Here is a 57671-nt window from a genome sequence, read left to right as displayed (position 1 = left end):
AAGCGGCACGCGAAGCCGGCAAGGATTCACCGGAGTTCAAGCAACTGCAGACGGTGTTCCAGCAATGGCAGCAATCGCTCGGTGCGGTGGATGCGCTGCAGCAGGTCGCGCATGCGCAGGCGCTCGGCGGCGGCGAAGGCGCGGGCGACGTGTCGGCTGCGAAGATGCTGTCCGGGCTGATGGCCGGCATGGGGCCCGGCAATCCGTTCTACGACGAAGTGATGAACGACGGCGCGATTGCCGCGCTCCGGCAGCGCGCGCTCGCGGCGGTCGTGGGCCCCGACGCGTGCGCGACGGACCCGCACGCGCGGCTCGCCGACATCGGCAAGCATCTGAGCGAGTACAAGGGGACGCTGTTCTACGGGCAGCTGCTGGACGGCGCGATCGGCGCGCCGCAAGTCAGGACGCTGTTCACCGAGATCCACGCGAAAGTCTTCGACAAGAAGAGCGCGTCGGACCAGCTCGGCGTACTCGCCGACCAGATGGACGGCCTGAATCCCGATCTCGCGGCGGCGCTGTATCACGACCAGTTCGCGGGCAAGATCGACGACGTGTCGAACCTGGCGGCGCTGTCGCGTATCTACGTGTCGGCGGGCGGCGCGCAGAACGCGGACATGACCGCGCTGCGCCAGAAGGTCGAGGGGCTGATGCTGAAGCCGGTCGACAAGGGCGGCCTGGGCGCCGAAAGCACCGATTCGCGGCTGAACGTCGACGTGCTCGTCGGCGGCGACGGGATGGCGATCGTGATGGGCCAGGACTTCGGCCTCGGCGACGTGAAGAACAAGCACGTCGACATGCAGCTTACGCAGGACATCATCGGCGACAACATCGCCCCGGACGTGACGAAGGAAATCGAGCGCGAAACGGGCTTCAAGGACAGTGCGAAGCCGGCCGCGCCGTTGGCCGTCGCGCAGGATCCTGCGAAGGTCGCGGCGCCCGACCCCGCGCAAGGCCCTGGCGTGACGCTGCCGCCCGTGCCCGCATGGCAGCCCGGCACGACCGGCTACACGGCGGGCGGCCACCTCGCGGGCCTGAACGAGCGGGACGGCATGCAGACCGTGACGAGCCGCGCGCAACTGCTCGACATCATCGGCCAGGCATTCAACGTCCAGCCGACCTACACACCGGGCACGCTGGACCAGCAGCAGGCGGCGACGCTCGGCGAGTTCGCGCTGTACAGCGGCAACGAGGTCGTGTACGACCACAAGCACCAGAAGACCACGATCGGCCAGCTCGCCGACCAGCTGATGCAGGGCGAAGGCGTCACGCAGGTGAGCAGCCTGAACCCGGTGTCGGTCACGTCGTTGTCGATGCAATGGTGGAACAACCGCGAAGGCACCGGCAACGCGCAGCAGCTCGCGATCCTCGAAGGCATCGGCGCGGACGGCAGCACGATCGACGTCGGTCCGGCCGATACGACCGTGCGTCACGGCTACGACGACTGGCAGTCGCACAGCGGGCTCGACAAGGGTCTGCTGGTCGCGCAGCCGCATTGGGTGCTCGACGCGAACGGCAGCCTGATGTCGGGCGACGGCTACTTCACGATCTACAAGCCCGACGACCACTGGTACGACTGGGACCACCTGAAGACCGATCTCGAGATCGGCGCGACGGTGCTCGCGGGCATCGCGACGATCGCGATCCAGCCGGAGACGGCGGCATTGTGGGCGGTGATGCTGTCGGATCTCGCGGATGCGTACTTCGCGGTGACGGCCGTCACGGGCACGGTGCAATCGGTCCGCGCGCTGTCGACCGCGCAAGGGCGCAGCAACGTGTGGAACTGGATCGGCCTCGGCGCGAACGTGCTCGGCGGCGCGGCGGGCGCGGGCGGCGTGATCAACCGGACCGCCGTCGCGGCGGCGCGGGTCGGCGCGGCGGACCGCACCGTCACGGATGCGCTCAACGCGGTGCGGCTCGCGCACGGTGCCGACGCGGTCACGGCTGCGCGCGCGAGCGTCCTGTCGGACGGCCGCTGGGCGCTGCGCAATTTCAAGGACACGCGGATGCAGGGCGCGCTCAACCGCGCGCTGTTCGGCACGCCTGAAGCCAGCGCGCGGACGGCCGACCGGCTGGCGCGGATTTTCAGCGTGACGCGCAACCCGGGCGTTGTCGGCGACGTCGCGCTCGGCACCCGGCGCCTGAGCAATCTGAACGACGCGCTGCCGCTCGTCGACCGCGCCGATCTGCTCTCGCAGCTGCCCGCGCGCCTGCGCCGTCTCGCAGGCTTGCGCATCGCCGGGAAGGGCGGCCTCGCGTATCGGCTGCTCGGCGCGGCCGCGTTCGATGCGAACCTCGCGACGATGATTCATCAGGGCGTCGAGCTGTCGTCGGCGGGCAGTCAGGCGTCGCCGGATGACTGGCTGCAATTCCTCACGTCGGCCGGCATGATGGGCGCGGGCTCCGGCGTCGCACGCCTGCACGGCGCCGCGCACCGGAGCGCGCACGAGCAGGCGGTCGCCGATCTGCACGCATCGGGCGAGCTGCCCGGCGCAATCCTGCCGCATCCTGCCGCCGACTCGTCCGGCGTACCGGTTTTGCGCGTCCTGCCCGAGACCGGGCCGCGCGGCGCCGACGCTTCGCTCGGCTCGCTGGATGCCTTGCTCGCGCGGGTGGCCGATGCCGGCGGCCCGCTGAGAATGCGGGACGTGTACCGGCTCTACCGCACGACCGGCGCGGCGGCCGAGCAGCGCGGCGCGATTCCCGCGTCGCTTTATTTCCCGCGCATCGTCGATCTGGCCGCACAGCGTCCGGAGGGCACGTACAGCGCGTCGCAGGACGGTGTGCCGATCGACGGCGAATCGGCGTCGGTGCCGGGCGCGGACGCCACCTTCTATCACTTCCAGCGGCATCCGGATCACATGCCGCAGGAGGAGGCGGGCGAACGCATCTACATCCACGCGGCCGGTGCGCATCTGCCGGATATCGCCGAGTTTCTCGTGCGCAACGTCATCGATCGTCCCGAGCTGTTTCCCGGCGTCGAGACCGTCAAGGTGGCCGGGCCGGCCGCGGTCGGCGCACGCGCGGACAACGTCGTGCTGTACGCGACCGACACGGCCGCCGCCGAGCGCGTGCTCCAGGCGCTGCGCCACTATCAGCAAGCGCATCCGGATCATTTCAACGACACGGTTCCGGCGATGACCGAGCCGCAGATGCGGGGCGTGTCGACCGCAGCCGAGCCGTCGCCGGAACTGCACACGCGGCTCACGCAGACGGTCGCGGCCTTCGACGAGAACACCGTGTTCGGGAGCGGCGCGGTGGGGCGCGTCGACGACCCCGAAAGCTTCGGCTCGGCGCGCGCGTTCGCGATCGCGATGGCGTCGCACGACGTCGCGGAAATGCAGCTGACCCGGGCGGGCGATCCCGCGTTCGATGCGAAGGCCGCGCTGCGCGAAGCAGTGCTCAGGCGCTTCGCGGAAATCGGCGTCGATCCGGCCAACCCGGCGCGCAATTTGGGATCGACCGATCCGGCCAACGAGGCTCGCAGTCCGGCCGTTCCGGCACACGCGGCCCCGGTGGCAGCGGTCGAGCCCGCTGTTGCCCGGCCCGCAGGTGCGCTCGACCGTGGCCACGTCGGCTGGCGGCGCGTCGCGCCTGACGGGCGGTACCGGCCAAGCCCGTTCGAGCGCGTCAGGATGCGCACGGGCGGCGTCGAGGTACCGGCGTCCGCGCTGGCGCTCGCGTCGTCGTCCGGCACGCTCGCATCGCAGATGCGCCTGCTGGACGCGGCGGGCTGGACGATCGGCGTCGGCCGGCGCGGCGGCGGCTCGCACACCGACGCCGCGAACAAGCACATCACGCTGGACGGCAACGCCGTCGACATGGGCTCGTTCGTCTACACGCTCGGGCACGAAGCCGCGCACGCGGTCGATGCCGAGCTCGGCCTCCTGAACCTGCGTGCGAACGGCAATGCAATCGACGTGCCGAACGCGCTGCACGCCGAAGCGCGCGCACAGGGCAACGCATTCAACGTCCGCGACGAGATCCTCGCGGCGACCGGCACGGACATCGGCGCGAACGCGAAGGCTCCGGTCGAGCTGGAGCGCGCGTATGGGGAATGGCAGCCGCACGATCCGGCGGCGATCGAACGGCTTGCCGCGACAATGGCCGGCGTGCCGGTGTCCTTGCCCGGCCGGCAGGCCTACGGCGCGTATTACGCGGGGCTGCGGACAGCCGATGCGTCCGGCATCCCCGATGCGATGCCCGCGTCGGCGTCTGGTGCGCCGAGCCACGCGCGACAGGCGGCGGAATGGCTCGACCGGCACGACCTGCGGACGCTGGACAAGGCCGGAGGCGAGACCCTGTCGGACCTGCACATGCTCGCCGACAGGCTGAGCACCGGGACGCACGTGCTGATCGCGCCGAAAGGTGTGCTCGACGCGAACGGCAGGCCGGCCTTCGTCGCCACCACGCAAAAGGCCTCCGATGGCGGATTCGCGCTGCCCGAGAGCGTGGACCCGCAGCACCCGCTTTCCGCAGACATCGCGCAAGCGCTGTCGGCCGACAACCACGACGAAGCGCTTGCTGCCCGCAGCCAGTACGACTTCTACGTGTCCCCGGTCTCCCATGACCGGCTGCAGCAATTCGGCGGCGTCACGCACATCAAAAACGTCTGGACCGGCGGCGACAGGAACCCGGTGCCCAATCTCCAGGTCGAGCCGCCCCACCAGACGGTGATCGACACGATCAGCAAGCTGGCCGAGCCGAAGATGCACAAATCGGTCGACGCGGCCGAGCAGGCGGCACAAGACAGCGACCTGATCTACGCGATCGATCGCAAGACCGGCGAATTGCAGGGTCACGCGGTCAAGGATCCGTCGACAGGCCAATGGACCTACAAGGAAGAACCGCCCAACAGCCGCGTGACGATCCCCGACCGGCCGCTGCGCGACGCGTTTCCGAAACGGACCGCGCACGACGCCCGCACGGTGCGCGCCGCGCGCAACGTCCGCGCGACGCTCGGCAAGGTGCGCTTCGTCGTCGGCGACATGCCGGTCGACACGGTGAAGGAGCTCGGCGGATTCCAGCCCGGCAAGCCGAAGGACCACGACAAGGCGTACGAATACAAGAAGCTCGGCGTCGTCGCGGCCGCGCGTGCGGCGTGGGGGCTGCATCCGGTGCAGGGCAGCGCGTTCATCGCGCGCGAGGCGGGCCGCAAGCTGCCCGTCGGCGCGAAGAAGCCGTTCGTCGAGTACTACGGCCTGGATGAGCGGGGAAGAGCGTACGCGCGAAAATGGATGCTGCCCGAGCAAGGGCAGGCCATGGATTACGCGGGGGTCAACGTCAGGCACTTCCGCGACCTCGTCGACATGAGGCAATTGACCCAAGGCGAGCATCACGTCTATGTCTACGACAACACCGCGAATGCTGGCAGGAAGCTGGGCGGGAGAGTGACCGGCCGGCCGAAGCCGATCGGCCGTCTGGACCCGCAGGCGGACGGCTCGCTGATCTGGTTCGATGACTGGAAGGCGGACCCCGCGGGTCCCGGCGGCAAGCCGGCGGATCAGGCGCCGTTCGCGCACGGCGCGGCCGGCCCCGATGTGCATTTCCTCGTGAGCGCGATGACGCCCAAGGAATTCGAGAACGCGTTCGGAAAGCGCGACTTCGGTGAAAGGATCTCCGTCTTTCAGCCGACGCTCGTCAGCACGACGATCGCAACCGTCGATTCCACGCAGCCGCAACCGATCAAGGGCCTGTTCGACGACTACGGCGACATCGAGACCGTCGCCGGCCGCAAGCTCGATCGGAAAGCCAGCGATGCGGACCTGCCCGAAGTCGTCGAGGGCGTGCCGCCCGACGTCGTGGTCGCGGACGCGTCGATGTGGCAGAAGCTGAAGCTCAAGCTCGGCATGGCGCGCGATGTGGGGGCGAATACGGTGTCCCGCCGTTTCCCGTTCAGGCCGCAGCGGTATTCCGCCGCCGCGATGGGGGATAGCCGGATGGTCGCGCACCTCCTCGACTCGGTGACGACCCTGGACGAGAAGCAACAGGCGCAGTTGCTCCGGCTCGCGCCGATGGCACGCGCGCACCAGTTGCGCGACGACACGGATGCCGCGCGCGAATTCATCGAGGAGACGGGCGCCGCGCAGCCGATCATCGCGCTGGTGGTGGATCCGTACTCGCTGCGCGCGGCCGCCGGCAAGCGGCAGCATCCGAACCTGGTAAAGGACGCGACCAAGCTCGACGCCGAAACCATGCGCGTCAACTATCGGGACGGGCGCATCGAGTCCGGCCCGGAAGGCGCCCCCGACGCGGTGGTCGCGCTCGACGACCTGAGCTACGAGAACCTGCAGAAATGGCTGAAGCTGTCGTCCGAAACCGGCGTGATACTTCGCTTCGAGTTCGCGCCAATGCGGCCGAGCATCGGTGAGGACGGCTACTTCACCGCGCGCAGCAGCAACGCCTATCACGAATATGAGCGGATGTTCTCGATGTTCGAGAAGTGGGGCAGCGCGCCCGAGAACGATGGCAAGCCCGCACCGAACGTGCTCGTCAGCTTCCACGGCGGCGACGTGCTGCTCGAACCGGTGCCCGGTTCCGGCCATGCGACGCTGGTCGACAGCGTGCTCAAGCGGCAGTCGCTGCCGTGGGTGCACATGAGCGTGTCGTATGCGACGAACGGCGCGGATTCGATTGCGAACGAAGAACTGACGAGCGCCGTTGCGAGGCTCGTGCTCAAGAGCGATGCCAATCCCGCCACCCAAGGCCGCCTGCACGGCGACGATCCGCTGACACGGGTGTTCAACCGGCCGTCGAAGAGCGACTACGAAGCGCAACTGCAGCCGCTGCTGGCCGAGATCGTCCGTCAGGGCCGTGCGGGCGGGAAGTCCGACGACGAGATCAAGGAAATCGTCATGCGGGTGTTCCGCGGCAACACGACAGCGCTGGTCAACCGGGCGCGCGGCGCGCAGATCAACTACGCGGAACGGTTCTGGGAGCAGAACACGCGCGCGAACGACGTGCCGAAACTCCAGCCGGGCGCCGAGACCTTCGCGGCGCTCTGGAAGCAATACATCGGGTCAACCGTGCCCGACGAGCGAGTCAAGATCGATGCCACCGCCGCGCGCGACGCGGCAAACGACGCGAAACCGTGGAATCAGGTCGTCGAGGATAGCGTGCTGAACAACGTGAGCACGCGCGAGAGCGCCGGCCGTCAGCTCACCACGCAGAATTACAGCCCCGGCAATCTGACCGAAAACGAGAAGGCCAAGGCCGAACTGACGGCGCTCGGCGTCAAGCCGCCGGAGTGGGGCAAGAGCGAGCGCGCGAAGAAACGCCTGTCTCTGCTTGCGGCGGCCGCCGCGGGCGGCGGCACCTTTTTGCTGGGCGTCGCGTACACCCACGAAGGCGCGTTGAAACACCCATCCGGCGCGAAGGGCTTGCTCGAGCTCTACGGGAAGAACTACAGCACGCTGAACGTTGGCGCGCGGCTCGGCCGGTGGTTCCAGGTCGTCCATCAGGCGTCGATCAAGACGGTCCAGGACGGCGATCCGCGCGTGTTCGTGCGCGCGTCCGACGTGCTCGTGAAGCGGCTCGAACGTGAACTGCCGAAATTCCGCGCGAAAGACGACGAAAGCGGCGAGCAGACCAATCAGGCGATCGATCAGCTGCGCCAGTTCAAGGACGAGGCGCAGTGGAGCATGTACGTGATCCAGCAGCGGCTCGCTCGCAAGCAGATCACGGCCGACGACGCGGCCACGCAGGCGAAGCGGGTCGCGGCGGACATGGTCACGCAGATCGAAGGCGTGTTCGGCGGCATACCGCTGTCGCAGATCCATCCGGGGCATCCGCACCGGTTCATCGGCTGGGCCGGGCGCTTTACGTCGCTGGCGGCGTCCGGCACGTCGATCGGCGTCAACACGGAATTGCTATGGTCGCATCCGTTCGGGTGGTCGGCGGCGATCACGTATGGCTTGCCGATCGCGACCGCGTCGCTGTCCGGCGCCTACACGTCGGCCGTGCTGTTTGCGCGCGGCCGCAACGTCGAGCAGCGCAGCCGCTTCGTGCGGGGCGTCAGCGCATGGGGCGACGTGACGTCGGTCGCGGGCGGCATGTGGGGCGGCTCGATCAAGCTGTTCAGCGGCGACTGGGTCGGCGGCAGCACGACGATCGTGGCGTCGGCCGCGCTCGGCGCGAGCCGCGTCACGTCGCATCTGCCGAATGCGTCGACGCGCCTGGGCAACTTCGGGATCACGATCTCGAGCTTGCCGATGGGCACTTTCGTGATTCAGACCGAAGAGTCGGTCCAGAAACAGCTGGAGAAATAATGCGTGATGCGCGCCGTTCGCGCGGGACGATGCGGTGGTCGCGGCGGGTTGGGGCGATGACGGACGCGATCGCGTCCGTCCATTCGGCGGCGATCGCATCGACACGCGCCCGGCACGACAGGATGCCGGTGGACGAACGTCGCTCGCGTGATTAGAGGAACGACTCGAAAGCAGCCGAAGCGTCTGCCGATTCCCGGCGAGACCCATATGTGGCGTGGCCGCGCGGGCTTTTGAATGGCCGTCATGCTTTCGCTGGCGGCCGCTTGACAATCTATCTACTGGTAGATATAGTTCGACCCATGGAAACGAAGCCGACCGTCCGCGAACAGATTCTCGATCACGCGATCACGTTGATGATGCTGCGTGGCTACAACGGGTTCAGCTATCGCGATCTGTCCGATCTGATCGGCGTGAAGACGTCCAGCATTCACTACTATTTCCCGTCAAAGGACGATCTCGTCCTGGAAGCGGTCGGGGAATACAGCAATGAGGTGCTGGCGGCCATGCGCATGATCGATGCCGAACTGCCGGCCGACGCGAAGCTCAGCCTGTACACGAAGCTGTTCGGCAAGACGCTCGGCGACGGGAACCAGATTTGTCTGTGCGGCATGCTCGCGGCGGATATCGAATCGTTGCCGGAGAACGTGCGGCAAGCGGTGCAGGCGTTCTTCAAGGCCAACGAGAACTGGCTCGCGGATGTGCTGAAGCAAGGTGCGCTGGAGGGTACGCTGACGTTCAGCGGCAGTCCGGAAAACGCTGCGCGCACACTCTATGCGGCGTACCAGGGCAGCGTGCTGGCGAGTCGTCTGTTTCAGACGCGGGCGCGTCTCGAAGATATCGAGGCGGTCTGGAAAGCGAGGCCTTGAAAAGGATGTAAGGGCGGCTTGCCGCCTTATATTTGGATCCGCAATCTATCTCTTAGTAGATAGATTGCATTGGTAGTGGCGGACGCTTCGGCATCCGCATTTTTTGGGGCAGTGTGTCTACCTACGTGTAGATAGACGCACTGCTCCGACCGAAGGAGCCGGCGAGGTGCCGGCCCCATTTGACTGTCGCTGGATTGATCCGTTGGAAAAGGAGTCTGTCATGTCGATCGAAAACGTTCTCTACCGTGCTCACGCAAAGGCAACCGGCGGCCGCGACGGCCGTGCCGTGGTGCCCGAGAGCAATCTGGACCTGAAGCTCACGACGCCGCGCGAGCTGGGCGGCGCCGGCGGCGCGGGCGCCAACCCCGAGCAACTGTTTGCGGCCGGCTACAGCGCGTGCTTCATCGGCGCGATGAAGTTCGTCGCCGCCCGCGACAAGATCGCGATCCCGGCGGACGTATCCGTCGAAGGCAGCGTCGGGATCGGCGCGATTCCGAATGGCTTCGGCATCGAGGTGGAACTGAAGATCTCGCTGCCCGGCCTCGATCGCGAGACTGCGCAAACGCTGGTCGACCGTGCGCACATCGTGTGCCCGTACTCGAATGCAACGCGCGGCAACATCGACGTCACGCTCACGCTGGCTTGAGGATCCCCGATCTCTCGCACGTCCATCCATTCAGGAATCCATCATGAAAATCGTCAAGCCCCTGCTGATCGCTGCCGCCGTCGCCACCGTTGCCGCGGCAGTGTCGACCGCATTCGCCGCCGAGCCGGCCACGACAGCTCATCCCGACGCGGTCACCACGCAGTTCCTCGCTGCGCTCAACAGCCAAAAGGGGCCCGGCCTCGAAACGCTGAGCCCCGCGAAGGCGCGCCAGGTACTCGTCGACGCGCAGAATGGCGCGAAAGTCGACCTGTCCGGCATCGACGTCACGAACCGCACGATCGAGCAGGACGGCATCAGCGTGCCGATCACGATCGTGCGTCCGCAGGGCGTGACGGGCACGCTGCCGGTGTTCATGTTCTTCCACGGCGGCGGCTGGATCCTTGGCGATTTCCCGACGCATGAGCGGCTCGTGCGCGATCTCGTCGTCCAGTCGGGCGCGGTCGCCGTGTTCGTCAACTACACGCCGTCGCCGGAAGCGCGTTACCCGGTTGCCATCAACCAGGCCTATGCGGCGACGAAATGGGTCGCCGCGCACGGTGCCGAAATCGGCGTCGATGGAAGCCGGCTCGCGGTGGTCGGCAACAGCGTCGGCGGCAACATGGCGGCCGTCGTATCGCTGATGGCGAAGGACAAGGGCGGTCCGGCAATCCGCTTCCAGGGGCTGCTGTGGCCTGTCACCGATCACGACTTCAACGACGGGTCGTACAACGCATACCAGAAGGATCATTTCCTGACCCGGCCGATGATGAAGTGGTTCTGGGGCGCCTATACGAAGAACGACACGCGGCGCAACGACATCTACGCGTCGCCGTTGCGTGCGACCGAAGCGCAGCTGAAAGGCCTGCCGCCGGCGCTGATCCAGGTCGCTCAGTTCGACGTGCTGCGCGATGAAGGCGAGGCATACGGCCGCAAGCTGGATGCGGCGGGGGTTGAAGCAACGACGACGCGGTACGACGGTACGATCCATGACTTCGGGTTGCTCAATGCGCTCGCCAACGATCCGCCGACGAAGGCAGCGCTCAAGGCGATGGCCAACGAACTGGCGACGCGTCTGAAGTAAGTCAAGCGATGGCCGGGCGCTCGCGCGATGCTGATCGCGTGAGCGTTCACCCGTCGCTGTCGGCGTGGGGGAGAGCGCAAGGTCGGATTCGCCGAGTCCTGCCACCTGCCGTATGGCCAGCCGTGACAAAGGTTGCGCATGTCGGCGGACGACACGGGATCGGGCGAGGTCATTGCCTGCTTGCGCTATCTCGAAAAGCAACTATAATTGAGCGCTTACTCACTCTATTTTTCTGCAGATACGCGATGGCACGCCCTTTGAGTCCGGAAAAGCGCAACGCGCTGCTGCTGTCCGCAACGCAGGCCGTTGCCGAGCAAGGCGTGCTTGCGTCCACCGCGAGCATTGCGCGGCGTGCCGGCGTAGCCGAGGGCACCTTGTTCACCTACTTCGAGAGCAAGGACGTGCTGTTCCAGGAGTTGTATCTGCACCTCAAGCGGAGCCTGGCGGAAGCCATGATGCCGGACTTTCCGCACGACGCGGACTACCGGCACCGCATGGAGCACATGTTCCAGCGCTATGTGGGTTGGGGGCTGACCCATTCGGACGCGCGGCTTGCCGTCGCCCGGCTTGCGGCATCCGGGCAGATCCTGGACGACACCCGGGCGCAGGGCATGGAGCCGTTTCTGGCGGTGTCGCAGATGATGGACGACGCGGTGCGCGATGGTGTGCTTGCAGATGCGCCGATCGCCTTTCTGTTTTCCGTGATCGAGGGCATTGCCGATAATACAATCGACTACGCCGGCAAGCACCCCGATGACGCCGAACGTCACCGGCAACTGGGATTTCGTGCCGTATGGCGGGCCATTACGGCGTAAAAATTTTCTGTTTTTATTGAGTGCGTAGTCACTCATTATTCGCAAGGGGAACGGCGTCATGTCCAGTCAGAAGTGGTTCATTACCGGTGCGTCCGGCGGTCTGGGGCTCGCGCTCACGGAACACGTGTTGACCCAGGGGCATCGAGTGGTTGCCGCGGTGCGCCGTGTCGACGCGATGCAGGTGTTGAAGCAGGCCTATCCGGATCGGCTCGAGGTGGAGGCGGTCGATTTGACCAACCGCGACCAGGTTGGGGCCGTCGCGGCGCGACATGCCGATGTCGACGTCGTCGTCAACAATGCGGGCGGCGCCGTGATCGGCGCGATGGAGGAAATGAGCGAAGCCGACATCGAGCAGCAGATCGGGCTGAATCTGCTGGCGCCGATCGATGTCACGCGCGCGTTCCTCGGTGCGCTCCGCGCAAGGAGGGGCGGCACGCTCATCTATGTCAGCAGCGTCGGCGGACGCGCAGCGTTCCCGAGCGGCTCGCTGTACCACGCCGCGAAGTTCGGTCTCGAAGGCTTTGCCGAGGCCGTGAGCCAGGAAGTGGCCGAGTTCGGCATCAAGACCATCATCATCGAACCGGGCTCCATCAAGACGGGCTTCGTGGCGAATATCCGCTGGACCCGGCAACTCGACGACTACCACGACAGCGCAGTCGGCAAGCTGCGCCGCTGGATCCAGGAAAACGGCGAGGAGAGTGCCTCGGGCGATCCGGTGAAAATGGCCGACGCCATCTACACGATCAGCCAGATGCCGGAGCCGCCGCTGCGCACCGTCCTCGGCGCGGATTCCTATGCGGTACTGGAAGCCAGCTATACCCGGAGCCTGACCGCGCTGCAGGCGCAAAAGGCGCTCGCCGAGTCGGTGATGTTCGACGGCAAGGCCGGCTTCATGCCCGAGTGAGCATTGCCGGAAGGCTCGACGAGCAGTTGCGAACGCGCCGTGCTCGGCTGTCGGCGAGCATACGGCAGCAGGGCGGGTGCTCGGAAGCGTGCCGCACGGCAGAAACGAAATGCGCGTCTGGTTCATTCGACAGACGCCTGAATTCGCGGGCGATATTGCGTTGTTCGAGAATCGCCCGCTTCCTCAAGGCACTCATATTGGTGCACGTCAAAGGTAGACGATCATGTCCCAGGTCTGGTTGATTACGGGTGCGTCCCGAGGTTTGGGCCGCGCCATTCTCGAAGAACAGGGGGGTGAGACGGCCCGCTCGCGTGCGAGATGGGCCGTTCATAGCGCTTCTCGCAGGCCAGCGTTGGGCCGAAATCGGCGTAGCGGTCACATCTGACGCAAACCCTGCGGCCGGCGGCGCTCAGATGAGCGAAGCGGAGCGGTCGGCAGTGCCCCCTCGGCGATACAGCGCGAGCGTCGCAACCAGTCCACAAACGGCGGCGAAACTCAGCCAGTAGCCTGGGGCGGCCTTGTCGCCTGTGACTTCGATCAGATACGTCGACACGGCGGGCGTAAAACCGCCGAAAACCGCCGTAGCCAGACTGAACGCGAGCGAGAAGCCGGCCACGCGAACGTTGGCGGGCATCACTTCGGTGAGGGCCGCAACCATTGCGCCGTTATACATCCCGAAGAAGAACGAGAGCCACAGCAGCACGGCGAGCATGCGGCCAAAGCTCGGCGCGGATGAGAGCCAGGAGAGCGCCGGATACGATGAGCAAATGGCGAGCACCGTGATGCCAACGAGAATCGGCTTGCGTCCGATGCGGTCCGAAAGTGCGCCTCCAATCGGCAGCCACAAAAAGTTCGAAATTCCCACGCACAACGTGACGATCAGGCTGTCGGCGGTGGTGAGCTTCAGCACGGCCTTGCCGAAGGTCGGCGTGTAGACCGTGATGAGATAGAACGTGGTGGTGGTCATCGCGACGAGCAGCATGCCCGCGAACACCGTGCGCCAGTTTTGCAGCATCGTTGCGAATACTTCGCGTGCGCGCGGATGGTGGGTGCGGGCCTTGAACTCGTCGGTTTCCTGAAGGGTCCGGCGCAGCAGAAAAATCACCGGCACGATCGCACAACCAATAAAGAACGGGATGCGCCAGCCCCATGCACCGATCTCCTGCGCGGTCAGCAAATGATTGATCAGATAGCCGAGGGCCGCTGCGATTACGATCGCGACCTGCTGGCTCGCGGATTGCCAGCTCGTGTAAAAGCCCTTGCGTCCCGGCGTTGCCATTTCCGCGAGGTAGACGGAGACGCCACCCAGCTCGGCTCCAGCGGAAAAGCCCTGCAGCAGGCGTCCAAGCAGCACGAGGGCGGGCGCGAGGAGCCCGATCGTCTCGTATCCGGGCACGCAGGCAATCAGGATGGTGCCGCTCGCCATGATCGAGAGCGTCACGATCAGCCCATTGCGACGACCCACTTCGTCGATGTACGCGCCCAGCACGATCGCGCCAAGCGGGCGCATCAGGAAACCTGCGCCGAACACGGCGAAGGTGAGCATCAGGGAGGCGAACTCGCTCGTCGTCGGGAAGAAGACCCGTGAGATATAAGTCGCATAAAAGCCGAACAGGAAGAAGTCGAACTGCTCTAGGAAATTGCCGCTGGTCACGCGCAGGACCGCGCCGACCTTCGACATTCGGTCGCGAGCGCTATCCTGCGCGGTGAACGATGAGGGGTGCATGAGTTGTCTCCGTGGATGTGTTATGCGAATACGGCCGCACGTCAAACTAATCTCGTGCGGACCGCACTCAATCTGAGCCGAGTTGCAGGCGGTTGGCTTGCCGCTTTTCGATCGATGACTTGAGCAGCGCCGCACAGCGATAGATCCCGTGGCCGAATTTGCCGCAGGGCAGCGTTGCAAAGAGCGCCATCACGACGCCGAGGTGGACGGCCAGGAGCCACGCCATCGCGGCGGTGTCGCGCCACGCGAGCAGCGCGAGCCCCGACGCGCTGGTGAGCAGCAGCAGCGCGATGAAACCGCGGTCCATGGGACGCTGCTTCGGGTCGCCCCGGTTCGGATCGCGACGCACATTGAGCCAGAGCAGGCCCGCCGGCCCGATGAGCAGGCCGATTCCCCCCGCCGCGCCGAGCACCACGGGCAGGCTCAGGAGGGGGTAGGGCGCGTGCAGGTGCAGCGCGTAGTGATAGAAGGTTGCGACTACGGTGGCCGCGAAGCACAACATGAAGCCATAGAACGTGAAATGATGGAAGCGCCGCCGCGCGAGCGTGAAGGCATCGTCAGACTCATTGCAGCCGTCGCCGTGACCGCCGTCGAGATAGGTCAGCGCAAGCGCGTTCCCGGTCGCCTCGGCGATAGCTGGCACGCTTGCCGTTCCCGCCGACACGTCCCGCCAGAATCGCGTTACGCCGACGCCGAGCGCGAGCACCGCAAAGCCCAACACCGCGCCGAACATCGCCGCCAACAGGTTGTGCGGGAAGATCGCATAAAAATTGCCACCCAGCGGCCCGGTAAGCAGCGAGCCCTTCAGCGCGATGCCGAGCAGCAGAAAGAGCGCGAGTCCGATCGTGAGCGCGAGCGCGACGGTCAACCCGTTGCGCTTGTAGAGTGCCCCCATCGCAGGGGGCCATGCGTACTCGGCGTACGTTTCGACGCGGACTTGCGCCATCGCCTTCGGCACATTCACGGCGAATTCGTGCGGTGGTGCGTATTGACAGGCGTGATAGCACGCGCCGCAGTTATGGCACAGGTTGGCGAGGTAGTTGACGTCCGCCTTGGCGAATTCGAGGTGACGCGTCATCGCGGGAAAGACCGCGCAGAATCCTTCGCAGTATCTGCATGCATTGCAGATCTGCATCTGCCGCGCGACTTCCGCTTCGTTCTGTGTGAGGGGAAGGACGCGAATGACCGAGGCCGGCTGTTCGCCAGCGTTAGGCCAACGGGAAGGCGAGGTGAGATCCCGCGCCTCGCGGGCAAGTGCTTCAAGCTTCTGCACGTTGAGCTCCAGTGTGGTGAGCGGCCATAGCAGCCTGTGTGCCGGCGATGCGTCCGAAGGCGGTGCCGATCGACATGCCCACGCCCGCCGTATAACCCTTGCCGAGTACGTTGCCGGCCATCATTTCGCCGGCCACGAACAGGTTGTCACTCGGTCGTCCGCCAAAATGCACTTGCGCGCGGTCGTTAACCCTGAGCCCGAGATAGGTGAACGTGATGCCCGGCCGCAACGCATAGCCGAAAAAGGGTGGTGTGTCGATGGGCCGCGCCCAGTGGGTTTTCGCGGGTGTAATGCCTTCGGTGCGGCAGTCGTCAAGTGTGGTGTGATCGAACGTGCCAACCTGGCATGCGGCGTTGTAGGCGCGGAGGGTCTCGACGAACGGGGCCTCGGGCAGCTTCAGCTGGCGCGACAGCTCCAATAGCGAATCGGCTTTCGCGCCCGGAAAAACCGGGGGCATGAAGCGGCCGATGGCCTTTGCATCGATGATCGAATAGCCGATCTGGCCCGGCTGGTGCGCGACGAGCCGTCCCCAGATTGCATAACGCTTCGGCCAGAAGTCTTCGCCTTCATCGTAGAAGCGCTGCGCGTCACGGTTCACGACGACGCCCAGCGACACGCAGTCGATGCGCGTGCAGATGCCGCCGTCGTAGAGCGGCGCGCGGGCGTCGATGGCGACGCAGTGCGACTGCGACGGGTCGCCGATCGCATCGGCGCCCGCGTCGATCATGTATTTGAGCAGCACGCCCTGATTGAAGCGCGTGCCGCGAATGAGGAAGTTATCGGCGGGCCACTCGCCACGCTGATTCTGCCCCCAGGCTTTCCGCAGCCATTCGCGATTTGATTCGAACCCTCCCGCCGCAAGCACGCAGGCGCGCGCTTCGAACCGTTGTGCTCCGCTGCGTGCCGCGACGAAGCGCGCGCCGTCGAGCTCGATCGCGTCCACCGGCGTGTCGTAGCGGATCTGTACGCCGAGCGCTTCGGCGCTGCGGTAGTAGGCGTTCACGAGCGCCTTGCCGCCGCCCATGAAGAACGCATTGGTGCGCGCCACGTGCAGCGCGCCGGAGAGCGGGGGCTGGAAGCGCACACCGTGCTTGCGCATCCACGGACGGCACGTCGATGACGCACGGATCACGAGCCGGGCGAGCGCTTCGTTCGTGATGCCGCCGGTGACCTTGAGCAGGTCTTGCCAGTAATCCTCTTCGGGATAGGCGTCGACCAGCACGTCCTGCGGCGCATCGTGCATGCAGCGCAGATTGCGGGTGTGCTGGGAGTTTCCGCCGCGCCATTCGCGCGGGGCCGATTCGAGAAGCAGGACCGAGGCGCCGGCTTCGCGCGCCATCAAGGCGGCGCACAGCGCCGCGTTGCCTCCGCCGATAACGAGAACGTCGACCATGTGAGTTGTCTCCTTTGAGACGAACTCTAGGGATCAACGCCAGGCGCCGCCATCAGCAAAGCGGCAACGGGTCTTCAGTTTTCGTGAAGAGGTGACGTGCGCAGGGTGGCGCCAGGCCACCCGCCAGCGGTCACAATCTCGCGCGCAACGTCAGCAAGCACGACGCGTGCGGCCAGTCCCGCGGGTGACAGTTCGTCGTCCGACACGCTGGCGATCAGGTTCGGTCGCGTCGCGTGCGTGTCGGCGACCGGGACGCTTGCGAGCGTGGCGTTCTCCAGGCGCGCGAGCGCCGCGCCCGGCTGGATGGTCGCACCAAGCCCGCCACGCACGGCGTCCATCAGCATGGCAAGGCCATCCACTTCAGCCGCGATGCACGGCTCGAAGCCGGTGCGCCTGAAGGCGGCGTCGAGCAAAGCGCGCAACCCATGAGGGCCGCTCGGCAGGATGAGAGGCAACGCGCCGAGTTCTGCGATGCGGACCTGCGACCCCTCGGGCATGCCGGGCAGCGTCGTGGCGCCGATCACGAAAAGGTGCTCGTCGAGCAACGGCATGACGCTCCAGCGCTGCGCGGGCTCTTCACGGAACAGGATCGCCAGGTCGATTTGTCGTGCGCCGAGCATCGAGCCCAGATACCCCGACAGGCTTTCGACCATGCGCAGCCGCACCTCCGGATAACGCTGGCGCATCGCCCGCATGAAGGCGAGGCCGAGCACACCCGTCGTGCTCGGTGCGAGCCCCACACTCACGTGGCCCGAGAGGCGCGCCTGACGGGCAGCGAGCGCGGCGTCATCGACATGGCGCAAGGCGAGTTGCGCCTGCCGCCAGAAGGCGAGCCCTGCATCGGTGGGCACGACGCCGCCCGAGGTGCGTTGGAGCAGGCGAGTCGACAGCTCACTTTCGAGCCGGCTGATCTGCTGGCTCAGTGCCGACGTCACCACGCCTAGCTCCAGCGCCGCCTTGCCCATGCTGCCGTGCTCCACGACGCTGACGAAATAGCGCAACTGTCGAAGTTCCATCGAAAGCCTCAGGTTGAATCTCCCGGCGGTATTGCAGCCGACGACGAGTCGTCCCGCCGCAACGAAATACCGTCTCGAGAACAGATCGAAGCCAGATTCTACGATCTGACCCGCCGTCCGCGTACCCAGACAGGCCGTGATTGGTTAGCACGTCACGCGGAGGCACTCGCCGCAGTAAAAAGTTGATTGAGCTGCGCGTTGCCACCGGTCGTTGTATTTCGAGCACTCATCGCCGGCGCTCCCTGAGGGGTGTCGGCGCTCAACCTACAAGCCAAAACACGACATTTGAACTTGGGACCTACACCTAATCCATGTCGATAATTCACGTTATGTAAAATTATATTTTTGAGTACTTGTCTACCGAGTCACGCAGAATGAAGCAAACCGTTCCAAGGCGTGTACAACGTAGCACTGACCCCCAGCCCGATTCCGCGCGCGAAGCGCAGCTACAAATCGGGCGCAATGTAGTGCTCGCGCACATGGATGACCATCTGGGTATCGACATCGCCCCGATGTTTACCGATTGCGTCGATCACGGCCTCGATGATCCGCCGCACGACAGAAATCGCCTTTTGCAGGTGTTGCCGCTCGAACAGCGGCATGCCGAGCAATTGACGGCGACGCGTGACTATTGCGGCTTGCGGACGAATAAAGCTGGCCCAGCTCGGCACCGGAGCCTTTCGCAGACTGCGGTGCCGCGAATCTGGTGGGCCTTCGGCCTGAAGCCGCTGCATGGAGAGTAAGGCACCGTACGGCCCTTTGCCATGATCAGCCATCGAAGATCATAAAAAATTCTTGCTACTTCCCATTAATTATATTTCCGTCTGCATCGTAAATAATCATGCTTTCGTCCAATTTTTCTGCGAAGGCGAAATCTTCATCCTTTGCCTTCCAATCATCGCCGCGAGTTTCCCACATGGCTATAAGCCCCAAAAGCTCTTCCGGGGTAGTTGCACTAAAAAAACAATCATCCTTTATGGCATCATATTGATAAGTACAATTTCCGATATCCCCATCTATGGCTAGAGCGGAATATTCCACCCTATATCCCTTTTTCCTTATTGAGGCCAGCGCAGGTACTGATGTGTTGCCCGCCACCCTGATTTTCACGCGAAATCCTTCCATCTAACACCCTCTCTTTTTAGCGTTTCTCCCATTACCATTTCCACTGATTTTCAAATTTTCTTCTGGTATCTGACCATGTACGAGAATTTCATTGTTTTTTTTCATTATTGTGAAAACGTCATTTGCCTTCGTCCTAAGCTTGCGATCGGCCTGAAAAATAGCCCTTGCCTCTTCAGCGTTAACCGTTTTGATCGCGCCAGATTCTTTCAAGGCATCAATGTCATCCGAAGAAACTGCAATTATTTTGCTTCCGAAGAAGCTGGCTCCCCCTCTCCTGTCAGCGCCCGGGCCGTTTAAAACTTCCGAAAAAGACGTGAATGTGCCATCTCCATGTTCCCGCACATGATTCCAAATGTCTTTGGCCGTAAAATTCCCAGTTCCGGGCTCACCAATTGGTCCACCTTCATACGAGTCATCTCCTCGGTAAATAGCTCGTGCCAGCCCTAACGGATCGATCCAGCCAATCTGGTTGGGCGCGTATTGATATGGATTGATACCTCCTGCCAAGCCGATGGGGTCCTGACTGATGAATGACCCGCTATGTGGATCATAGTACCGGTAGCGGTTGTAGTGCAGCCCCGTCTCTTCGTCTTCGTACTGGCCCTGTAACCTGAGCGGCTGCATGATCGGCTGCCCAATGCAATTAACCCCACCCGTTGGTCCATAACGCGCCTCCCATACAATGTCCCCGCTAGCATCGTGCAGCCGCACGGGCGCTCCGTTCGGATCATTCTCGTAAAAGCACACTGCTCCTGGATCCTGTGCCAGTTGAGCCAGCGCCCGCGCTGATACCCCAACCGCTGCCAAATCGTCCTGCACTGTCGCAAACGGACGGAACGTTTCCGGGTAATGGATCCATTCGTACACGCGGCCATTTGCAGGAGACGCACCCGCCTCAATGCGGCGCTGCTTTGGCGAAACCCGTGACGACGGCTGCATTGAGTCGTCCATGTCCGGACCCGCATAACCTCGCCTCCCTCCGCCCGTAGCAATCTCCGCCACGAGCGTATTGCCGTCCCAGAAGAAGCGACTCACGCGCGACGGCTGCTCCTGCGGCACCCCGCATGCCGCCCCGGCATGTACGACCTTGCGCGCCCGCCGCCCGAATGGGTCGTATTCGTACTGTGCGCGGATGTGGGCTGGTACGCCCCCTGAGGCGGCAACAGTCGACCGAACCGCCACCGTCTCAACGAGCTGCCCCGCCGTGTTCCAATGCAGCATCAGATCCAGTGAGGCGTCCAGCTTGCGAATCAGGTTGCCGACCCCGTCATACGCGTAGTAGCAGCCGTCGTATTCACCTTCACGCACCCACGCGCCAGTCTGCGTGGTGTCGGCGGCGCCCGCGGTGCGGCGTTCGCGGATTTGCGTTCTCAGCAGGTCACCAGCCGGGTCGTACAGGAAGCGACGCAGCCGCCCGGATGGATCAACGTACGCAGTGATCCGGCCCACGGGATCGTAGTGAAAGCGCTCGATGCCGCCGCGCAAGTCGCGCTTCTCGACCAGTTCGCCGTTCGCATCGTACGCATATTCGCGTGCGAACAGCACGCCGGTACCCGCCAGCAGCGTCTGCTGCGAGGCAAGCTGGCCGCTCGCCTGGTACGACAGTTCGCGCCGCAGGTCCGGGCCCAATTGCTCGGAACGGATCCGCCCCATTGCGTCCCGCTCGAGGACGACAGGCGCGGAATCGTCGATCTGAATTGAAGTCGCCGCATCTAAAGCGTCGTATGCATAGCGGACGGTATGCTCAACCTCCTCGCTACCGGCCACGAGCCGGGTCCTGCGTTCTGTCCGGTTGCCGGCTGCGTCGTAATCGCTGGTAATCGTGAAGTCTTTGCCCTGTCGCTCCTCAATCACCCGGCCCACCTCGTCGTGGCGGAACTCGACGCGACTGCATGGGTTCTGCGCGAGCACCAAATCACCGTTCCGGTCATATGTAAAGCTGTCGATCCGTACGCCGTCGTCGTAACTTGGGTCCGGCACACTCTTCTGTACGATGCGTCCGAGCCGGTCATATCGATACTCGATCGTATGCCCCAATGGATTCGTGCTTTCCACAAGTTCGCCCGCAGCGCCGTAGCGATATCGCCGCGCTTGCCCCCAGTAGTCCGTCTCCGTGACGATCTGCCCCAGCGCGTCACGCTCCAACGCGTAGAGCTCACCACGCTCGTTGACAATGCCGACCAACTGCTCTTCGGTGTCGTACCGATATTCGACGGTTCTGCCGTCTGGGGCGAGCCGTCGGCGCACCTGCCCGAGCGCCGAATACTCCATTTGCGTCACGTGGCCGGCCGCGTCGCGATACCTGACCAGGTTTCCGTCGGCGTCGTACACACAATGAACCTCGCGCCCGCCGGGTTCGATTGCTCGAGTCAGGTTGCCATTGCGGTCGTACTCGTAGCGAGTGCGCTGTCCAAGCGCATCGATGGTTTCGGCGAGGTTACCGCGCGCGTCATGCCGATACAGGGTGCGATGGCCAAGCGCATTGGTCAGCGCTGCAGGATGGCCATCATTGTCGTAGTCGAGCCGCGTGAACGCGCCGCGCGGCCCGGTATGTTCGACGAGTTGGCCGTATCTGTCGTATGTGTAGCGCGAGGTGGCACCGGAGGGCGCGATATGCGCGAGCAGGTTGCCGGGCGCGTCCCATTCGTAGCGCCACTGCCGGCCGCCTATTGACGCCACACAAAAAGGACGGTGTTCGGCATCGTATTGCGCGCGGATCACGCTGCCGTCGGGTAGCGTATGCGCGACGACGTTGCCGTACGGGTCATAGTCCCACGTGATCGTGCGGCCGGCGGGATCGGTTCGTGCATTCGCGCGCCCTTGGGCGTCATACCGATAAGCGGTCACACCGCCGAGCGGATCGATCTCGGCGACCGGCATGTCTCGCCCGTTCAGTTGCAGGATAGTGGTAAAGCCGCGCGAATCGGTGATTCGCGTCTCCTTTCGCCGTGGGTCGTACATGAAGCGATAATCGAACAGGCCCTCGTCACCCCATGCTCGATCGACTCGCCATACGTTGTCGTCGCTGACGCAATAGCTGTAATGGAACGAAACGCCACGGGCGCTGGTGTGACCGACCATTCGGTGGTCATCCGTGTAGTCGAAGCGGTGCGGTTGTGCCATCGCATCGACCGCTGCGCGCAGATTTCCCGCATCGTCTTGCTCGTACGTGACGAGTGGATGAGCACAGCCATCTCTGTCGATCAAGCTCAGTGCCGTCATCCAGGCTGCCACGTCATGGATATCATTCGAGCCACAATACGTTCTGTCTCGTATGTTGCATTCGATCACGCGCGCCGCTGGGCCGTCTTTCATCCACTCTGTAATGCGATCAATGTATCCGCAAATGTTGCGCTCAAAGACCCACGCATTGCCGTTCAAGTCGGCCATGCGTTCGATGGGTAAAGTGAGGCGGAAATGGCCGTCGAGCGTATCGATCGTTTCTGACCATCTCCGCGGCAGCATGAACGTGTATTCGATTGCGTCGCGCGTGCGAAGCATCAACCTGTCGCACTGTCGGTGTAGCGCATATCCGTACTGCCAGTCGTAAACGCGCGCTGACCAGCCATCGTCTCCCGGCAACAGATCAAATGCGGTCGTGTGATCAGGGAAGCATGCCACCGCACCGATTTCCCGATCGTGCCGCATCAATTCGAGCCGGATATCGGCAGGTGTCTGCCAACCTACCCCGACCGCTCCGCCATAGGCGTTATGACTGGCGTAGTGCCGTTCCCACACTAGTGGTAGCCGACCTGATACGGTGAAATCGCTCTGCCGAACGATGACTTCCCCCGTCGTGACGTCGACCGGTTCTGCCTTCAACACGTTGCATCGCAAGAACCCCGGCTTCAAATGCAGTTTGTCCGCCAGTGCATGCGCCCAATCCGATCCTTGAAATGATTTGAACAACCCCTTCGCCGCCGCAACCATGTTCATGACCGGCTGCCCGCCCACCATCACCGGCCGCCCTGCCGGAATCGGCAGCATCACGGAACTCGGCATCGACGGATAGGTTCGATCCGTGTGCGCGCTATTGTGCGAAGGCGGCTCCATACCGATCGACCAGCAACTCAACGCCTGCAACGCCATGAACGACATCGGATCGTTGTTGGCAAGCACCGTCTTGCTGCCCATAAACGATTCACCGTCATTCGAAGGCTCTGGATCCTCCTTCGGCGGTGGCGCAAACGATTCGCCAAGCGGAAAATGAAGCCCTGGAACGTGATAAGAGTGCGTCCCTGCCGTGGCCCGCATCAAGCCATTTACGAAAATCGGTCTGCCGCTGCTCCCGCCCATACCGACGTTCGAGCCGAGATCATTGCTGATACGACTCTGGAGCGCCTTGCGCTTCCTATTCAGCTTCAACCCTTCCGCGACAATCGGGTTGTCCTTGATGTCCGGAAGCTTGCCCCCCATTACACCGGCCAAGTCATTGAGCTGCTGCATGGCGGAATCGGTCAGGTGTTCGAGCTTTTTCACATCGTCTGGATGAGCTTCGATGTATTCGGTCACCTTCTCCTGCGCGATCATCATTGCGATGCTGCCGACCACACCCTTCGCCGCCTCGACGTACTCTCGCAGATCGAGCATGAACCCGACGTGTGGATGCGGCAGAAGAACGGGCGTCGGACTTGGTGCGACCAATACCGAATGAACATCGATCCCGACAACCGGATCCAGATGTTTGACCGCGAGCAGCCCCACGTCGCCCTCCTGCTCAGCGTCCGCCGCGCAATGCAGCGACTTTCTCGCTGAGCGCTTTGCGCCGCCGGTCCAATGCCCCCAACTGCGAAACCATCCATTCGACGACGAGCGGCAGACTGCTGTTCACACGCATCGGTTCACCGATCATCAACCCCGCATCGAGCGCATTGAATCCGGCTTCCAGCGCATGCTCGCGCTCCCCTGCCCGCTCCCAGCACACGGCGCTCATGCGCCACGCCTCCACCGTCATCAGCCCGTCCCGCGCGGCCGTGGTCGATGTCGCAGCGCGCTCATAGCAATACGCCGCGTGCGCGTAATTCTTGTGTGTCAGATGCACGCTCGCCTCGCCGAACAACCCGTTCGCGACGAGCTTGTGTCCTGCCGGGTGCCCTGCTTCAACCGCGCGCATACCGTTGCTGGCGGCGCTCCGGTACGCATCGATCGCGCGTTCCCAATCGCGCCATTTCAGATACGCGGCACCGGCAATCAAATGCACGACGACGCACTGATCGAACCACTGCTCGCGTTCGGCAACCTTCAACGCAACCATGCGCAATTCCTCAAGCTGCGCCGGATTTCCGCCTTCGATCGTCTCGGTCAACATCACGAACTGCCGTCGAAATTCGCCGCTCGGCCCGCGCTCGCCCGATTCCGCCAGCAATTCGCGCGGCACACTCGCCATCGAATATTTGCCTTGCACGACGCGCACCACAGCCCGATGCCTTAGCATCAGTGCCGCGAACGGTGTGATATCCGTGCGCGGCACGACAAAGCGCAAGCGCTCGCCAAGTTTCGGGGCGGCAGCGACGATCAACAGCAATCCATCCATCCAGCGCACCCATGCCGCTTCATCCCGCACTTTCGCCGGCTCCAGCACGAAAACCATCGCTGGAAAAATGTCCGGATGGTGCTGCATCAGGCTGTCGGCAACCGTGAACAGATACAGCAAATGATTCTTGCCATCGTCATACGGCGCTTGCCAGTCGGCATGCACACCCTGCGCATCGGACCCTTCACGCCGGCTGTCGTAGAACGCAATAAGCTCGTCCGTCAGCGCCTTCGCATAACCCGATTCATTGACGAACGACGCACGCATCGTCCGCACCGCACACGACGTCTCGTCCTGAACCTGGAAATACAGCCGCACGAGCTGCGCATCCGTCTCGTCGGTCTGCCAGATCATCAATCGCGCGTCGCAGTCCTTCGCGAAACTTATCCAGTCCGTATGCGCATCCATGAACCTGCGCTCCACCGGATTGGTCGGCTGCCATTTCTGCATTCGTGCGGACCTCCGTCACGGATTCAGTTTCAAAACGGTCCCTTCGACCGTGTGCTCGCCCGTCGCCGACGACGTCACCGTCTTGCCATTGATGCTGTGGGTGTTCGTGCCGGTCGATGCGACATTGACGCCCTGGATCGTGATAGTGCCATCGCTCTTCATCACGATGCTCGACATCCCGCAGACGAGCGAAAGCTGATCGCCGGCATTGACGAGCACCTGATGCTGCACGCTCGTCGTGTGGTTCGCGCCGACACTCACGGTATGTTCACCGCCGACCGTGAGCGTATGCGCGTTCGCAATCGTCGATGTACGTGCACCGATTTCCTCGGTGTGCGACGACGCAACCAGCGTCTTCATGTCTTGCGACGTCGTTTGATAAAGCTGACCGACGTTCAGTGTCTTTCCTTCCCCGATCGTTTCCGTCTTGCCTTTCGCGACCGTCTCGTTGTGTGCGCCGCCGATGGTCGCATCGCGATTGGCGGCAATCGTCACGGTTTCGCTCTGCCCAACCGAGCGCGCCCGGTTGCCGACCACCCCATGCGTCTCATTCCCCCCGATCTGCGCAACCCGATGCTGTCCGATATTCACCGTCTCGTTCTGCCCGACGCTCCTCTGCCGGTTGTTCTTCACCTGCATCGTCTCGTCGTTGCCGACCGAATGCGTGTGGTCATGCCCGACCGACAGCGAATGATCAGCCTCCGTCTCCGCATCGAAATTCCGCTCCGCATGCATCCAAAGCTGCTCGGCTCCCTTCTTGTCCTCGAACCGAAACGCATTCGCGTGCTCGGTCGTCCCGCCCGGTGACGACCTCGACAACAGCCCGCTCTGCGTCGCACTCGCCGGCAACCCCCACGGCGGCATCTTTTCGCCGTTGTACACACGCCCCGTCACGATCGGCTGATCGGGATCGCCGTTCAGGAAATCGACCACCACCTCATCGCCAACCCGCGGAATCTGCACGCCGCCGAACCCGCCCCCGGCCCACGGGCTCGACACGCGCACCCAGCATGACGAATCCTGGTTGCTCTGCCCGTACCGGTCCCAGCGAAACTGCAGCTTGATGCGCCCGTACTGGTCGGTCCAGATCTCCTCGCCCGGCGGGCCGACGACGGTGGCCGTCTGCGGGCCGTTCGTGCGCGGCCGCGGCGTCACGCGCGGCGACCGGTACGGCAGGCTCGACGGCTGTACGAGCACTTGCGATTCATGCACGACGGCCTCGTTACCGCTGTCGCTCGCATACGCGTTCTCCTGAAACCGGTAAATGCACCGCACGATCAGGTATTCGCGGTTCTGATCGGCGCGCGGGCAATGCGCGAGCGTGAACAGGTAGCCGGGCGCGATCCCGCGCACTTCCGTGCTCGCGCTCGCACGCTCGTGCTCCGCCTGCTGTTCCTCGAGCCGCACGCGGCTGTAATGCGCGCCGGGCGCATCGTCTCGATACCCGCCCGGCCATTCGAACGATTCGAAGCCGTCGTGATCGTGGCCACGCGGATCGACTTTCTGTGTCGACAGGTCCGCGCGTGGCTTCGTGTAGTCGTAATCGTTCGTCTGGTGCTTGCCGACGCTCACCTCCTGCGCTGGCAGCCAACTGTCGATATGCTCCTCGTCCGCAATCGCCGTGCGGTCGCGCGCGATGAACGGAATCGTCTCGTAGCCGGGCAGCGCCGTATGCGACGACATCGCATCGCACAGCACGAGCGTATGGCTGTCCGCCGCGTGCCTGAAATAGAAATAGATGCCCTCGAACTCCATGAGTCGCGACACGAACGCCGCATCGGTCTCGTTGTACTGCACGCAGTAATCGCGCGGCGCATACGCCTCGGTCAACCGGTTCTCGACCGGAAAACCATACGGCGCGAGCACGTCCTGCACGATTTCCGGCACGGTCCGGTTCTGGAAGATCCGGCAGTCGGAGCGGCGCGTCGCGAGCCACAGCCACGGCCGCACCACGAGCAGATAACCATAGTGACGCTCCGCGCGTCGCCCGACGAGCGACGCGCGCGCGACGATGCCGTTCAGGTAGCGCGTCGTACCGTCCTGCTGTTCGACCCGCACGGTCACCGGTTTGCCGAGCAGGTCCTTCAGCGACAGGCTGTAGTTGTCCGCAAGCGCCTCGATCCGGTATTCGAACAGGCGGCCGAGTTCCTCGTCGCCGTCGAGGCTGTGGAATTTCAGGTCGTCGCCGTGCGGGCTGTCGAGTGTGAACACGCGGGTCACGTCGTCTCCTCCTCGTCGAACCGGTAAACGAACTGGCCGTCGGCCGCGCCCACGTCGATCGACGCCAGCGCATGCCCCTCGACAGTCGCGCGCAGGATCGCCTGGCTGATCCGCGGCAGCACGGTATGCGTAAGGATGGCGTCGACCATCCGGCCGCCGGACTCGATCGTCCGGCAACGCTCGACGATCAGCGCAGTCGCGGAATCCGCGCAATGCAGCCGAATGCCGTGATGCGCTTCGATCCGCCGCTCGATGCGCCGCACCTGCAGCGCAACGATCCGCGCGAGCGTCGCGTCGGTCAGCGGGTAATAGGGAACGACGGTCAGCCGGCCGAGCAGCGCGGCCGGAAACACGTCGAGGAGCGGCGCGCGCAGCGCATCGGCGAGCGATTGCGCATCGGGCAGGTGCGCCGGATCGCGGCACAGCTGCATCACGCGCTCCGAGCCGACGTTCGACGTCAGCAGGATCACCGTATGCCGAAAGTCGATGTCGCGGCCCTCGCCGTCCTCCATCCAGCCCTTGTCGAACACCTGGAAGAACAGCTCGTGCACGTCGCGATGCGCCTTCTCGATCTCGTCGAGCAGCACGACGCTGTACGGCCGCCGCCGCACGGCCTCGGTCAGCACGCCGCCCTGTCCGTAGCCGACATAGCCGGGCGGCGCCCCCTTCAGCGTCGACACGGTGTGCGCCTCCTGGAATTCGCTCATGTTGATCGTGATCGCGTTGTGCTCGCCGCCGTACAGCATGTCGGCAAGCGCGAGCGCGGTCTCGGTCTTGCCGACGCCGGACGGCCCGCACAGCAGGAACACGCCGTGCGGCTTCGCGGGATCGTCGAGCCGCGCGCGGGCGGTCTGGATCCGCTCGGCGATCAGCTCGACCGCGTGCCGCTGGCCGATCACGCGTTCGCCGAGCGTGTCGGCGAGCGTCAGCACCGACTGCATCTCGTCGCGCACCATCCGGCCGAGCGGGATCCCGGTCCAGTCCGCGACGACAGCCGCGACCGCATGCGTGTCGACTGCCGGCAGCACGAGCGGTGCTTCACCCTGCAGCGCGGCGAGCGCCGCCTGCGCATCGGCGAGCTTCGCCTGCAGATAGGCGCGCGCCGGTGCGTCGGTCGCCTGCGACGGTGCATCGACAGCCTGCGCGCCGGCAAGCTTCGCGTGCAGGTCGGCGCGCGCAGATTCGCCGGTCCCCGGCGATCGCACATCGGCAACCTGCGTGTCGAGCAACGCCGCACGCGATTCGGCAATGGCCTCGAACGCGTTGCGCTCCGTGTGCCAGCGCGCATCGAGCCGGTCGAGCTCGGCCTGCCCGCCGGCGATCGCCGCGTCGATATCAGCAAGCCGCGCCGTGTCGCCGGTGCCGAGCATGCACTCGCGCGCAACCCGCTCGCGTTCGACACGCAGGCTGTCGATGCGCCGCCGCGCATCTTCAATCGGCGCAGGCACCGCATGCTGGCTGACGGCAACCCGCGCGCAAGCCGTGTCGAGCAGGCTGATCGCCTTGTCCGGCAACTGGCGTGCCGGGATATAGCGATGCGACAGCGTGACGGCGGCCTGCAGCGCGTCGTCGAGCACGAGCACGCGGTGATGCGCTTCCAGTCTGGCGGCGAGCCCGCGCAGCATCGTCAGCGCCGCGTCCTCCTCGGGCTCGCGCACCTGCACGAGCTGGAAGCGCCGCGTCAGCGCAGGGTCCTTCTCGATGTGCTGCTTGTATTCCGACCACGTGGTCGCGCCGATCGTGCGCAGCAGCCCGCGCGCGAGCGCGGGCTTCAGCAGGTTCGCCGCATCGCCGGTGCCCGCCGCGCCGCCCGCGCCAACGAGCGTGTGCACTTCGTCGATGAACAGGATCACCGGCCGCTCGCTCGACATCACCTCGTCGATCACGCCGCGCAGGCGGCTCTCGAACTCGCCCTTCACGCCCGCGCCGGCCTGCAGCAGCCCGATGTCGAGCAGGTACAGCGCAACGTCGCGCAGCGACGGCGGCACGTCGCCCGCGACGATCCGCAGCGCGAAGCCCTCGGCGACAGCCGTCTTGCCGACGCCTGCTTCGCCGACGAGCAGCGGATTGTTCTGCCGGCGCCGCAGCAGGATGTCGACGATCTGCCGGATCTCGCCGTCGCGCCCGACCACGGGGTCGATCTCGCCCGCGCGCGCCCGGGCCGTCAGGTCGACCGCGAAGCGCGAAAGCGCGGAACCGTCGGCCGACGCGGACGCGGCCGTGCGTGCATCGCCCGGCGTCCCGTGCGCGCCTGCCGACGGCGCCTCGGGCGAACCATCGACGATCTGGGCAAGCCCATCGGCCAGCACGTCCGGCACGACACGCTCGAACTCGCGCGTGATCGCATGCAGCACGTTGCACAGTGGCGGCGTCTTCACGATCGCGAGCAGCAGCGTCGCGCCGCGGATCTGCGTTGCCTCGTACTTCAGCGTCGCGTAAACCCACGCGCGCTCGACCGCGTCGTCGATGTGAGCCGACAGGTCCGAGACCGAGCCGGCGCCGCGCGGCAACCGGTCAAGCGCCGCGACGAGCCCGCGCTCGACCGTCGCGGCGTCGATGTCGAAGCGGCGCAGGATCCTGTGCAGGTCGCTGTCCGGCCGCCGCAGGATCTGGCTCAGCCAGTGCGCGAGCTCGACGTACGGATTGCCGCGCAGCCGGCAAAAGCCGGTCGACTGCTCCAGCGTCTCGTAGAGAAAGGGATTCAGTTTGCCGAACAGCGTGACGCGGCCGATATCGGACATATTGGTTTCCGTTCAGTCAGGTTCGCGTTGCAAAGCAGCGTCGCCGGCCGCCGGGACCGTACCGGCACGCCGCGCGTCGCAGCGGATCACGAGATCGCGCGCGGGGCCCGGCTCGAGCCGCTGCCCTAGCCATGCGGCGCGGCCGATCCCGTGCGGGCTACCGAGCGCGAGCGTCGGCACCGCGTCGTGCGCGAGTTCAAGCTGCACATCCCAGTCGAATTCGATGCCGACGTATTCGCGCACCCACTGCTCGAGCTGCCGCGCATGCACGCCGCCCGGCAGGAACCGCCGGTACGCGTCGAGCGACAGCGGACCGAGCACGATCCGGAAGCGCGACTGCGCATCGCGCACCGCGATCCCGAGCACCACGCCGCCGAGCGGCAGCGTCGGCCGCGCTGCACGGATCGCGCAGCGCTGCGCGCGCTTGATCGTCACCCACTGCGGCACGTGCTCGACGATCCGGACCGCGACGCCGAAATGCCGCCGCAGGATCTGCGCGAGCCCTTCCGGGTTGCGCGTGTGGCGCACGAGGTGTCCGGCGTGGAAGAGGCGTGCGTGCGGCGCAAGTGCATCGACCGGGCCGGACAGCCGGTCGTCCGCGGATGTGGATGTGGATGTGGATGTGGAAGGCGAAGCGGATCCGGACGCAGACGCGGACGCTGTGCGCCCGATCAGGCTCGCGACATACCCGTCGAACCGTGCGCGCGCCGGCCGGTCGAGGCTCACCGTCGGCTGCGCGTCGGCCCACGCACGGTAGAACAGCAGGATCAGCCGGTGATGGAACAGGTCCGCGAACGCGGCGAACGTCGGGTCGTCGTGCTGCGTCGCGCGCTCGTACGCGAAGTCGGTCAGGTGCGTGGGCAGCGGCCCGTTCGGCCCGAACAGCCCGAAGCCGTGAATCGTCACGTGCGGCAGCGCGCCGCCGTCCTTCACGCCGGCCAGCATCGCGGCCGCGAACGCGAGCGACGGCGCCTGGCCGAGCCGCACGGGCTCGTCGCGCGGCCGCGCCGCATGGCCGAGCGGCGCGTGTCCGGGCGACAGCGCGTCGAGCCAGCGCAGCGCCTGGAACAGGTCGTAGCCGTGCGGCGCCGCACGCAGGCACGCCCAGAACGCGTCGCGCCGTGCCGCGTCGGACGCCGGGTTCGCAGTGGGCGGCGTGTCGCGCTTCATGCCGCGGGCCGCCTGCCGACGCGCGCCGGCCAGTGTGCGAGCGTGCCGCGCTGTGCGCTCGTCAGCACGCATTCGGAGAACGCGTTGATCGACACATGGCGCGCAAAAAACTGCTCGAGCACCGCGCCGAGCAGGAACGGGCTGTCGCCGGAAAACGCATGGTCGTCGACGGTCACGTCGACCTGCACGCCGCGTCCGAACATCAGCGGCCCGGCCACCGGCAGGCGGCGGAACACGGGCGCGAACGCGACGCGCCGCACACCGTCGATCTGCCGGCGCATCGCGGCGTCGGTCGGGTCCGCATGCAGGCCGAGCAGCTCGCGCAGCACGCGCGCGCCCTCTTCGTCGTCGAGATCGGTCAGCGTCTGCCGCGCGAGTCCGAGATGGCGGATCAGCCGCCACGCGGTCTGCGCCTCGGCGATCGGCGGGCGCGGCCGCGTCGGCCCGCGGATCGCAACGATCCGCTCGACGGGCGCCGACACGCGCAGCGTGAACGTGTTCGCGTCGCCCTGCGGCTGCAGCAGCACGAGGTCGCGGTTCGTGCACAGCGTGTCGACGGCCAGATAGCGCATCGTTGCGTCGTACGGCGCGCACTGGCTGTCGACGAGCGACAGGTAGGTCTCGCTGCCTGCGTAGCCGGTGCGCGTGCCGTTCGCGCGCGCCTGCGCGGACACGAGGCGCGGCTCGCGGCGCACCGTGTAATACGCGCCGAAGTTGCCGTCGTCGTCCGCAAATGACGCATGGAACGGCCGGAATTCGCGCGCCTGCCCGTCGTCGCGCTGCTCACTCGCGAGCCGCTCGACCGCGTAGACCTCGTAGTCGAGCGGCCGGCTGCGGTCGACGACGACGTGATGCTCGCGTGCGCCCGGCTGCACCGGAATCCGGTCCGCGCGGCGCGCGAACAGGTTGATGGCCGGCGTGCAGTTCAGCGCGAGGTGTCGCGCATCGACGGCCGCTTCGAGCGCCGCGTCGTGCCGGTCGAACAGCAGCGTCAGCTCGCATTCGTCGCCGCTCGCATGCGCGAGCGCCGGCCGCAGGCCGTCGACGCTGAAGAACAGGAACCGCGCCGGGAACGCGAAATACTCGCGCAGCAGCCGGTAGCCCTGGAAGCTGCGCCCGTCGTCGGGCAGCAGCGCCTGGTTGGCGTCAAAGCCCTGATGGACGATCGCGTCGGGCGCGAGCGTGTGCAGCCAGCGCGGCGGTTGGCCGGGGTCGTGCACGACGACGCCGAGCGTGTGCGCGGCGACCAGCTCGAGCAGATGCAGCGCGTCGCGCTCGGGTCCCGCGAGGTGGAACGTCAGCCGGTCGGCCGGCATCTGGGCGAGGCGCGCGCCGCCGCGCGCCTTCAGCCGGATCCGCAGCGCGCCGCGCACGTCGTGCCGCGCCGCGACAGCGCCGCGCGGCAGGTAGGCGGGCGCGCCCGTCACGGCTGCGCTCGTCAGTTCGAGCGGCCACAGCGTCAGGTCGTGCGCGGTACGGAACTCGCACGCGGTCTGCTCGGACGCCGCCGGCCGCGCGCGCAGCGCGGTGCCGGCCGGCAGCCGCCAGCCCTGCGCGAGACTGCCCTCGTTCATCAGCGGCGCGAACTGCACGATCGCCATCGACGGCAGCGGCGCGACGTAGCCCGGATACACGGCGTCGAGCAGCGCCTGCGTGAAACGCGGAAACTCCGCATCCATCTTGAGCTGCACGCGCGCGGTGAGGAAGCTGAAGCCTTCGAGCAACCGCTCGACGTACGGATCGGGCGGCCCCGAATCGGTCAGCCGCAGCCGCGCGGCGACCTTCGGGAACTGCTGCGCGAACTCGCCGCCGAGCTCCCGCAGGTATGCGAGTTCGCGGTTGTAGTATTCGAGCAGGCGCGTATCCATCGCGTCAGCCTCCCGCCGCCGATTGCAGCGACATCGCGCCGGTCTCGAGATCGAGATCCGAGCGCAGCACGAACTCGACCGGATACGGCACCGACCACAGCGTGCCGCGGATCTCGAACATCAGCACGTTGTGCCGCCCCTCGCCGACCGCATCGCCGGGCGCGTCGAGCACGCTGCGCACGTCGACGCTGTCCGGCGCGATGCGCGGCTCGAAACGGACGATCGCATCGCGGATCGACGCCTCGACCGACATCCGCTCGACGCCGGACATCGGCTTGCCGACGAGCGGCCGCATCCCGTAATTCAGCACCGACGCCTGCGCATGCGGGAACGCCGACCAGTCGACGAAGCCGTCTTCCGCGTTGCGCGTATTGAGCAGCCACGCCAGGTCGCGCAGCACCGCCGCGCGCAGCGGCTCGGCGCCGACCGCCTGCGCGCCCGGCGGCTCCGTGCGCCGCTGCGGGTCGGCGTCGGTCAGGCGGTCGAGCAGCGCGGGCTGCAGCCGGTCGCGCAGGCCGCCCGCCCGGTCGTCACGGGTTCGCGCATCGCTCATCGGTTCGCCTCCGCGCGGTCACATCTCGGTGTTTTCCTTGATGTTCCAGCCGACCGACACCTCGGCACCCTTGCCGCCGTTGTCGTTCTGCTGCCAGTACTGCTTCTTGACCTTCGCGGCCTGGAAGCCGTAGTGCATCAGCAGCCGGTCGGCCGTGTCGCCGGGGTCGACGCCCGCGACTTGCGCGGACGTGACGAGCACTTCCTGCAGCGTCACGCGCATGAACTCGACCTGCGAGCCGCCCGTCTTGCACGCCGAGATCTCGACCGTCGGCAGGTGCTTGCCGTTCGCGCAGTACTTGATGATCGCGGGCGTCCCCTTGTCCATGTACGCAGCCACGACAAGATCGTTGAAGCTCGCCTTGCCCGCGTTGCCGCCGCTGCCGCTCGCCATCGCGCCCGGCTGGCTCGCGCCCCACGAGAACGTCTGGATGTCGGTCCAGCCCTTGTGCTGCGCGTCCGCCGATTCGCCGGACACGCCATCCACCTTCATAAACATTGCCACGCCCATCGCTATCTCCATTCCGGTTGAGGTGAGCCGACGCTCATTCGTTCACCGCCTTCGCCGACGGCAGCTTCGAGATGAGCCGCAACGACACGGTGAGCCCTTCGAGCTGGTAATGCGGCCGCAGGAAAAACTTCGACGCGTAGTAGCCGGGGTTGTCCTCGACCTCGTCGACGACGACCTGCGCCGCCGCGAGCGGCTTGCGCGCCTTGGTTTCCTGCGACGAGTTCGCCGGGTCGCCGTCGACGTAGTTCATGATCCAGTCGTTCAGCCAGCGCTCCATGTCGCTGCGTTCGCGGAACGAGCCGATCTTGTCGCGCACGATGCACTTCAGGTAATGCGCGAAGCGGCAGCACGCGAACAGGTACGGCAGGCGGCCGGACAGCCGCGCGTTCGCGGTCGCGTCGGGATCGTGGTACTCGGCCGGCTGGTACAGCGACTGCGCGCCGATGAACGCCGCGAAATCCGAGTTCTTCCGGTGCACGAACGGCATGAAGCCGTTCTTCGCGAGCTCGGCCTCGCGGCGGTCGCTGATCGCGATCTCGGTCGGGCATTTCTGGTCGACACCGCCGTCGTCGGTCGGGAACGTGTGGCACGGCAGCCCCTCGACCGCGCCGCCCGATTCGACGCCGCGAATCGACGAGCACCAGCCGTACAGCTTGAACGAGCGGTTGATGTTCGCGGCCATCGCATACGCGGAATTCGCCCATGTGTAGCGGTCGTGGCTCGCGGCTTCGGTGTCTTCCTCGAAGTCGAATTCGTCGACCGGGTTGGTGCGCGCGCCGTACGGCAGACGCGCGAGGAAGCGCGGCATCGCGAGGCCGACGTAGCGCGAGTCGTCCGACTGCCGCAGACTGCGCCACGCCGCGTATTCGGTGTTCTGGAAGATCTTCGTCAGGTCGCGCGGATTCGACAGCTCCTGCCACGAGTCCATCTGCATCAGCTCCGGCGACGCACCCGCGATGAACGGCGCGTGCGCGGCCGCCGCGATCTTCGACAGCTCGCCGAGCATCTCGACGTCGGGCGGACTGTGGTTGAAGTGGAAATCGCCAACGAGGCAGCCGAACGGCTCGCCGCCGAACTGCCCGTATTCCTCTTCATAGACCTTGCGGAACAGCGGGCTCTGGTCCCACGCGACGCCCTTGTAGCGCTTCAGCGTGCGCGCGAGCTCGTTGCGCGACACGGGCAGCGCCTTGATCTTCAGCAACTCGTCGGTCTCGGTGTGCGTGACCAGGTAGTACAGCCCGCGCCATGCGCCTTCGAGCGTCTGGAACTCGCCGTGATGCAGGATCAGGTTGATCTGCTCGGTCAGCTTGCGGTCGATCTCCGCGATGATCTGCTTGACGCTGCCGTACGCGTCGGTCGTCATGCCGACGGTGTTTTCCAGCGCCTGCTGCGCGAGCGTGCGCACGGCCCGCTCGACCGATTCGCGCGCTTCGGCGGTCTTCGGCTTGAACTCCTTCTGCAGCAGCGCGGCGAACTCGTTGTGGGCAACGACCGGCTGCGCAGCGTCGCGCGCGTCGGCGCGGGTGTGAGCGCGTTCATTCATGGCGGGCCTCCGGGCTGGCGGCGCCGCCATTCGGTGCGGCCGGCGCTTCGTTCGCCGCAGATTCGGCCGCCGGCTGCCGCACGAGCGCCTTCAGCAGTTCGGGATCGTTGATCGCCTGCTCGATCAGCTGCTCGGCGCCGTGCTTGCCGTCCATGTACGACAGCAGGTTCGACAGTTCCGTGCGTGCGTCCAGCAACCGGCGCAGCGCGTCGACGTTGCGCGCGATCGCCGCCGGCGAGAAATCGTCGATCCGCTCGAACGTCATGTCGACGCTGAGCATCCCGTCGCCCGTCAGCGTGTTCGGCACCTGGAACGCGACGCGCGGCGCGACCGACTTCATCCGTTCGTCGAAGTTGTCGACGTCGATCTCGAGGAACTTGCGGTCCGCCAGATCCGGCAGCGGCTCCGCACGCCTGCCGGCGAGATCCGCCATCACGCCCATCACGAACGGCAGCTGCACCTTGCGTTCGGCGCCGTAGGTCTCGACGTCGTACTCGATCTGCACGCGCGGCGCCCGGTTGCGCGCGATGAATTTCTGTCCGCTGCCTGCTGCCTTGGTTCTGTCCGTCATCGTCTGCTCCTTTACGTCAGGTTGCGCTGTTCATGTCCGCGCCATTCGCGTCATTCGCTCCGTTCGCCGCTCAACAGATCCAGCTTCGGCAGGCTCTCGGGCGCGAGGTCCCGCATGATTTCGTAGAAATCGAGCGCGAGCAGCCGCTGCGCGCGCCGCATCAGCAGTGGCGCGGGATGGCTCGGCTCGTGCTGCTCGAAGTAGCGGCAGAATTTCTCGAGGCCGATCCGCACGTCGTCGCGGCTCGTCACCTCGGCGTCGCGCCACGCACGGCCGTCAGGCAGCGTCGCTGCCGGTGCGGCACCGGGTGTCGCGGAGTCGGCTGCCGTTGCCGCGAACGCGGCCGTTGCCGGCGCGCCGTCCGCGTCGGCGTTCGCGTGCAGTGCTGCAGGCGGCAACGTGTCGTGCACGATCCGCCGCAGCGCCTTCTCGAAGTCGCTGGTCTCGGGCGCCCATTCGGCGCCGAGCTTTGTGCTGACCTGCGCACGGATCGCATCGAGCGCGTCGAGCACGGCAAGCGCCGCGCGAAGCGGCGGCTGCCCCGTGTCGCGCGCGTGCGCCAGATCGGCGATCAGCCGATCGCGGCCGCCCGGATAGCGCGTCGCGGCGTCGTCGCGGCCGTCGAGGATGCGCTCTGCGTCGCGCACGCTCGGACCGCCGTCGAGCAGCGGCTGGCGCCGCGCCGCACGTGCGCAGTCGTGCGCGCCCGCGATCTCGGCCAGCGCGTTGATGCGCGGGCCCGGCTCCATGTCGCCGTCGGCGTCGAGGCGCGGATGCACGTCGTCCCACCAGCGCTCGAGCAGCCCTGCGACAAGTGCCAGCCCGTCCGCATGACCGGGCAGGCCGCGCAGTTCGGTCCAGCTCCGCGCCAGGTGCGCGGCGACGCGCAGATCCTTCGTCCGCTCGGCCAGCGCGAGCGCGCGCTGCCCGACGGCCGCCCAGTCCGGCGCTTCGGCCGGGATCACGGTGTCGCCGTACTGCTGTTCGGCGCGCGGCGTCGCGCGTTCCCGCAGCAGCAGGAAATCCGCGTCGTACTCGAGATTCGCGCCGCACGGCGCGTCGGGAGCGACGCGGGCAAGCAATCGTTCGATCAGGTCTGCGTGCGGCATGAACGTTCCCGTGGCTGAAGGCGGCGCGGCGGCCGGCCGGCGTCATTCGAAGGCATAGTCGATGCTGATGGGCTTGCTGCCTGGTTCGATCTTCACGGTGCGCCGCAACGGCGGCAGCGTGCCGTTGCGGATCTCGATCTGGTACGTGCCCGGCGACAGCGACACCGAGCGCAGCGGCGGGCTCGCGCCGCGCCGCACGCCGCTCACGTAGATATCGCCCCACGGGCGCACGTGGAAGCGCACCGCGATGGTTTCCGGCGGCGGCTCGGGCGCAAAGGCGGTCGGTGCGGGGGTCATCGCGGTGGTCACCATATTGGTCGCCGCGGTCGTGGCAGTCGTGGCGGCTGGGGTCGCTGCGGCAGGCGCGGCGGCTGTCGGTGCGCCGTTGTCGGCCGGCGGCACACTGACGACGTGCTCCGACGCATCGAGACTCCCGGCCGGCGCGAGGCGCGAACCGGGCGCGGCCGACGGCGATGCAGTGCCGGCATCGTTCGTCGCGATGGGCGGTGGAGGCGACACGACGGGCTCGCTGGCCGGCACCGCAGCGACGACAGGTGCGGACGCTTGCACGGACGACTCCACTGGCATTTGCGGCTGAGCAAGCGCGGACGTCGGGCCCTGCTGCGCGAGCGCCGCGGCCGGATTGCTGCCGGGCTCCGGCGACGGCACGGCCGCCACCGGCAGGCTCGCGCCCGATGCTTGCGTGTCCGCCAGCTGCGCGGGCTTCAAAAGATACGCGGTGCCAATGCCGATCACGAGCAACAGCGCAAGCGCGCCGCCGACGTAGAGGCGGGTACGGCGGTCGCCCGGCAGGCGCCGGATGATGCTCGCCCGCGAGTCCGTTGACGCGGCGTAGGCGGCGGGCGACGCTGCGGCCGCCGTCGCCGAAGCGCCTCTTGCCTCGTTCCTCACTTCGTTTCGATATGCGGCGCCCGCTCCCGCTGCATCAGGCGCGGTGGCCGGCGCGGCATTCGCGGCGGCTTGATGTTCGTCGGGCGTGTTCGATGCCGGCTGCGGTTGCTGCGCCGGCCCGCCCTCCACCGCCTTCGCGCCCTCCTCGCCCGCCCCTTGCCGCGCGCTCGCCGGCGTCGCGCCGAATCCGTGCCGCTCCGGCTCACGCAGCCCGAGTTCCGCCGCGAACGCGGCGACCGAGTCGGGCCGATCCCCGATCCGCACCTGCAGCGCATGATCGACCGCCGCGAGCAGCGCCGGGCTGTACAGCTCGCGCACGGCCAGTTCGCGCGTCGCGAGCGGCCGGTACGTGTCCTGGATGCTGCGCACCACCGCCGCGGGCGGCAGCTCGCCGGTGATCATCGCGTGCATCACCGCGCCGAGCGCGTACAGGTCGGTCCACGGCCCCTGGCTGAACGCGGGGTCGTCGGTGTACTGCTCGATCGGCGCGTAGCCGGGCTTGATCATCATCGCGCCGTCGTCGACGAGATCGCCGATCCGTTTGCGCGCCGCGCCGAAGTCGAGCAGGATCGCGTTGCCATCGGGACGGATCAGCACGTTGTCGAGCGCGATGTCGCGATGGAAGCACTGCGCGCGATGCAGCGTGTCGAGTGCGCCGAGCAGCGCACCGACGACGTGGCGCAATTGCGTCTCGCCCATCTGCACGCCGCTGTCGAGCAACTGCTTGAGCGTGCGCCCTTCGTAGAACGGCATCACCATGTACGCGGTGCCGTGGCTTTCCCAGAAGTGCAGCACCTTCACGAGCCCGGGGTGATCGAACTGCGCGAGCAGCCGCGCCTCGTTGAGGAACGCGCCGCGTCCCGCGTCGAACGCCTGCGCGAACCGCTCGGAGCGCAGCGACACCGTGTAGTCGCCGCCGCGCGTCGCGAGCATCGACGGCATGTATTCCTTGATCGCCACCGCGCGGCGCAGCGTGCGGTCGAACGCGCGATAAACGATCCCGAAACCGCCGACGCCCAGCACCTCGTCGAGCTGCAGCTCGCCAAGCCGATGCCCGAGCGGCAGCGGCCGCACCGCGACCTCGGCCGCGCTGCCGCGGGTTGCCGTCTCCTGCTCGTTGTCTTTCGAAACCGTGTCCTTCATGTCCACCTCTCGTTACCGCTTGCTGCGGCCGACGCGCGCCCGCATGGCGCGTCCCGGTGCGTTGCGTGCCGGCGCGCGGCAGCCAGCGCCGCGTCACCTGGTGCACCCTTCGGCGCTAGATGCCGTCGCCGAACAGCCGCAGGAACAGCAAGCTGTCCGGCACGCCCGTATGCGCGTGCGTGCGCAGCGGTGAGCCGTCGGCGCGATTCGTCCACCAGAAGCTCGTCGCGCCGTGCGGATCGAAATAGCCCGACAGCCCGGGCCACGCGGGCGTCGCCAACGGCGCCGGCTCCGGCTCCACCGACGATCCGTCCGCCACGCCGCCCTGCACGCGCGGCGGCATGACGGACGGATCGCCCGGCACGAGCCGCACCTTTTCCAGCGATTCGTCGAGATCGACGGGCGCGCGCGCATGCCGGATCGCATCGAGCAACGCGCTGCCGACCTGCCAGTAGAACGCGTCCGCCGCGTCCGGCAGCCCGCTCCAGTAATCGATCTCGCGCAACGGCAGCGTGACGAGCAACGGGTAATAGCGCCCGACGCGATCGCAGCTCGGCGCGAGGCAGCCGGGCTGCACGCATTGCGCGCCGGCGCCCGCCGGAATCAGGAAATTCCAGACCGGCGCGATCGTGTAGTAGCGCTCGATGTCGTCCTTGCCGCGCTGGCGCATCGCGGCCATGCCCTGCTGGAACCAGCGCTCCCACCAGCCGGCGAGCGCGTGCGGTAGCCGGCGGTTGACGAAGTCGCCGGCGCCGGGGATCTTTCCGTACCACGCGGGCGGTGCGCCGTCGTAGGCGAGCGGCGGCGTCGGGCTCATGGCTTCGGAGGGCATGTGAAGGACTCCATCTGGGCCAACCTGAACGGATTGCGCACACTGTCTGCCGTCACCTGCAGCACGATCGGCTTCCCGTCGACGGACAGGCGCGCGATCAACTGCTCCGGCCCGCGCCCGGCCGAAAGCGCCGCGCGGTCGAACAGCCGGTGCAGCGCCCACGGCCCGTCGGTCGTCAAGCCGTCCGCGGCGCCGGAAAGCCCGGTCGCCTGCAGCCGCACCTGGTTGCTGCCGCGCGGGCCCGGCCACTGCACGGCGCTCGGCACGAGCGGCCCGTGCGCGTAACGGACGATCTGCCCGTCGACGTCGAGCACCATCTCGGAGATCGACGGGTCCATTTCGAGCGGCTCGATCTGCACCTTCAGCTGGGCGGTCCGCGCGCCGCCCGCGAAATACACGTCGCGGATCACCGCCGCCTTCTCGAACGACGCGAGCATCGCGGCGGCCGACGGATCGGCGTCGGCGTTGCGGTTCGCGAATCGCCACGGATGCGACGTCGTGTCGACGATCGGCTGCAGGTTCTTCTGGAAGAAGTCGTCCATCAGGCCGCCCGGCGCAAAGAGCTGCGCGAAATCGGACGGCGCGACGTCGCGCGCCGAACCGTGCGCGAACGGATAGCGGCCCGTGATCGCCTGCCGGCAGAACTCGCCGACGTTCGCGCCCGCGCGCTGCGCGACGCTGCGCTGCTCGACGGTCGCGACGCTGCCGTTCGCGACGTTCGACAGGTCGTCGAGCACTTCGCGGAACGGTGTCGGCAGCCGCCCGGCCTGTGCACGCAGCCGCGCCGGCGCGTCGGACGGCGGCGGCGTCGCGCCGCTGCGCACCGCGTCGTCGGTCGCGGTCAGGTACGTGTACAGCGCGTCGATCGCCTTCAGCACCGCGTCGAACGCCGCGGCCTGGTCGCCGCTGCCCGGCGCGAACGCACGCAGCCCCGCGAAGTGGCTGTCGACGACCTGCTCGGGGCTCGCGGGGGCGGCCGCCGCCCCCGCGTCGCTGCCCGGCTGTCCCGCGAAGATCTGCGCGAGCGAACTGCGCGCCTCGTCGACCTTGTCCTGCGCGCGCGACGCGAGGTTGCGCGCGCCTCCCGGCGCATCGCCGAGCGCGGTGTCGCGCGCGAGCGCGACCATCAGCCGGGTCAGCGGCGAATCCGCCGACGACAGCATCCGCGCGACCTGGATGCTCTGCGCGAGCGTCGCCGTGTGCTGCAGCCGGATGTCGGCCAGATAGTCGTCCCAGGTCTTCAGGTAGTCGTTCAGGTAGCGCTGCCGGACGTCGCGCGCCCACGCGGCCGCGTCGTTCGCGTTCGGAATCTCCGACGCGCCGAGGTTCAGCACCCACACCTCCTCGCGTCCGTACTGCTCGATCGCGCCCGGCAGGTGCGGCGCGAACACGTTCCGGTAGCCGTTGCGCGTGTAGAGGCCCGGCACGCCGTCGGCGAGCGGCTTGCCGCTCTCGCGCCGGAACACGAGCGACGCATCGGGGCCGACCGCACGCGCGACGCTGAAGTCGTACGACGCGGTGGCCGCGCGCAGTGTGCGCGTGAGCTGGCTGTACAGCCGCTGCGAGAACGGTACCTGCCGCAGCCGCTCGCGCACGTCCGCGACGAGCCGCTCGTTCATCGGGAACGGCGACACCGCGACGCGATTGCCGAACAGCGCCGCGAGATGCGCACGCAGCGCGGCACGCTGTGCCGGCGAGAAATCGGCGGGCAGCGCGCGTTCCATCTCGAGGTCGACGACGGCCTGCACGAACGCGGGGTCGTAATGCGCGCTGTCGTACAGCATCAGGTACGCCTTCAACGCCGCGTACGCGTATTCGCTGTCGCCGGGCCGCGCGTCGCGCAGCGCGGCTTCCATCCGGTTCGCGGCGATCGGCAGCAGCACGTCGTCGAGCGCGCGCCGGTAGACGACGTCGACCGCCTCCTCGATCTTCTCGCCCTGGAACAGCCCCCAGCGGTACGCGAGCGGCGGATGGGCGAGATCGAGGCCGCCTGCGTTCGACAGGTTGCCGAGCGCATCGAGCACGGGCAACAGCCGCGCGACGTCGGCCGCGTCCGCGATCTTCGCGCGGCCGATCTCCGCGTCGACGGCCGGCACGCGCGCGGCGACTTCATCCAGATACGCGCGGTTGTTCGAATAGCTGCGCAGCCACGCGAACAGCACCGCGATGCACACGAGCGCGAGCGCGACGTAGCCGGTGGCCTGCAGCACGCGCCGCCGCCGGTGCCAGCGCAGGTTGCTGCCCGCGAGCGCCGCCTCGCGGAAGATGTGCTCCTGCAGCAGCGACTTCAGGAAGAAGCTGCGCCCGGCCAAGCCCGCCTGCGCGACGGGCGGCACGCCCTCGATCTTCAGGAAGCGCTTGATGCCGCTCATCACGCGGTCGAACGCGGTGCCCTCCTGCGTGCCGCTCGTCAGGTAGACGCCGCGCAGCATCGGCATCGGCTCGAAGCTCGACACCGAGAACACCTCGGCGACGAACTGGCCGAGCAGGTCCTGCAGATCCGCGATCTGCTGCGGCAGCAGATAGGTCATCTCGCGCTGCCGCGCATCAGTCTGCGACGCGAGCAGCTCGGGCAGCGCGTCGTTGAGCCGCCGGTGCAGCAGCCGGTACTCGCTGTCGAACGCCGCGCGCAGGTCGAAGCCCGGCTTCTCGCTGTCGGCGAGCGGGAACGTGAAACCCCATACCTGCGCGCACTCCACGCGGCCGTACCCGCCGAAATACTCGGCGAAACCCGCGAGCAGATCGGCCTTCGTCACGAGCAGATACACGGGGAAGCGGATCCCGAGCTGCGCGCGCAGTTCGAGCAGGCGCTTGCGCAGCACCATCGCGTGCTGCGTGCGTTCGGCCTCCGACGCGCCGAGCAGGTCCGCGACGCTGATCGTCAGCATCGCGCCGTTCAGCGGCTGGCGCGCGCGGTATTTCTTCAGCAGGTCGACGAAGCCCTTCCACTCGGCCTCGTCGAGCGCGCGGTTGCCTTCGTGCGTCGTATAGCGGCCGGCCGTGTCGATCAGCACCGCGTCGTTCGTAAACCACCAGTCGCAGTGCCGCGTGCCGCCGACGCCGCGGATCGCCGCGCGGCCGAACTGCTCGGCAAGCGGAAAGGTGAGCCCCGAGTTGACGAGCGCCGTCGTCTTGCCCGAGCCCGGCGCGCCGATGAACACGTACCACGGGAGCTGGTACAGGTACTGACGCGACAGCCGCCCGAGCCAGCGCGACCAGCCGCGGCTGCGCGCGCCGTCGGCCTGCCCGAAGCGGACCTTCTTCAGCAGCGTCGCGGCTTCGTCGAAACGGCTGCGCAGTTCGTCGAGCTGCGCCTTCGCGGGATCGCCGGCGGCCGGATGCGGCGCCGCTTCGCGCAGCTGGTTCAGCAGTTGCGCGTTGAGCTGCCCGGCCCGCCAGCTGCGCCACGCGATGCGCGCGCCCCACACGGCGAACAGCGCGGCGATCGTCAGCGCGCGCGCCCAGCCGCTGTCGAGCGGCCGGACGTCCGCGAACGCGAGCAGCGGGCCCGCGAGCCAGATGAAGCATGCCAGCACGGCGAGGCCGGCGAACGTCCAGACGGCCCGCGACGGCAGCGGGCGGACGAAGCGGAAGCGGGCAATGGCCTGGTTCATGCTCCGGGCGCCTCCTTCGTCGTCGCGGCGTTGTCTGCGGCCGTGTTGGCCGTGTTGTCCGCGCCGGGCGCGAGCATCAGCGTGATCTCGACGCGCCGGTTGCGCGCGCGGTTGGCGGGCGTGTCGTTCGGCGCGACCGGATCGAGCGTGCCGCGGCCTTCCGCCGAAAGCCGCTCGGGATGCGCGAGCCGCGCCGCGAGCAGGCTGCGGACCGCTTCCGCGCGCTCCCGGGACAGGTCCCAGTTCGACGCGAAGCGCGCGGTGTGCACCGGCGTGTCGTCCGTATAGCCGCTCACGCGTACGTTGCCGGGCACCTGGTTCAGCGCGTCCGCGACGCGCGACAACACCGGCAGGTAGCGGTCGATCACCGACGTCGAACCCGACTGGAACAGCCCGTCGCCGCGCAGCACGATCACGCTGCGATCCGCTTCGTCGCGCACGGACACGAGGCCCGCCGCGATTTCCGGCTCGAGGAACTTCGCGATGCGCGGCGCGGGCGCGGGATGCGGCGCCGGTTGCGCAGGCTGCAGCCGCGGCACGTGCAGCGCATCGATCGACGCGAACAATCGGTCAGAATGGCCGGCCAGCGCGATCCGCAAACCGGCGAACAGGCCGAACCCGATCAGCAGCGCGAGCGCCGCGCAGACCCACAGCGGCACCGTGAAGCGGCGCGCGACGTCGCGCGTGACGACGTCGCGCCAGTGCGGCGACAGCGCCGGATCGAACTCGCCGCGCACCGAGCGGATCGTCAGCGCGAGCTGGTGCCTGAGCGCGTCGATCTGCGCATGGCCGTTGTCGAGCACGCGATAGCGGCCCTCGAAGCCGAGCGCGAGGCAGTAATACAGCAGCTCTAGCAGATCGAGATGCTGGCGCGGCTGCTGCGACAGCCGCTCGAGCAGGTGGAAGAATTTCTCGCCGCCCCAGGTCTCGTTGTGGAACGACACGAGCAGGCTGTGCGACGACCACACGCTGCCGCCCCACGGCGTCAGCGCGGCGGCCTCGTCGAGCGCCGTGCACAGGCAGTAGCGCGCGCCGATGATCGCCTCGGACGCAACGCCCGCCTCCTGCGCGCGTGCTTCGAACTGCCGGATCTCGACGACGAGATGCTCGCGCAGCCACGCGGGGTTCGGGTGATGGACGGTCGAGCGGATCTGCGGCACGAGGTTGAGCAGCGGATTCGCGGCCGCGACGAGCGGATTCGTGCCGCTCGCGGCCCAGCGGCCGGGCCTCGGCTGCGTCGCGGCGGGGCCGGCCGCGCCTGCCCCCGCCGCAGGATACGTGCCCCCCGGATTCGGCGGCACGAACCCGCCTGCGCCGGCGGAAATCGAATCGGGAGATGAGTTCATCGCGCCCTCCCGCCGTCACCCGCGAATCGCCCAGAACTCCATCGAGAGTCCCGGGAATTCGCCGGCCAGATGAAATGCGAGCCCGCCGGAGCGCGCGAGCTGCTTCCACAGGTCGCCCCCCTTGTCGATCTCGAAGTACGTATGGCCCGCGTGATACGGAATCTGCCGCGGCGCGACCGGCAGCTGGCGCATCCCGATGCCCGGCAGCTGAAGCTGCACGAGATCGCGGATCCGCTCGACGGGCCCGAGCTTGGCCTGCGCCGGAAACCGCGTGCGCAGGCTGTCGGCCGGCACGTCCGCGCGCACCGCGAGCACGAAGCCGGCCGTGTCGCGCAGCGCCGGATCGGCGATCGTCGCGACCTTCATCCCGTTGCCCGCATCGCGCAGCTCGATCTGGATCGCGTTCTGCTCGAGCACGGTCGACAACGACCGGCGCAGCTCCGCCATCAGCTCGCCGAAGCTCGAGCGCAGGTCGTCGTGCCGATAGACGGCGAGCGCCTGCGGCCGCCGGCCGGCCGCCGTGAACGTGCTCAGGTCGCACGCGAGCTTCAGCCAGTCGCAGAACAGCGTCTCCGGATGCGTGGCGACATCCTGCTGCGCGTGCCACGTGAGCGCCAGATAGCGGTTCACGAGCTGCAGCAGCAGGAAATCCGCAACCTCCGACACGCCGCCGCGCCCGGGTTCCGACAGCCGCGCCGCCAGCGCCTCGCTGCGCTGCGTGAGGAGCCCGTGCAGCTCGCGCGTGAAGCGCAGCAGCAGCGGATCGTGCTGCGCGACGAGCCGCGGCGACACGTAGCCGTCGTCGACGACGAGCCGTCCGTCCGTGCGGCGCTCGACGATCCGCGCGACGCCGAGCGCGTGCCAGTCGCCCGACCGTTGCGTTTCAAGCATCAGCCGCACGTTCAGGCGGCCGGTCTGCAGCAGCGCGGGGCCGAGCGCGACCGCGTTCGCATCGGCCACCTCGTATTCGCGCACGACATAGCGCGCGATCTCCGCGTCACCCGCTTCGCCTGCTGCGCCGAACGACACGTCCTCCGCACCGCCGCGCCAGTGCGGCAATGCGAGCACGACGAGCGCGTCCTTCGCATCGGCCGGCACGTCGAGCGGCTCGGGCAGATCGTCAGGATGCGACAGGTCGAACGGCGTGCCGTCGCGCATCACGCCCGACGCCGCGCGCAGCGCGACCTGGCCGAGCGCGAGCCGTTCGCGATCGATCTCCAGTGCGTCGAAGCCCCAGTAGAAGCCTTGCAGCGGCAGGCAGCGCATCCCGACGTAGCGCTCCCAATGGCGCTCGAGCTGCTGGAAATGCTGCGGCCGCAGGAACATCCCCTCGGTCCATACCACGCGCTGGCGCAGCGCGGCGACGGGCGTCGCGGACAACGTCGGTTCGTTCATGGCCGCCCCCGCGCATCGCCGCCGATCCCGATGCCGCCATTGCGGACCACGATCGACACTTTCATTTCGCCCGGCGACGTCTGCCAGAACTTGTAGAGGTTCAGCTGTTTCGCGCGCGGCAGCGGCACCGTCAGACGCCAGCGGTTCTTGTCGAGCACGCGGTATTCGGCGACGACGCCGAGCGTCCCCGCTTCGACGTTGCCCGGGTAGTGCAGCGTGCGCGCATCGCCGGGCCGCAGGATGACGCGGTCGACCGCGAGCAGGTCCGCGCCGAGCACGCTCTCCGGCTTGTCCTGCAGCGAGAAGAAATCGGCGCTCTCGAACGACGACGCCGTCTTGAGCTGGAACACCTTCAGCACGATCGGCGACGGCTTCCGGTTGCGATCCGGATTCACATCGGGCGCGACGTCGACCGTGATCGCATACGGCACCGCGACATTCCGCTCGGTCGCCCCGCACCCCGAGAACAGCAGCACGCATCCCACTACGATGAAACCACCGGCCCGCCGTCGCATATTCCATCCTCGCAGCGCAATAAAACTCCCCCGGTTTCCCGTCGACGGAATCCGGATCGCTCTTTAATAAAGGGGAAATTTCTAGATCGGTAATTACGTAATTTCGATATCCTTTCGCGGCAATTTCATCCGGCAATTTGTTCATACAAAAAGCCGGGTCAAATCACCAAATATTTTCGAAGATGAAATTGGGGAAGCGATTGATTATTCAGTTAATGTCGACCAATTCGAGGAGTCGTTTACCGCATCGGTTCGCGCCGGCCGTCCGGTTCCGGCGCGGGACCAGCCGCCAGGCAGGCACGACGCGCCTCCGCCGGCCCGGAGACAGGCGTCAGCACGCGACGCGGATGACGTGCCAAGCTGTTCATGCCGCCGGAATAAACGGCCCGCTTTTACGCACATGGACAAGCGCTGCCAAACAACTGACGAAACCCAAAAGCACACCGAACTATAGTTTCGATTTTACGGATTCACAAGGCGCAGACGAAATACGAGAAGGCACTCGACTCGGATTATTGTTTCAAGATGAAACAAAACGTAACAGCGAATCCGCGCCGGATTATTGGCACTAGAATCCAACAGCATTGCAAGTGACCATTCAAATCAACCCGACCATCCATTTCAACAATGAACGGCCGTTCGACGCTCGTCGTTTTCGTTGGCGTCCTGTTACTGGGGATCGGCGGCTGCAGCATGATGTCGCCAACGCCGCCACCGTCGCCGACCGTGTCGGCCGCGCACGCGACGGTCGACAGCGCGCGTGCCGCGTACGACGCAGGCGATTACGGGCGCACGATCGCGATCCTCGTCCACGCGCGCGAAATCGACGGCGCCGACGCCGACACGCAGGTGGCCGCGCACAAGCTGCTCGCGTTCAGCTATTGCGTGACGAACCGCGTCACGCTGTGCCGGGCCGAGTTCTCGAAGATTCTCGATCTCAATCCGCGCTTCGACCTGTCCCCCGCCGAGCGGGGGCATCCGATCTGGGGGCCCGCGTTCGAGGCCGCGCGCCGCAAACATGCGTCGTCGTCCTGATCGAACCGGTTTCTCCGCAAGCGCTTCATCCATCGGGCGATGCATGCCATGCAACTGATCGTGATCGAACACGCCGGTGAACCGGTCGACGACGACCATTACGACGCCGTCGTGTTTCACCCGCCGGGCGGCACCATCGGCCGGGCCACCGACAACCACCTCGTGCTGCACGACGACACCCGGCAGATCTCGCGCCTGCAGGCGCTGCTGCAGGTCGGCGACGACGCGTGCCTGCTGAAGAACCTGAGCAGCGTGTCGACGATCGAAGTGAACCGCGTGCCGATCGGCTATGCGCAGGAGCGGCCGCTCAATTCAGGCGACATCATCCGGATCGGCCCGTACGTGCTGCGAGCGGAGCGCGACGATGACGACGCCGCGGCGCGCGAGCGGACCGTCGACATGGACGCGCGCGCCGCCGCAGAACCTCCCGGCGACGCGAAAGGCTCGGGCAACCGGCTCTGGGGGCGGCTGCACGACCGCTTCGGCCGCGCACCTGGTGCCGCCGACTCGGGCCCGCAGTCGGGCAAGTCAGCAGGGACGCAAGCGGACGGCAACCTCGCCGACCCGCCGCGCGGCGCGGCACCGGAGCACCCCGCCACGCCTGCCGCACATGCCGCTGCAGCGCCGCGCGACCTGCATCAGCTGTCGACCGATCCGCTCGACCTGTTCGCGCATTCCGCTGCCCCCGCCGATTCGCCGGCCGGCATGCCGCGCGATACCGCCGGTTCGGGCACGTCCTTCACGCAAGCGGACCACGCGCCGGAATGGACGCAGCCCATGCGCGTGCAGCCGGCGGCAACGCCCGCCGACGCGCCGCAGCCGGCGCACGATGCTGCGTCGTCAGCCTCGTCGTCAGCTGCGTCGTCCGCCCCACCGTCCGCCGAACCTGCGACGCCCAACGCGCTGCTGCGCGCGTTCTTCGAAGGCGCCGGGCTCGACGCGGCCGCCGATCCGCATCGCTGGTCGACGGAGCAGCTCTTCATCGCGGGCCAGCTGCTTGCGTTGTTCGCGAACGGCACGGTGGAGCTGCTGTCGTCGCGCAGCATCCTGAAGCGCGAGGTGAAAGCCCACATGACGATGCTGCTGGACCGCGAGAACAATCCGCTGAAGATGCTGCCGGACGGCGGCGCGGTGCTGCGGCAGATGTTCGGCCTGCCGCTGCCGGGCTTCATGTCGCCGCAGAGCGCGGTTCACGATGCGTTCCAGGATCTGCACGCGCACCAGATCGGCATGGTCGCCGGCATGCGCGCGGCCTTGATGGACCTGCTGACGCGCTTCTCGCCGCAGCGCCTGCGCGAGCGGGACGATGCGAAGCAGTGGTACGAAAAGCACCTGCCGGCGCTGTACAAGGCGCGGATGTGGGATCGCTACGCGGCGGCGCATCGCGACACGGTGTTCGCGATCGAGGACGATTTCGCGTCGGTGTTCGGCAGGGCGTTCCTGGCCGCGTACGACGCGGAAGTCGAGAGTTATCGGGGGAGCGGCCGGCATTGACTGGATGGATGCCGGCCGCGCCGCATGAGTCTGCGCGTCGAACGTCAAACCAGCGGCGGATGAACAGCCTGCTTCAATCCGCTCGAGTAGTGCTTGTAGTCCCAAGCCACGCTATCGCCGGGTTGCAGTGTGTAGACCGCGCATGAGACGTCGGGCATCTGGCCGTTGACGAAATACACCCACCAATATCCATTGCCGCCCTGGTTAGCCTCTACGCCACCCAAGGCCGTAACGAACAGGCTGGCGCCCGAGCCCTGCCATTGCGGGCTGAGGGCAGGCGACACGCCGTCGGCCGTCAGAAGATCGAATACAGTCGTAACGCCAGGGGCAATCGCGATGCGGTCGTTCGCTTGCCACGGCGGATTGTGAAATTCTGAACCCCAATCGACAAATTGATTCGCTACCGAGTTGGCCATGACGATATCTCCGAATGGATGGTTGATGCCCGAACTGCCTCCCTCTGTTTTTTCTTCTTGGTAGAAAGTGCAAGGTCCTGACCTGGATGCCGGAGAGCTGAATTGATCCCGTGCTGATCGCCCAATTCGCCCGATTCAAACGGATCGCCAAATCGCAGGCGCAGCCAACCACGGGCTGCCTGTTTCAATCAGGCAGCGCCGCGCGGTGATTGTTGCAAGTTCCGTCAGCTTGATCCCCGTTCCGTAGACCACGTACCGCAATGCCGCGTCGCGCTGCGGTCATGCTCCGGTGACGGCCGCCATTTACAGCCTGTGGCGCAGTTGTCATTCATCTATTGCAAGCGCCCTTGCCGTCCGTGAAATCTCGATATTCGTATTGATCAGAGGATAGGCGATGGATCGGCACCCCGCAATGACGCTCGAATCCGCAGCCTGCATTCGCCGGTCCGAGAGGCCACAGTGAAAATATGTCGCATGCCTGTTGCAAGTTCTTGTGCAGCATGCGCAAACGGGGCGCCGGCCGCGCCCCTGGAACCCGTGAAGGACACAATCCCGCCCCGTTCAACGCGCAAAAAAAAGACCGCCGCCCCACCACACGCGGGGCAGCGGCCTACCTGTACTCAACCACCCGTCACACGGCCATGACCGTCACCGACTTCGTGACGAGATACGGCTCGAGCGCTTCCGGCCCGCCTTCGGAGCCATAGCCCGAATCCTTCACGCCGCCGAACGGCATTTCGGGCCACGGCGTCGCCGGCTGGTTGATCCACAGCATCCCGACCTCGAGGCGCTGCGTGAGCAGATGGACGTTCGCGAACGAACGCGTGAACGCATAACCGGCGAGACCGTAAGGCAGGCGGTTCGCTTCCGCGATCGCATCCTCGAGTTGGTCGAAGCCACGGATTGCCGCAACCGGGCCGAACGGCTCGTTGTTGAACACGTCCGCCTCGAGCGGCACGTTCGCGAGCACGGTCGGCGCGAAGAAGTTGCCTTCCGAGCCGATCCGCTCGCCGCCTGTCTCGACGCTCGCGCCGACCTTGCGCGCGTTGTCCACGACGGACGCCATCGCGGTGAGACGGCGCGGATTCGCGAGCGCGCCGAGCGTCGTGCCTTCCTCGAGGCCGTTGCCGACCTTCAGCCCTTCCGCATGCTTGACGAGCGCGCGCGTGAATTCGTCGCGGATGCTGTTGTGCACGAGGAAGCGCGTCGGCGAGATGCAGACCTGGCCCGCGTTGCGGAATTTCGCGCCGCCGGCGGCCTTCACCGCGAGCGCGACGTCCGCGTCCTCGGCGACGATCACCGGCGCATGGCCGCCGAGCTCCATCGTCGCGCGCTTCATGTGCAGGCCCGCGAGCGCCGCGAGCTGCTTGCCGACCGGCGTCGAGCCCGTGAACGTCACCTTGCGGATCACCGGATGCGGGATCAGGTACGACGAGATCTCGGCCGGATCGCCGAACACGAGGCCGATCACGCCGGCCGGCACGCCCGCATCGGCGAACGCGCGCAGCAGCGCGGCCGGCGACGCCGGCGTTTCCTCCGGCGCCTTCACGAGGAACGAGCAGCCCGTCGCGAGCGCGGCGCTCAGCTTGCGCACGACCTGGTTGACCGGGAAGTTCCACGGCGTGAACGCGGCGACCGGGCCGACCGGCTCCTTCACGACCGTCTGCTGCGCGCCGAGGTTGCGCGGCGGCACGATCCGGCCGTAGACACGGCGCCCTTCGTCCGCGAACCACTCGATGATGTCCGCGGCCGACAGCACTTCGACGCGCGCTTCGACGAGCGGCTTGCCCTGCTCCTGCGTCATCAGCTGCGCGATCGTGTCGGCGCGTTCGCGCACGAGCGCGGCAGCCTTGCGCATCGTCGCCGCGCGCTCGTGCGCGGGCACCCGGCGCCACGCTTCGAAGCCGCGCTGCGCAGCGGCCAGCGCGCGGTCGAGGTCGGCCACGCCCGCATGGGCCACCTTGCCGATCACCTTGCCGGTCGCCGGGTTCACGACGTCGATTGTCTTGCCGCTCACGGCATCGGTCCACTCGCCGTCGATCAGGAGTTGTGTATCCGTATAAGTCACGTTAGCCATCCAGACACCCCTACTTTGCGTCAAAAAAGCGCGCGGCCTCGCGAACGAGCGCGCGCGGATCACCGGAAACGCCGCCGGCGCGCAGCGCGCATGGCGGCTTCATGTGCGGGCAGCATACCCGCGTTTCGTCCTTCACGTGCGGCACCGGGCGCGCTCAACGCGCCGCCCGGGTCGCCTTCCGAAGCTTCGCGACGTCCGCCGCCTGCACGGCGGGCGCGCCGTTGTTCCAGCCGGCGCGCATGAACGTCAGCACGTCGGCGATCTGCCGGTCGGTCAGCACGTTCGAGAACGCCGGCATCGGATACGCGGACGGCACGCCGTCGATCACCAGCGTATCGCTGCCGTTCAGCGTCACGTTGATCAGCGACGTCGCGTCCTGCTCGAGCAGGTTCGGATTGCCCGCGAGCGGCGCGAGCAGCGGCGCGTAACCGCGCCCGTCCGCGCCGTGGCAATGCAGACAGAATGCGTTATACACCTTCGCACCCGGATCGTTCGCCGGCCGGCCGAGCGACACCTGCGTCGCCTGAGGATCGTACCGGTAAGGCGGCGCGCCCGTGCCGCCGGCCGCCGGCAGCGACTTCAGGTAGCGGGCGATCGCCGCCAGGTCGTCGTCGGTAAGCGCCTGCGTGCTGTGGTTGATCACGCTCACCATCGAGCCGAACGCGGTCGCATGCTGGTTCGCGCCGGTCTTCAGGAACTGCGCGACGTCCGCGTCGCTCCAGCGGCCGAGCCCCGTGTTGTGCTCGCCCGTCAGGTTCGACGCGAACCAGTTGTCGATCGGCGCGCCGGACAGGAATGCCGCGCCACGCTCGTCGAGCGCCTTCTCCTGGAAGCCCACGCCGCGCGGCGTATGGCACGACCCGCAGTGCCCGAGGCCCTGCACGAGATACGCGCCGCGATTCCACATCGGATCCTTGCCGGCCTTGTCCGCGTAGGCCGTCGTGTCGAGGAACACCGCGTTCCACAACTTCAGCGGCCAGCGCATGTTGAGCGGCCACGGGATGTCGGACACGCGGTTCGCCTGCTTCACGGGTTCGACGCCGTGCATGAAGTACGCATAGAGGGCCTTCACGTCGTCGTCCCGGAGCTTCGCGTACGACGGATACGGCATCGCCGGATACAGGTTGTGGCCGTCCTTCGCGACGCCCGCGCGCAACGCACGCGCGAACTCCGCCTCGGTGTAGCGGCCGATGCCCGTGTCCGGGTCCGGCGTGAGGTTGGTCGCGTAGATCGCGCCGAGCGGCGTCTCCATCTTCAGGCCGCCGGCGAACGGCGTGCCGTTCGGCGCGGTGTGGCAAGCGACGCAATCGCCCGCTTTCGCGAGATACGCGCCGCGCGCGGCAAGCGCGTCGTCAGGCGCGGCGGCCTGCGCGGCCGTGCCGGCCATCAGCGCGACGACGGCCGCGCCGATCAGGCTCACCGCGCGTGCCAGTCTTGTGATTCGACTCATCCGGATCCTCGATGTCACGCGGTTTTCAACTGGTTGCCGACCGGCAGCTTGCGCAGCCGCTTGCCGGTCGCCGCGAAGATCGCGTTCGACAGCGCGGCCGCCGTCGCGGCCGTGCCCGGCTCGCCGATCCCGCCCGGCGCTTCGCCGCTCTTCACGATATGCACGTCGATCGGCGGCGTCTCGTTGATCCGCAGCATCCGGTAGTCGGTGAAGTTGCTCTGCATCACGCGGCCGTTCTCGATCGTGATCTCGCCGTAGAGCGCACCCGTGATCCCGAAGATGATGCCGCCCTGCACCTGCGCCTCGATCGTGTTCGGGTTCACGGCCATCCCGCAGTCGACCGCGCACACGACGCGCTTCACCTGCACGTCGCCGTCGTCGACCGCGACGTCGACGACGATCGAAAAGAAGCTGCCGAACGCGTGCATCACCGACACGCCGCGCCCTTGCCCCTTCGGCAGCGCGCCGCCCCAGCCCGCCGCCTGCGCGGCGACGTCGAGCACGTTGCGCGCGCGCGGCGTCTTGCCGAGCAGCGCGCGGCGGTATTGCACGGGATCGGTTTTCGTCTGCGCGGCGAGTTCGTCGATGAAGCTCTCGACGACGAACGTGCTGCGCGTCGGCCCGACGCCGCGCCAAAACGCGGTCGGCACGTGGCGCGGCTCCTGCCGCACGTAGTCGACGAGCTGGTTCGGCAGGTCGTACGGCAGCTCGGCCGCGACCTCGACTGCGTCCGGATCGACGCCGTCCTTGACGGCCGGCGGCGCGAAACGCGCGAGGATCGACGAGCCGACGATCCGGTGCCGCCACGCGACCGGCTTGCCGTTCGCGTCGAGGCCCGCGGAAATCCGGTCGTAGTAATACGGCCGGTACATGTCGTGCTGGATGTCTTCCTCGCGCGTCCACACGACCTTCACCGGCGCGTTCACCTGCCGGCCGACCTTGAGCGCCTGCGTGACCATGTCGGTCTCGAGACGCCGGCCGAAGCCGCCGCCGAGCAGATGGTTGTTGACGACGATCTTCTCGGCCGGAAAGCCCGTGATGCGCTGCGCGGTATCGACCACGCGCGTCGGCACCTGCGTGCCGACCCAGATCTCGCAGCCGTCGGGCCGCACGTGCACCGTGCAGTTGACGGGCTCCATCGTCGCGTGCGCGAGCAACGGCTGCTCGTAGACCGCGTCGACGCGCGTCTTCGCGCCGGCAAACGCGCTGTCGACGTTGCCGTCCTTGCGCGCGACCGCGCCCTTGCCGCTGTCCGCGGCCCGCGCGTGATCCGCGGCGATGTCCTGCGTCGACACCTTCGCGCCCGCGCCCTCGTTCCACTTCACGACGAGTGCCGACGCGCCGCGCTTCGCCGCCCACGTGTGATCGCCGACCACCGCAACGGCGTTGTCGGCGCGCACGATCTGCCGCACGCCGCGAATCTGCTTCGCGGCCGTGTCGTCGACGCTCTCGACCGTGCCGCCGAACACGGGGCTGTTGACGATCACCGCGTACAGCATGCCCGGCAACCGCACGTCGAGGCCGAACTGCGCAGTGCCGTCGACCTTCTCCGGCGAATCGAGACGCTTGACCGGCTTGCCGATCAGCTTGAATTCGTCAGGCTTCTTCAGCGCGACGTCCGTCGGCACCGGCAGCTTTGCGGCGGCATCCGCAAGCTGCCCGTACGACGCGCGGCGCCCGCTCGGCGGATGCTGCACCTCGCCGTTTTCCGCGCGGCAGGTTGCCGGATCGACGCGCCACTGTTTCGCGGCCGCCGCGACCAGCAGCGTGCGCGCGGTCGCGCCCGCACGCCGCAATGGCTCCCATGCGTAGCGGATCGACGTCGAGCCGCCGGTGAGCTGGCCGCCGAGCAGCGGGTCGAAGAACAGCTTTTCATTGGGCGGCGCGTGGTCGAGCATCACGCTCGACAGCGGCACGTCGAGCTCCTCGGCGATCAGCATCGGAATCGACGTGTACACGCCCTGTCCCATCTCGACCTTCGGCATCACGAGCGTGACCTGCCCGTTGCGGTCGATCTGCACGAACGCATTCGGCGCGAACACGCCCGGGCGCGGCGTTTCGTCCGCATCGCCGCCGATCACCGAGCGCCGTGCGTCGCCGCCCATCGCCGGCACGCTGAAGCCGAGCAGCAGTCCGCCGCCCGCCGCCGCGCCGAGCGACATCCCGACCTTGAGGAACGTGCGGCGCGACACCGCCGTGCGGGCCCGGCCCGCTTCGATCAGGCCGCGTGACATGTCGGCCTCCGCAGCGCAATCCCACAGTCCGAACGAAGTCCCCTCGGGGAAATGACGCTGAACGCCCCTTCAGGCGGCAGCGCGCAAAGCTGGCTTGAGCGTCCGTTCATCTCAGGCCTCCTTCGCGGCTTGCTTGATCGCCGCACGCACGCGGTTGTAGGTGCCGCAGCGGCAGATGTTGCCGGCCATCGCGGCGTCGATATCGGCGTCGCTCGGGTGCGGGGTCGACGCAATCAGCGCGCTCGCCGCCATCACCTGGCCCGACTGGCAGTAGCCGCACTGGACGACGTCGAGCTCGCGCCAGGCCTGCTGCACCTTGCGTCCGGCCGGCGTCGCGCCCACTGCTTCAATCGTCGTGATCTTCCGGTTGCCGACCGCGGCGACCGGCAACACGCACGAACGCGCCGCGACACCGTCGAGGTGCACGGTGCACGCGCCGCACTGCGCGATGCCGCAGCCGAATTTGGTGCCGGTCAGGCCGACGACGTCGCGCAGCACCCACAGCAGCGGCATGTCGTCGGGCGCATCGACTGCATGGGTCGTGCCGTTGATATTCAGATTGATCATTCAGCCTCCGGGGCCGATGTGGTGTGGGGATGGCGCGCGGCACGCGCGCGCCGGGTGGTGCGACGAGGTGGTGCGACTCGGTGGTCGACGTCCAGCACGCCCGGCAGTCGGGCTGCGGCCCCCTTACGGCTGCACGGCGTCGACGGCCGTCAGCACCTTGACGACCGGCGGTTCCGCGAGCCATTCGCCGGCCTGCGCGCGATACGCGACGTAGTGCGCGCTCGCGCGGTGTGCGTCGAGCGCCTGCGCGTCGTCGTAGATCTCGAACAGGTGAAAGCCCGGTGCGCCGTCCGCCTGACGGAACAGGTCGTAGCGGCGGTTGCCCGGTTCGGTGCGCGACGCGGCGACCATGCCGCGCAGTTCCGCTTCGACGCGCTCCGCGTATTCGGGCTTCGGGATCAGCGAGGCAAACACATAGACAGGCATGTCGTTTCTCCTTCGAAGCTGGATCGAGAATGCCACAAGCCGGCGTCATGCGACGCCGGCGTGCAAAGCGGCTTTACTGGGTCAGGTCAGTCGGGCCAGTCAGGCCAGTTCGTCCGGGCCGACGCGCACGACGACCTTGCCGAAGTTCTCGCCGGCGAGCAGCCCGATCAGTGCGGCGGGCGCGTCGGCCAGATCGGCGACGACGTCCTCGCGCGCCTTCACCTTGCCCTGCACGACCCATTCGCTCATGTCCTTCACGAACGCGGCATGGCTGTCCGCGTAGTGATCGAAGATGATGAAGCCCTGCATCCGGATGCGCTTGCGCAGCACCGCGGCCATCAACAGCGGCAGGCGGTTGGGGCCGGCCGGCAGCGCGCTGTCGTTGTAATGCGCGATCAGCCCGCAGACCGGCACGCGCGCGTGGAGATTCAGCAGCGGCAGCACCGCGTCGAACACCGCGCCGCCGACGTTTTCGAAATAGACGTCGATGCCGTCCGGGCACGCGTCGGCCAGCTTGCGCGCAAATGCCGGATCGCGATGGTCGATGCACGCGTCGAAGCCGAGCGTACCGGTCACGTACTCGCACTTGTCCACGCCGCCGGCAATGCCGACCACGCGGCAGCCCTTCAGCTTCGCGATCTGGCCGACGACCGCGCCCACCGCGCCGCTCGCCGCCGCGACGACGACGGTCTCGCCGGCTTTCGGCTCGCCGAGCTTGAGCAGCCCGACGTACGCGGTGAAGCCCGGCATGCCGAGCACGCCGAGCGCATGCGACGGGTGCGCGAACTCGCGGCCGAGCGGAATCAGGCCGGAGCCGTCCGAAACCGCATAGTCCTGC

The 57671-nt window shown here is 67.0% G+C and carries 38 protein-coding genes (2 of these 38 running past the window's edge); 8 read left to right on the top strand and 30 right to left on the bottom strand.

The annotated features are described in order from the left end of the window. The 6 genes from ACV229_RS00910 to ACV229_RS00885 form a co-directional block, all read left to right on the top strand. On the top strand, positions 1-8264 hold the 3' portion of the coding sequence (locus tag ACV229_RS00910) for a T3SS effector HopA1 family protein (protein ID WP_448081230.1). The gene continues 2764 nt to the left of window position 1, outside the view; the window shows 8264 of its 11028 coding nt (coding positions 2765-11028); its start codon lies off the left edge, out of view; the stop codon is at positions 8262-8264. Positions 8265-8563: 299 nt separating this feature from the next. Continuing rightward, complete coding sequence (locus ACV229_RS00905) at positions 8564-9130, top strand: TetR/AcrR family transcriptional regulator (RefSeq protein ID WP_448081229.1); 567 nt, start codon at positions 8564-8566, stop codon at positions 9128-9130. A 220-nt stretch (positions 9131-9350) separates the two neighbouring features. Next, positions 9351-9776: an organic hydroperoxide resistance protein gene (locus ACV229_RS00900; protein ID WP_448081228.1), complete on the top strand. Its 426-nt coding sequence runs from the start codon at positions 9351-9353 to the stop codon at positions 9774-9776. Positions 9777-9819: 43 nt separating this feature from the next. Then, positions 9820-10857 carry an alpha/beta hydrolase gene (locus ACV229_RS00895; RefSeq protein WP_448081227.1) on the top strand — a complete coding sequence of 346 codons (1038 nt, stop codon included), beginning with the start codon at positions 9820-9822 and terminating at the stop codon, positions 10855-10857. A 245-nt stretch (positions 10858-11102) separates the two neighbouring features. Continuing rightward, positions 11103-11672, top strand: coding sequence for a TetR/AcrR family transcriptional regulator (locus ACV229_RS00890; RefSeq protein WP_448081226.1), 570 nt, complete (start codon positions 11103-11105; stop codon positions 11670-11672). A gap of 58 nt (positions 11673-11730) precedes the next feature. Then, positions 11731-12576 (top strand): SDR family NAD(P)-dependent oxidoreductase, encoded by an 846-nt coding sequence (locus tag ACV229_RS00885; protein ID WP_448081225.1) that lies wholly within the window; start codon positions 11731-11733, stop codon positions 12574-12576. Positions 12577-12985: 409 nt separating this feature from the next. On the opposite strand, the gene tcuC is transcribed toward ACV229_RS00885, so the two are convergent. The 23 genes from tcuC to tssJ form a co-directional block, all read right to left on the bottom strand. Continuing rightward, positions 12986-14302: a tricarballylate/proton symporter TcuC gene (gene tcuC, locus ACV229_RS00880; protein WP_448081224.1), complete on the bottom strand. Its 1317-nt coding sequence runs from the start codon at positions 14300-14302 to the stop codon at positions 12986-12988. Between the two features lie 67 nt (positions 14303-14369). Continuing rightward, a complete protein-coding gene (tcuB, locus tag ACV229_RS00875; protein WP_448081223.1) occupies positions 14370-15575 on the bottom strand; it encodes a tricarballylate utilization 4Fe-4S protein TcuB in 1206 nt (401 codons plus the stop codon). Continuing rightward, positions 15562-16968, bottom strand: coding sequence for an FAD-dependent tricarballylate dehydrogenase TcuA (gene tcuA, locus ACV229_RS00870; RefSeq protein ID WP_448081222.1), 1407 nt, complete (start codon positions 16966-16968; stop codon positions 15562-15564). Before tcuA ends, tcuB begins: the two co-directional genes overlap by 14 nt. Before the next feature lie 74 nt (positions 16969-17042). Then, positions 17043-17984 carry a LysR family transcriptional regulator gene (locus ACV229_RS00865; protein ID WP_448081221.1) on the bottom strand — a complete coding sequence of 314 codons (942 nt, stop codon included), beginning with the start codon at positions 17982-17984 and terminating at the stop codon, positions 17043-17045. Between the two features lie 446 nt (positions 17985-18430). Further along, complete coding sequence (locus ACV229_RS00860; protein ID WP_448081220.1) at positions 18431-18760, bottom strand: hypothetical protein; 330 nt, start codon at positions 18758-18760, stop codon at positions 18431-18433. 22 nt (positions 18761-18782) lie between these two features. Next, a complete protein-coding gene (locus ACV229_RS00855) occupies positions 18783-19094 on the bottom strand; it encodes a hypothetical protein (RefSeq protein WP_448081219.1) in 312 nt (103 codons plus the stop codon). Between the two features lie 15 nt (positions 19095-19109). Beyond that, complete coding sequence (locus tag ACV229_RS00850; RefSeq protein WP_448081218.1) at positions 19110-23813, bottom strand: RHS repeat-associated core domain-containing protein; 4704 nt, start codon at positions 23811-23813, stop codon at positions 19110-19112. A 13-nt stretch (positions 23814-23826) separates the two neighbouring features. Beyond that, a complete protein-coding gene (locus ACV229_RS00845) occupies positions 23827-25092 on the bottom strand; it encodes a tetratricopeptide repeat protein (protein WP_448081217.1) in 1266 nt (421 codons plus the stop codon). A gap of 15 nt (positions 25093-25107) precedes the next feature. Next, complete coding sequence (tssI, locus tag ACV229_RS00840; RefSeq protein WP_448081216.1) at positions 25108-27312, bottom strand: type VI secretion system tip protein TssI/VgrG; 2205 nt, start codon at positions 27310-27312, stop codon at positions 25108-25110. Continuing rightward, on the bottom strand, positions 27309-30053 hold the full coding sequence (gene tssH, locus ACV229_RS00835) for a type VI secretion system ATPase TssH (protein WP_448081215.1): 2745 nt from the start codon (positions 30051-30053) through the stop codon (positions 27309-27311). Before tssH ends, tssI begins: the two co-directional genes overlap by 4 nt. Before the next feature lie 12 nt (positions 30054-30065). After that, entirely contained in the window at positions 30066-31223 is a 1158-nt protein-coding gene (tssG, locus tag ACV229_RS00830) for a type VI secretion system baseplate subunit TssG (RefSeq protein WP_448081214.1), read from the bottom strand. Then, positions 31220-33091: a type VI secretion system baseplate subunit TssF gene (tssF, locus tag ACV229_RS00825; RefSeq protein WP_448081213.1), complete on the bottom strand. Its 1872-nt coding sequence runs from the start codon at positions 33089-33091 to the stop codon at positions 31220-31222. The genes tssG and tssF overlap by 4 nt, the downstream gene beginning before the upstream one ends. Before the next feature lie 4 nt (positions 33092-33095). After that, a complete protein-coding gene (gene tssE / locus ACV229_RS00820) occupies positions 33096-33644 on the bottom strand; it encodes a type VI secretion system baseplate subunit TssE (protein WP_448081212.1) in 549 nt (182 codons plus the stop codon). Between the two features lie 18 nt (positions 33645-33662). Continuing rightward, entirely contained in the window at positions 33663-34154 is a 492-nt protein-coding gene (locus ACV229_RS00815; RefSeq protein ID WP_448081211.1) for an Hcp family type VI secretion system effector, read from the bottom strand. Positions 34155-34188: 34 nt separating this feature from the next. After that, positions 34189-35697, bottom strand: coding sequence for a type VI secretion system contractile sheath large subunit (tssC, locus tag ACV229_RS00810; RefSeq protein ID WP_448081210.1), 1509 nt, complete (start codon positions 35695-35697; stop codon positions 34189-34191). Then, positions 35690-36268 carry a type VI secretion system contractile sheath small subunit gene (gene tssB / locus ACV229_RS00805; RefSeq protein ID WP_448081209.1) on the bottom strand — a complete coding sequence of 193 codons (579 nt, stop codon included), beginning with the start codon at positions 36266-36268 and terminating at the stop codon, positions 35690-35692. The genes tssC and tssB overlap by 8 nt, the downstream gene beginning before the upstream one ends. 50 nt (positions 36269-36318) lie before the next feature. Continuing rightward, entirely contained in the window at positions 36319-37377 is a 1059-nt protein-coding gene (gene tssA / locus ACV229_RS00800) for a type VI secretion system protein TssA (RefSeq protein WP_448081208.1), read from the bottom strand. 42 nt (positions 37378-37419) lie between these two features. After that, entirely contained in the window at positions 37420-39432 is a 2013-nt protein-coding gene (locus ACV229_RS00795; protein ID WP_448081207.1) for a protein kinase domain-containing protein, read from the bottom strand. A gap of 115 nt (positions 39433-39547) precedes the next feature. Beyond that, a complete protein-coding gene (tagF, locus tag ACV229_RS00790) occupies positions 39548-40249 on the bottom strand; it encodes a type VI secretion system-associated protein TagF (protein ID WP_448081553.1) in 702 nt (233 codons plus the stop codon). Further along, positions 40246-43878: a type VI secretion system membrane subunit TssM gene (tssM, locus tag ACV229_RS00785; RefSeq protein WP_448081206.1), complete on the bottom strand. Its 3633-nt coding sequence runs from the start codon at positions 43876-43878 to the stop codon at positions 40246-40248. Before tssM ends, tagF begins: the two co-directional genes overlap by 4 nt. After that, the gene (locus tag ACV229_RS00780) at positions 43875-45224 is read right to left on the bottom strand and encodes a DotU family type VI secretion system protein (RefSeq protein WP_448081205.1); all 1350 of its coding nucleotides are present in this window, start codon (positions 45222-45224) and stop codon (positions 43875-43877) included. The genes tssM and ACV229_RS00780 overlap by 4 nt, the downstream gene beginning before the upstream one ends. A 15-nt stretch (positions 45225-45239) precedes the next feature. After that, positions 45240-46619, bottom strand: a complete 1380-nt coding sequence (gene tssK / locus ACV229_RS00775) for a type VI secretion system baseplate subunit TssK (protein WP_448081204.1) — start codon at positions 46617-46619, stop codon at positions 45240-45242. Continuing rightward, the gene (gene tssJ, locus ACV229_RS00770) at positions 46616-47134 is read right to left on the bottom strand and encodes a type VI secretion system lipoprotein TssJ (RefSeq protein WP_448081203.1); all 519 of its coding nucleotides are present in this window, start codon (positions 47132-47134) and stop codon (positions 46616-46618) included. Before tssJ ends, tssK begins: the two co-directional genes overlap by 4 nt. A 627-nt stretch (positions 47135-47761) precedes the next feature. On the opposite strand from tssJ, the gene ACV229_RS00765 reads away from it, so the two are divergent. Both ACV229_RS00765 and tagH read left to right on the top strand, forming a co-directional pair. Next, positions 47762-48169: a TssQ family T6SS-associated lipoprotein gene (locus ACV229_RS00765; RefSeq protein ID WP_448081202.1), complete on the top strand. Its 408-nt coding sequence runs from the start codon at positions 47762-47764 to the stop codon at positions 48167-48169. Between the two features lie 48 nt (positions 48170-48217). After that, positions 48218-49663: a type VI secretion system-associated FHA domain protein TagH gene (tagH, locus tag ACV229_RS00760; protein ID WP_448081201.1), complete on the top strand. Its 1446-nt coding sequence runs from the start codon at positions 48218-48220 to the stop codon at positions 49661-49663. A gap of 44 nt (positions 49664-49707) precedes the next feature. On the opposite strand, the gene ACV229_RS00755 is transcribed toward tagH, so the two are convergent. From ACV229_RS00755 to ACV229_RS00725, 7 genes are all read right to left on the bottom strand, one after another. After that, complete coding sequence (locus tag ACV229_RS00755) at positions 49708-50079, bottom strand: DUF4430 domain-containing protein (protein WP_448081200.1); 372 nt, start codon at positions 50077-50079, stop codon at positions 49708-49710. A gap of 631 nt (positions 50080-50710) precedes the next feature. Beyond that, positions 50711-52156 carry an NAD-dependent succinate-semialdehyde dehydrogenase gene (locus ACV229_RS00750; RefSeq protein ID WP_448081199.1) on the bottom strand — a complete coding sequence of 482 codons (1446 nt, stop codon included), beginning with the start codon at positions 52154-52156 and terminating at the stop codon, positions 50711-50713. 154 nt (positions 52157-52310) lie between these two features. Further along, positions 52311-53606 carry a c-type cytochrome gene (locus tag ACV229_RS00745; RefSeq protein WP_448081198.1) on the bottom strand — a complete coding sequence of 432 codons (1296 nt, stop codon included), beginning with the start codon at positions 53604-53606 and terminating at the stop codon, positions 52311-52313. 14 nt (positions 53607-53620) lie between these two features. Further along, a complete protein-coding gene (locus ACV229_RS00740; RefSeq protein WP_448081197.1) occupies positions 53621-55840 on the bottom strand; it encodes a molybdopterin cofactor-binding domain-containing protein in 2220 nt (739 codons plus the stop codon). Positions 55841-55951: 111 nt separating this feature from the next. Then, positions 55952-56407 carry a (2Fe-2S)-binding protein gene (locus tag ACV229_RS00735; protein WP_448081196.1) on the bottom strand — a complete coding sequence of 152 codons (456 nt, stop codon included), beginning with the start codon at positions 56405-56407 and terminating at the stop codon, positions 55952-55954. A gap of 123 nt (positions 56408-56530) precedes the next feature. Then, positions 56531-56833 carry a putative quinol monooxygenase gene (locus ACV229_RS00730; RefSeq protein ID WP_448081195.1) on the bottom strand — a complete coding sequence of 101 codons (303 nt, stop codon included), beginning with the start codon at positions 56831-56833 and terminating at the stop codon, positions 56531-56533. 99 nt (positions 56834-56932) lie between these two features. Further along, on the bottom strand, positions 56933-57671 hold the 3' portion of the coding sequence (locus ACV229_RS00725; RefSeq protein ID WP_448081194.1) for an NADP-dependent oxidoreductase. Its footprint extends 305 nt past the window's final position; only the last 739 of its 1044 coding nucleotides appear in the window; the start codon falls outside the window, past its right edge — the gene reads right to left on this strand; it ends in the stop codon at positions 56933-56935.

It is taken from the genome of Burkholderia sp. MR1-5-21, from assembly GCF_053427715.1.
The sequence above is the reverse complement of the archived record's forward strand: the minus strand, read 5'-3'. Positions and strand labels throughout refer to the sequence as shown.

What these genes read in the sequence shown, in the direction of transcription:
- ACV229_RS00905 (WP_448081229.1), top strand. Translation starts at nt 8,564, where the DNA reads ATGGAAACGAAGCCGACCGTCCGCGAACAGATTCTCGATCACGCGATC.
- ACV229_RS00900 (WP_448081228.1), top strand. Translation starts at nt 9,351, where the DNA reads ATGTCGATCGAAAACGTTCTCTACCGTGCTCACGCAAAGGCAACCGGC.
- ACV229_RS00895 (WP_448081227.1), top strand. Translation starts at nt 9,820, where the DNA reads ATGAAAATCGTCAAGCCCCTGCTGATCGCTGCCGCCGTCGCCACCGTT.
- ACV229_RS00890 (WP_448081226.1), top strand. Translation starts at nt 11,103, where the DNA reads ATGGCACGCCCTTTGAGTCCGGAAAAGCGCAACGCGCTGCTGCTGTCC.
- ACV229_RS00885 (WP_448081225.1), top strand. Translation starts at nt 11,731, where the DNA reads ATGTCCAGTCAGAAGTGGTTCATTACCGGTGCGTCCGGCGGTCTGGGG.
- tcuC (WP_448081224.1), bottom strand. Translation starts at nt 14,302, where the DNA reads ATGCACCCCTCATCGTTCACCGCGCAGGATAGCGCTCGCGACCGAATG.
- tcuA (WP_448081222.1), bottom strand. Translation starts at nt 16,968, where the DNA reads ATGGTCGACGTTCTCGTTATCGGCGGAGGCAACGCGGCGCTGTGCGCC.
- ACV229_RS00865 (WP_448081221.1), bottom strand. Translation starts at nt 17,984, where the DNA reads ATGGAACTTCGACAGTTGCGCTATTTCGTCAGCGTCGTGGAGCACGGC.
- ACV229_RS00860 (WP_448081220.1), bottom strand. Translation starts at nt 18,760, where the DNA reads ATGGCTGATCATGGCAAAGGGCCGTACGGTGCCTTACTCTCCATGCAG.
- ACV229_RS00845 (WP_448081217.1), bottom strand. Translation starts at nt 25,092, where the DNA reads ATGCAGAAATGGCAGCCGACCAATCCGGTGGAGCGCAGGTTCATGGAT.
- tssH (WP_448081215.1), bottom strand. Translation starts at nt 30,053, where the DNA reads ATGTCCGATATCGGCCGCGTCACGCTGTTCGGCAAACTGAATCCCTTT.
- tssG (WP_448081214.1), bottom strand. Translation starts at nt 31,223, where the DNA reads ATGAAGCGCGACACGCCGCCCACTGCGAACCCGGCGTCCGACGCGGCA.
- tssF (WP_448081213.1), bottom strand. Translation starts at nt 33,091, where the DNA reads ATGGATACGCGCCTGCTCGAATACTACAACCGCGAACTCGCATACCTG.
- tssE (WP_448081212.1), bottom strand. Translation starts at nt 33,644, where the DNA reads ATGAGCGATGCGCGAACCCGTGACGACCGGGCGGGCGGCCTGCGCGAC.
- ACV229_RS00815 (WP_448081211.1), bottom strand. Translation starts at nt 34,154, where the DNA reads ATGGGCGTGGCAATGTTTATGAAGGTGGATGGCGTGTCCGGCGAATCG.
- tssC (WP_448081210.1), bottom strand. Translation starts at nt 35,697, where the DNA reads ATGAATGAACGCGCTCACACCCGCGCCGACGCGCGCGACGCTGCGCAG.
- tssB (WP_448081209.1), bottom strand. Translation starts at nt 36,268, where the DNA reads ATGACGGACAGAACCAAGGCAGCAGGCAGCGGACAGAAATTCATCGCG.
- tssA (WP_448081208.1), bottom strand. Translation starts at nt 37,377, where the DNA reads ATGCCGCACGCAGACCTGATCGAACGATTGCTTGCCCGCGTCGCTCCC.
- ACV229_RS00795 (WP_448081207.1), bottom strand. Translation starts at nt 39,432, where the DNA reads ATGAAGGACACGGTTTCGAAAGACAACGAGCAGGAGACGGCAACCCGC.
- tagF (WP_448081553.1), bottom strand. Translation starts at nt 40,249, where the DNA reads ATGAGCCCGACGCCGCCGCTCGCCTACGACGGCGCACCGCCCGCGTGG.
- tssM (WP_448081206.1), bottom strand. Translation starts at nt 43,878, where the DNA reads ATGAACCAGGCCATTGCCCGCTTCCGCTTCGTCCGCCCGCTGCCGTCG.
- ACV229_RS00780 (WP_448081205.1), bottom strand. Translation starts at nt 45,224, where the DNA reads ATGAACTCATCTCCCGATTCGATTTCCGCCGGCGCAGGCGGGTTCGTG.
- tssK (WP_448081204.1), bottom strand. Translation starts at nt 46,619, where the DNA reads ATGAACGAACCGACGTTGTCCGCGACGCCCGTCGCCGCGCTGCGCCAG.
- tssJ (WP_448081203.1), bottom strand. Translation starts at nt 47,134, where the DNA reads ATGCGACGGCGGGCCGGTGGTTTCATCGTAGTGGGATGCGTGCTGCTG.
- ACV229_RS00765 (WP_448081202.1), top strand. Translation starts at nt 47,762, where the DNA reads ATGAACGGCCGTTCGACGCTCGTCGTTTTCGTTGGCGTCCTGTTACTG.
- tagH (WP_448081201.1), top strand. Translation starts at nt 48,218, where the DNA reads ATGCAACTGATCGTGATCGAACACGCCGGTGAACCGGTCGACGACGAC.
- ACV229_RS00755 (WP_448081200.1), bottom strand. Translation starts at nt 50,079, where the DNA reads ATGGCCAACTCGGTAGCGAATCAATTTGTCGATTGGGGTTCAGAATTT.
- ACV229_RS00750 (WP_448081199.1), bottom strand. Translation starts at nt 52,156, where the DNA reads ATGGCTAACGTGACTTATACGGATACACAACTCCTGATCGACGGCGAG.
- ACV229_RS00745 (WP_448081198.1), bottom strand. Translation starts at nt 53,606, where the DNA reads ATGAGTCGAATCACAAGACTGGCACGCGCGGTGAGCCTGATCGGCGCG.
- ACV229_RS00740 (WP_448081197.1), bottom strand. Translation starts at nt 55,840, where the DNA reads ATGTCACGCGGCCTGATCGAAGCGGGCCGGGCCCGCACGGCGGTGTCG.
- ACV229_RS00735 (WP_448081196.1), bottom strand. Translation starts at nt 56,407, where the DNA reads ATGATCAATCTGAATATCAACGGCACGACCCATGCAGTCGATGCGCCC.
- ACV229_RS00730 (WP_448081195.1), bottom strand. Translation starts at nt 56,833, where the DNA reads ATGCCTGTCTATGTGTTTGCCTCGCTGATCCCGAAGCCCGAATACGCG.